45 protein-coding genes, 1 tRNA gene and 1 pseudogene (2 of these 47 running past the window's edge) are annotated in these 57,671 nt (G+C 59.6%); 34 read left to right on the plus strand and 13 right to left on the minus strand.

Translation table 11 applies throughout. The features are described from left to right. The 13 genes from cobJ to cobK all read left to right on the plus strand — a co-directional run. Positions 1 to 28 carry the end of a precorrin-3B C(17)-methyltransferase gene (gene cobJ, locus DW821_RS02550; RefSeq protein WP_117637724.1) on the plus strand. Its footprint begins 716 nt before the window's first position, so 28 of the gene's 744 nt are visible here — the last part of the coding sequence; its start codon lies beyond the left edge, outside the window; it ends in the stop codon at positions 26 to 28. Next, entirely contained in the window at positions 16 to 1,488 is a 1,473-nt protein-coding gene (cbiE, locus tag DW821_RS02555; protein WP_117637725.1) for a precorrin-6y C5,15-methyltransferase (decarboxylating) subunit CbiE, read from the plus strand. Before cobJ ends, cbiE begins: the two co-directional genes overlap by 13 nt. Further along, positions 1,485 to 2,867 carry a cobyrinate a,c-diamide synthase gene (locus DW821_RS02560; RefSeq protein ID WP_233552976.1) on the plus strand — a complete coding sequence of 461 codons (1,383 nt, stop codon included), beginning with the start codon at positions 1,485 to 1,487 and terminating at the stop codon, positions 2,865 to 2,867. Before cbiE ends, DW821_RS02560 begins: the two co-directional genes overlap by 4 nt. Continuing rightward, complete coding sequence (locus DW821_RS02565; protein WP_117639397.1) at positions 2,860 to 4,002, plus strand: nicotinate-nucleotide--dimethylbenzimidazole phosphoribosyltransferase; 1,143 nt, start codon at positions 2,860 to 2,862, stop codon at positions 4,000 to 4,002. The genes DW821_RS02560 and DW821_RS02565 overlap by 8 nt, the downstream gene beginning before the upstream one ends. Then, positions 3,999 to 4,547 carry a bifunctional adenosylcobinamide kinase/adenosylcobinamide-phosphate guanylyltransferase gene (locus tag DW821_RS02570; protein ID WP_117639507.1) on the plus strand — a complete coding sequence of 183 codons (549 nt, stop codon included), beginning with the start codon at positions 3,999 to 4,001 and terminating at the stop codon, positions 4,545 to 4,547. Before DW821_RS02565 ends, DW821_RS02570 begins: the two co-directional genes overlap by 4 nt. After that, the gene (cobS, locus tag DW821_RS02575) at positions 4,544 to 5,311 is read left to right on the plus strand and encodes an adenosylcobinamide-GDP ribazoletransferase (protein WP_158551300.1); all 768 of its coding nucleotides are present in this window, start codon (positions 4,544 to 4,546) and stop codon (positions 5,309 to 5,311) included. The genes DW821_RS02570 and cobS overlap by 4 nt, the downstream gene beginning before the upstream one ends. Positions 5,312 to 5,556: 245 nt before the next feature. Next, on the plus strand, positions 5,557 to 6,309 hold the full coding sequence (locus DW821_RS02580; RefSeq protein ID WP_233524895.1) for a histidine phosphatase family protein: 753 nt from the start codon (positions 5,557 to 5,559) through the stop codon (positions 6,307 to 6,309). Further along, positions 6,309 to 7,283 (plus strand): adenosylcobinamide-phosphate synthase CbiB, encoded by a 975-nt coding sequence (gene cbiB / locus DW821_RS02585; RefSeq protein WP_118065385.1) that lies wholly within the window; start codon positions 6,309 to 6,311, stop codon positions 7,281 to 7,283. The genes DW821_RS02580 and cbiB overlap by 1 nt, the downstream gene beginning before the upstream one ends. Then, entirely contained in the window at positions 7,280 to 8,488 is a 1,209-nt protein-coding gene (locus DW821_RS02590; protein ID WP_158567527.1) for a histidinol-phosphate transaminase, read from the plus strand. Before cbiB ends, DW821_RS02590 begins: the two co-directional genes overlap by 4 nt. Continuing rightward, a complete protein-coding gene (locus DW821_RS02595; RefSeq protein ID WP_233552977.1) occupies positions 8,481 to 9,980 on the plus strand; it encodes a cobyric acid synthase in 1,500 nt (499 codons plus the stop codon). The genes DW821_RS02590 and DW821_RS02595 overlap by 8 nt, the downstream gene beginning before the upstream one ends. Continuing rightward, positions 9,977 to 10,492 (plus strand): cob(I)yrinic acid a,c-diamide adenosyltransferase, encoded by a 516-nt coding sequence (locus tag DW821_RS02600; RefSeq protein ID WP_089571806.1) that lies wholly within the window; start codon positions 9,977 to 9,979, stop codon positions 10,490 to 10,492. The genes DW821_RS02595 and DW821_RS02600 overlap by 4 nt, the downstream gene beginning before the upstream one ends. Continuing rightward, the gene (locus DW821_RS02605; RefSeq protein WP_118065390.1) at positions 10,493 to 11,134 is read left to right on the plus strand and encodes a precorrin-8X methylmutase; all 642 of its coding nucleotides are present in this window, start codon (positions 10,493 to 10,495) and stop codon (positions 11,132 to 11,134) included. Then, on the plus strand, positions 11,131 to 11,904 hold the full coding sequence (gene cobK / locus DW821_RS02610) for a precorrin-6A reductase (protein WP_118065392.1): 774 nt from the start codon (positions 11,131 to 11,133) through the stop codon (positions 11,902 to 11,904). The genes DW821_RS02605 and cobK overlap by 4 nt, the downstream gene beginning before the upstream one ends. 212 nt (positions 11,905 to 12,116) lie before the next feature. Here cobK and DW821_RS02615 read toward each other — a convergent pair whose 3' ends face one another. The 6 genes from DW821_RS02615 to metK all read right to left on the minus strand — a co-directional run bounded on the left by DW821_RS02615 (position 12,117) and on the right by metK (position 20,748). After that, positions 12,117 to 13,331 (minus strand): ABC transporter permease, encoded by a 1,215-nt coding sequence (locus tag DW821_RS02615; RefSeq protein ID WP_117639415.1) that lies wholly within the window; start codon positions 13,329 to 13,331, stop codon positions 12,117 to 12,119. Then, on the minus strand, positions 13,328 to 14,101 hold the full coding sequence (locus DW821_RS02620; protein WP_117639417.1) for an ABC transporter ATP-binding protein: 774 nt from the start codon (positions 14,099 to 14,101) through the stop codon (positions 13,328 to 13,330). Before DW821_RS02620 ends, DW821_RS02615 begins: the two co-directional genes overlap by 4 nt. After that, on the minus strand, positions 14,101 to 15,519 hold the full coding sequence (locus DW821_RS02625) for an efflux RND transporter periplasmic adaptor subunit (RefSeq protein ID WP_117639419.1): 1,419 nt from the start codon (positions 15,517 to 15,519) through the stop codon (positions 14,101 to 14,103). The genes DW821_RS02620 and DW821_RS02625 overlap by 1 nt, the downstream gene beginning before the upstream one ends. Positions 15,520 to 15,651: 132 nt before the next feature. Continuing rightward, a complete protein-coding gene (locus DW821_RS02630; protein WP_158567528.1) occupies positions 15,652 to 17,367 on the minus strand; it encodes a L,D-transpeptidase in 1,716 nt (571 codons plus the stop codon). A 149-nt stretch (positions 17,368 to 17,516) separates the two neighbouring features. Then, a complete protein-coding gene (sdaAA, locus tag DW821_RS02635) occupies positions 17,517 to 19,124 on the minus strand; it encodes an L-serine ammonia-lyase, iron-sulfur-dependent, subunit alpha (protein ID WP_118065396.1) in 1,608 nt (535 codons plus the stop codon). 343 nt (positions 19,125 to 19,467) lie between these two features. Next, entirely contained in the window at positions 19,468 to 20,748 is a 1,281-nt protein-coding gene (metK, locus tag DW821_RS02640) for a methionine adenosyltransferase (RefSeq protein ID WP_118065398.1), read from the minus strand. A gap of 234 nt (positions 20,749 to 20,982) precedes the next feature. Here metK and gltX point away from each other — a divergent pair, with 234 nt between their 5' ends. The 5 genes from gltX to DW821_RS02665 all read left to right on the plus strand — a co-directional run bounded on the left by gltX (position 20,983) and on the right by DW821_RS02665 (position 28,322). After that, a complete protein-coding gene (gltX, locus tag DW821_RS02645) occupies positions 20,983 to 22,458 on the plus strand; it encodes a glutamate--tRNA ligase (protein WP_117647871.1) in 1,476 nt (491 codons plus the stop codon). 210 nt (positions 22,459 to 22,668) lie between these two features. Then, a complete protein-coding gene (priA, locus tag DW821_RS02650; RefSeq protein ID WP_118065400.1) occupies positions 22,669 to 25,122 on the plus strand; it encodes a primosomal protein N' in 2,454 nt (817 codons plus the stop codon). 18 nt (positions 25,123 to 25,140) lie between these two features. Continuing rightward, positions 25,141 to 25,677: a peptide deformylase gene (gene def / locus DW821_RS02655; protein WP_118065402.1), complete on the plus strand. Its 537-nt coding sequence runs from the start codon at positions 25,141 to 25,143 to the stop codon at positions 25,675 to 25,677. A gap of 327 nt (positions 25,678 to 26,004) precedes the next feature. Then, on the plus strand, positions 26,005 to 26,925 hold the full coding sequence (gene fmt / locus DW821_RS02660; protein WP_118065404.1) for a methionyl-tRNA formyltransferase: 921 nt from the start codon (positions 26,005 to 26,007) through the stop codon (positions 26,923 to 26,925). After that, positions 26,922 to 28,322, plus strand: a complete 1,401-nt coding sequence (locus DW821_RS02665) for an RsmB/NOP family class I SAM-dependent RNA methyltransferase (protein ID WP_117639435.1) — start codon at positions 26,922 to 26,924, stop codon at positions 28,320 to 28,322. The genes fmt and DW821_RS02665 overlap by 4 nt, the downstream gene beginning before the upstream one ends. Positions 28,323 to 28,463: 141 nt before the next feature. Here the strand turns inward: DW821_RS02665 and DW821_RS02670 are convergent, their stop codons facing one another. The 7 genes from DW821_RS02670 to glgB all read right to left on the minus strand — a co-directional run bounded on the left by DW821_RS02670 (position 28,464) and on the right by glgB (position 41,896). Continuing rightward, complete coding sequence (locus DW821_RS02670) at positions 28,464 to 28,700, minus strand: FmdB family zinc ribbon protein (protein WP_118065406.1); 237 nt, start codon at positions 28,698 to 28,700, stop codon at positions 28,464 to 28,466. Between the two features lie 88 nt (positions 28,701 to 28,788). Then, positions 28,789 to 32,085, minus strand: a complete 3,297-nt coding sequence (locus tag DW821_RS02675) for a 4-alpha-glucanotransferase (protein WP_118065408.1) — start codon at positions 32,083 to 32,085, stop codon at positions 28,789 to 28,791. A gap of 218 nt (positions 32,086 to 32,303) precedes the next feature. Then, complete coding sequence (gene glgA / locus DW821_RS02680; RefSeq protein WP_199584255.1) at positions 32,304 to 34,652, minus strand: glycogen synthase GlgA; 2,349 nt, start codon at positions 34,650 to 34,652, stop codon at positions 32,304 to 32,306. A 90-nt stretch (positions 34,653 to 34,742) separates the two neighbouring features. Further along, complete coding sequence (gene glgD / locus DW821_RS02685) at positions 34,743 to 35,870, minus strand: glucose-1-phosphate adenylyltransferase subunit GlgD (protein ID WP_118065410.1); 1,128 nt, start codon at positions 35,868 to 35,870, stop codon at positions 34,743 to 34,745. A gap of 4 nt (positions 35,871 to 35,874) precedes the next feature. Then, positions 35,875 to 37,023 carry a glucose-1-phosphate adenylyltransferase gene (locus tag DW821_RS02690; protein WP_118065412.1) on the minus strand — a complete coding sequence of 383 codons (1,149 nt, stop codon included), beginning with the start codon at positions 37,021 to 37,023 and terminating at the stop codon, positions 35,875 to 35,877. Positions 37,024 to 37,128: 105 nt separating this feature from the next. Then, a complete protein-coding gene (locus DW821_RS02695) occupies positions 37,129 to 39,555 on the minus strand; it encodes a glycogen/starch/alpha-glucan phosphorylase (RefSeq protein WP_118065414.1) in 2,427 nt (808 codons plus the stop codon). Positions 39,556 to 39,649: 94 nt separating this feature from the next. Continuing rightward, the gene (gene glgB / locus DW821_RS02700) at positions 39,650 to 41,896 is read right to left on the minus strand and encodes a 1,4-alpha-glucan branching protein GlgB (protein ID WP_118065416.1); all 2,247 of its coding nucleotides are present in this window, start codon (positions 41,894 to 41,896) and stop codon (positions 39,650 to 39,652) included. A gap of 331 nt (positions 41,897 to 42,227) precedes the next feature. Here glgB and DW821_RS02705 point away from each other — a divergent pair, with 331 nt between their 5' ends. The 16 genes and pseudogenes from DW821_RS02705 to DW821_RS10110 all read left to right on the plus strand — a co-directional run. Beyond that, positions 42,228 to 42,917, plus strand: a complete 690-nt coding sequence (locus DW821_RS02705) for an HAD family phosphatase (protein ID WP_118065418.1) — start codon at positions 42,228 to 42,230, stop codon at positions 42,915 to 42,917. Positions 42,918 to 42,926: 9 nt separating this feature from the next. Continuing rightward, positions 42,927 to 43,607: a thiamine diphosphokinase gene (locus DW821_RS02710; protein WP_118065420.1), complete on the plus strand. Its 681-nt coding sequence runs from the start codon at positions 42,927 to 42,929 to the stop codon at positions 43,605 to 43,607. Between the two features lie 69 nt (positions 43,608 to 43,676). Next, positions 43,677 to 43,752 (plus strand) — tRNA-Ala (locus DW821_RS02715). Between the two features lie 789 nt (positions 43,753 to 44,541). Further along, entirely contained in the window at positions 44,542 to 45,093 is a 552-nt protein-coding gene (gene loaP, locus DW821_RS02720) for an antiterminator LoaP (RefSeq protein WP_233552978.1), read from the plus strand. A 54-nt stretch (positions 45,094 to 45,147) separates the two neighbouring features. Beyond that, entirely contained in the window at positions 45,148 to 45,933 is a 786-nt protein-coding gene (locus DW821_RS02725) for a sugar transferase (protein WP_199584258.1), read from the plus strand. Beyond that, entirely contained in the window at positions 45,933 to 47,117 is a 1,185-nt protein-coding gene (locus DW821_RS02730; protein WP_118065426.1) for a glycosyltransferase family 4 protein, read from the plus strand. The genes DW821_RS02725 and DW821_RS02730 overlap by 1 nt, the downstream gene beginning before the upstream one ends. A 56-nt stretch (positions 47,118 to 47,173) precedes the next feature. Next, entirely contained in the window at positions 47,174 to 48,715 is a 1,542-nt protein-coding gene (locus DW821_RS02735; RefSeq protein WP_158567529.1) for a heparinase II/III family protein, read from the plus strand. Positions 48,716 to 48,800: 85 nt separating this feature from the next. Next, positions 48,801 to 50,018 carry a nucleotide sugar dehydrogenase gene (locus DW821_RS02740; protein ID WP_118065430.1) on the plus strand — a complete coding sequence of 406 codons (1,218 nt, stop codon included), beginning with the start codon at positions 48,801 to 48,803 and terminating at the stop codon, positions 50,016 to 50,018. A gap of 24 nt (positions 50,019 to 50,042) precedes the next feature. Continuing rightward, positions 50,043 to 51,167 carry a glycosyltransferase family 4 protein gene (locus tag DW821_RS02745; protein ID WP_158567530.1) on the plus strand — a complete coding sequence of 375 codons (1,125 nt, stop codon included), beginning with the start codon at positions 50,043 to 50,045 and terminating at the stop codon, positions 51,165 to 51,167. Further along, the gene (locus DW821_RS02750) at positions 51,161 to 52,471 is read left to right on the plus strand and encodes a hypothetical protein (protein WP_118065434.1); all 1,311 of its coding nucleotides are present in this window, start codon (positions 51,161 to 51,163) and stop codon (positions 52,469 to 52,471) included. Before DW821_RS02745 ends, DW821_RS02750 begins: the two co-directional genes overlap by 7 nt. Further along, a complete protein-coding gene (locus tag DW821_RS02755) occupies positions 52,472 to 53,866 on the plus strand; it encodes a lipopolysaccharide biosynthesis protein (RefSeq protein ID WP_118065436.1) in 1,395 nt (464 codons plus the stop codon). 335 nt (positions 53,867 to 54,201) lie between these two features. Beyond that, a pseudogene (locus DW821_RS10410) lies at positions 54,202 to 54,345 on the plus strand (DapH/DapD/GlmU-related protein); the annotation flags it as partial. A 67-nt stretch (positions 54,346 to 54,412) separates the two neighbouring features. Further along, positions 54,413 to 55,516, plus strand: coding sequence for a non-hydrolyzing UDP-N-acetylglucosamine 2-epimerase (gene wecB / locus DW821_RS02765; RefSeq protein WP_118065440.1), 1,104 nt, complete (start codon positions 54,413 to 54,415; stop codon positions 55,514 to 55,516). A 95-nt stretch (positions 55,517 to 55,611) separates the two neighbouring features. Next, positions 55,612 to 56,157 carry a hypothetical protein gene (locus DW821_RS02770; protein ID WP_118065442.1) on the plus strand — a complete coding sequence of 182 codons (546 nt, stop codon included), beginning with the start codon at positions 55,612 to 55,614 and terminating at the stop codon, positions 56,155 to 56,157. A gap of 6 nt (positions 56,158 to 56,163) precedes the next feature. After that, a complete protein-coding gene (locus tag DW821_RS02775; RefSeq protein WP_147487020.1) occupies positions 56,164 to 56,937 on the plus strand; it encodes a hypothetical protein in 774 nt (257 codons plus the stop codon). 205 nt (positions 56,938 to 57,142) lie between these two features. After that, positions 57,143 to 57,671 carry the start of a hypothetical protein gene (locus DW821_RS10110; protein ID WP_147487021.1) on the plus strand. It continues 656 nt past the right edge of the window, so the window shows 529 of its 1,185 coding nt (coding positions 1-529); it begins with the start codon at positions 57,143 to 57,145; the stop codon falls past the right edge of the window.

The following is a 57,671-nucleotide window of genomic DNA, read 5'->3' on the forward strand; positions in this document are numbered from 1 at the left end:
GTATCGGGAGATTCCATGCGAAAGGTAACGATCATCGGGGCGGGGCCCGGAAACCCCGACTTGCTCTCGCGCGCGGCGCTCGACGCGATCGACATCGCCGACGTGGTCATCGGCGCTCATCGCGCGCTCGTCGGCATCGACGTGCCGCCCGACGTGGTGAGATGCGAGCTCGTTAAGACGGCGGACATCGTCGCCGCGCTCACCGATGCGGCGTCGTGGCAGCGCGCCGTGGTCGTGATGACGGGCGATGTGGGGCTGTTCAGCGGCGCGCGCCGCTTGGTGGAGGCGCTCTCCGGCGACGCGCAGGTGGACGTGCGCGTCATTCCCGGCATAAGCTCAGCGTCGTATCTCGCCGCGCGCCTCGCGCGTCCATGGCAGGATTGGCGCTTCGTGAGCGCTCACGGCGTGGCGTGCGACATTGTGGCCGAGGCCGAGCGCGCAGGTGAGCTCTTCCTCGCCACGTCGGGCGGGGAAGACCCCTCGCGACTTTCGGGCGAGCTTGTGCAGGCGGGCTTCGGGGACGCACGCGTGACGGTGGCCGAGCGCCTGTCGTACCCCGACGAGCGCATCACCTGCGCGACCGCAAGTGAAATCGCAGGTCAGACGTTCGACGACTTGAACGTGATGCTTATCGAGTTCACAGACTGCGCCGGGTCGCCTGCGGGCTCTAGCGCAGCCTCCGAGGCGCCGGCCGGCGCGTCTGCGCCCGCGGCGGCTTCTTTCGTGGCGGTCTCTGCGGGCGCATTCCGCGCCGCGAGCTCCCGCTGGCCGTACGCTTCCTCGGGCATTCCCGACGAGCTCTTCATCCGCGGCGACGTTCCCATGACCAAGCAGGAGGTGCGCGCCGTCGCGCTCGCGAAGCTGCGCCTTACCGCGACCGACACCGTGTGGGATGTCGGCGCCGGCACGGGGAGCGTGTCGATCGAGGCGGCGCTCGTCGCGCGAGCGGGGTCGGTATGGGCGGTCGAGCGCAACGCGGCCGGCGTGCGGCTCATCCGAGAGAACGCGGATGCATTCGGGTGCGGCAACGTGCATGCGGTCCCCGGTGTCGCCCCCGAAGCGCTCGCGAAACTGCCCGTCCCCGACGCCGTGTTCGTCGGCGGGAGCGCGGGCGAGCTTCCCTCCATCGTGGAGGCGGCTCTCGAGAAGAACTCGCAGGTTCGCCTGTGCGTGCCATGCGTCACCGTTGAGACGCTCACCGAGGCGTGCGCGCTCCTCTCGGGTTCGCGCTTTAAGGGGTTCGAGGCGTGCCAGGTGTCGGCCGCCCGCGCCGAGGCTGTAGGCTCGCACCATCTTATGAAGGCGCAAAACCCCGTGTTCCTCGTCAGCGCGCGTGGTGCGGCCGCGGATGCCGAGGAGCTTGCCGAAGTCGGGGCGCTTGCTGAATCGCCTGTCGGCGAGGACCCCTCTGCGGAGGGGAACCCATCCGTTGAGGTGGTCTCGCTTGCTAATTGCAACGCCGCAGGTGGGGAAGGCGGCGCCCGGTGATTACGTCCATCCCGCGCTTCATGGTCGCTGCGCCCTCGAGCGGGAGCGGCAAGACGGTCGTAACGTGCGCGCTCCTGCGCGCGCTCGCGCGCCGTGGTCTTGCGTGCGCGGCCTTCAAATGCGGCCCCGACTACATTGACCCGCTCTTTCATCGCCGCGTCGTGGGTGCGCGCTCGGGCAACTTAGACGGCTTCTTCACCGACGCCCCGACGCTGCGCGCCCTGCTCGCACGCGGCGCCGCGGGCGCGGATGTCGCGGTGCTCGAGGGGGTCATGGGCTTCTACGACGGCATGGCGCCCGGCGTGGCCGACGCGAGCAGCTATCAGGTTGCGCGCGACACGGAAACGCCGGTCGTTTTAGTGGTGAACGGGCGCGGGGCGTCTTTATCGCTCGCCGCCGTAATCCGCGGCATCGCCGAGTTCCTGCCTTGTGCGAACGTGCGCGGCGTCGTGCTGAACAAGACGAGCGCCGCTGCCTGCGCCTACGCGGCGCCTGCGATCGAGAAGCACACGGGCGTCGCGGTTTTGGGGAATATCCCCGCCGACGAGGCGTTCTCGCTCGAAAGCCGGCATCTGGGGCTTGTGACCGCCGACGAGGTCGAGCAGCTCTCCGCGCGCATCGACAAGATGGCCGAGCTGGTGGAAAAGAGCGTCGACGTCGACCGCTTGCTTGAAATAGCGGCGACGGCACCCGATATCCGCGAGGAACCTTACCGGTTGGAGCCGATCGCGGGAGCGCGGCCCATCGTCGCCGTCGCGCGTGACGAGGCGTTCTCGTTCTACTACGAGGAGAACCTGCGCGCGCTCGAGGACCTGGGTTGCGAGCTGGCCTTTTTCAGCCCCCTGTGTGATAGCGAGTTGCCCCGGGGGGCAAGCGCCCTCTATCTGGGGGGCGGCTACCCGGAGCTCCATGCGCGGCAGCTCTCCGAGAACGCGCCGATGCGCGAGGCGGTGCGGTGCGCGGTGGAATTCGGCATGCCGACGGTCGCCGAATGCGGTGGGTTTCTGTACCTGCAGCGCGAAATCGCCGATAGCGAGGGGCGGCGCTGGCCTGTTGCGGGCGCCCTTGAGGGCGCGAGCGAGAACGGGGGAAGGCTGTCCCATTTCGGGTACGTGGAGCTCACTTCCCAACGCGACGGGCTCTACGGGCCGCGCGGCACACGCATCCACGCGCACGAGTTCCACTACTGGCAGTCCACCTGCCCGGGCGGCGACTTCTGGGCGCAGAAGCCCCGGCGCGACAAGGGCTGGCCGTGCATGTCGACCACCCCGTCCCTGGTTGCGGGCTTCCCGCATGTGTACTATCCTGCGAACCCCGACGTTGCGCGCGCGTTCGCGTCTGCCGCAGCGTCGTTTGCAGAGAGGAGACGGCATGGCTGAAGCAACCGAAACCGCGCTCGCCTGCATCCGCGAGGAAGTCGAGCGCGCGTTCTCGTCGGCGCCGGGCGCCGTGCTCGAAGCCACGCTCCCCCGGATCGAGCCCGCAGACGAGTGCGCCCGCGCCGCCGCGTACGCCGCGTGGGACTCCATCGCGCACCCCTTGGGGGGATTGGGCGACTTTGAAGACGCCGTCGCGTGTATCGCCGCAGCTCAGGGGAGCGCCGAGGTGGCCGAGTTTCCCCGTGCGCTCGCGGTATTCTTCTCCGACAACGGTGTCGTTGCCGAAGGCGTGTCGCAAAGCGGGCAAGACGTGACGCGAGCCGTCGCGCGCAACATGTGCGAGGGGGCCACGAGCGCCTGCCGCATGGCGGCGTTCGCGGGTGCCGAGGTCGTGCCCGTCGACGTGGGTATGGCCCGGGGTATAGAAGACACGCGCATGGTGCGCGCGAACGTGCGGCGGGGGAGCGGCAACATCGCGCACGGTTCCGCTATGTCTCGCGATGGGGCCGTGCGCGCGATCGAGGTCGGAATCGCCGTCGCGTGCGGGCTTGCCCGCACCGGCGTGCGCCTTCTCGCCGCGGGCGAGATGGGCATCGGCAACACGACCACCTCTGCGGCGGTGGCCGCAGTGCTCATCCGGGCGGAAGCGCGGAGCCTCGTCGGGCGCGGCGCGGGGCTCTCGGACGCCTCACTCGCGCGCAAGCGCGACGTGGTCGAGCGTGCTATCGACGCGAACTCGCCCGATCCCGCCGACCCAATCGACGTGCTCTCGAAGGTGGGCGGCTTCGACATCGCGGCGATGTGCGGCTTCTACCTGGGGGCCGCGGCCTCGAAGGCGCCGGCGCTCCTCGACGGGGTCATATCCTGCACGGCGGCCCTGTGCGCGGCGCGCCTGTGCCCCAACGCCTTGGGCTACCTCGTGGGCACCCACGCATCAAGCGAACCCGCAAGCCAGGAGCTCCTTCGCGAGCTCGGCATAAAGGCACCACTCGACGCAGGCATGCACTTGGGCGAGGGCGCGGGCGCCATGGCGTATCTGCCCCTTCTGGATTCGGCGTTGCGCGTGTACCGGGATGGGAAGACGTTCACGGCGACTGGTATGGCTGCGTACGAGCATTTCGAGGCCGGGAAATGACGGTGACACTTGTCATCGGCGCCGCCGCGAGCGGCAAGAGCGCCTACGCCGAGTCCCTGTGCCTCGGGCACGACGGCCCCCGCGTGTACCTGGCAACGATGGAGCCCTTCGGGGAAGAGGGCGCCCGCCGCATCGCGCGCCATCGGTCGCTGCGCGAGGGCAAGGGGTTTTCCACCCTCGAGTGCACGCGTGACGTGGGCGCCGCAGTGCCCGGGCTTCCGCGCGGCTGCACGCTTCTTTTGGAGGACGTGGGCAACCTGGTTGCGAACGAGCTTTTCGCGGAAGGCGGCTTGTCCCCACGTGACCCCGACGCTGCGGCGCGCGAGGTGCTCGGAGGCATTGAACGGCTCGCTCAGGCCGCTGCGTATACGGTGGTGGTCACCGTCGACGTGTTCGCCGATGGGATGCGCTACGATGAAGGGACCGAGGCATGGAGGCGCGCGCTCGCGCGCGTGAACGCGGGTGTGGCGGCGCTGGCCGATCGCGCAGTCGAAGTGGTATGCGGGATTCCCGTGTGTATGAAAGGCGAAGGACCTACAAGGTGAAGATAGTAGAGGCAATCGGCGCGGCGTTCGGAACGTTCTCGCGCATCCCCGTCCCGAAATCGGCCTGGACCGATTTCGGGTCAACCCATGCGCTTGCCGTGTTTCCCCTGGTGGGCCTTGCGGAAGGCTTCCTCATGACGGCGTGGGGGTACGTGGCGAACCTGCTCGGCGTGCCCGCGACCATCGTCGCGGCCGTGCTCGTGGCGCTGCCTGTGGCGGTGACGGGAGGCATCCACCTAGACGGGCTCTGCGACACCTCCGATGCGCTTGCAAGTTGGGCCCCGCGCGAGCGAAAGCTCGAGATCATGCACGACCCGCGGGCGGGCGCCTTCGGGGTCATCGGTGTTGTTGTGTTCCTTATTCTGCAGTTTTCCCTGTTCACCGCGCTGCCGCTTACGGCGGGGGCGTTCCTCGCGCTTCTGTGCTCGCTCGTGTTCTCCCGCTCGCTTTCGGGGCTCGCCGTTGAATACTGGCCTGCCGCGCGGGCGGACGGCATGGCCGCGGGGCTCTCGCCTGCGAAGAAGCGCGCGGCGATCGTCGTTCCGCTTTACGCTTTCGCAGCGGCTTCGGCTGCAGGGATGGTCGCGTGCGCTCAGGCCGTCGGCGCCCTTATGGCGGTGGCGGGGCTTTTGGTGCTCGCGTGGTACCGCCATGTTGCCCTGTCCCGCTTCGGCGGGGTGACGGGGGATTTGGCCGGATGGTTTCTGCAATGGGCCGAGCTCGCGATGCTTGCCATGCTGGTGGTGGGGGGCATGCTCCTATGATGCTCGTGGTAGGTGGCGCGCATTCGGGGAAGAGGACCTTCGTGCGCGAAAAACTCGGGTTCGCGGCGGACGATTTCGTCGACGCGGCGCAGCTTGCGGAGGGCGGCGTGCCCGCGGCTTTTGCCGGCCGCGTCGCATACCATGCTGAGGAACTCGTACGCGCGCTCGACGCTGACCGGGCGCTCGAGCGGCTGATCGGCTTCGACGCAGTGATTCTGCCCTTGGTCGGCTCGGGGGTCGTCCCCATGAGTGCGGAAGACGCCCAATGGCGCGAGCGCGCGGGGCGCCTGGGATGCGCGCTCGCTGCGCGCGCCGACGTCGTCGTGCGCATGACGTGCGGGATTCCCCAGGTCATCAAAGGAAACCTTGCCGATGCACCTCGAGGGACGCAGGGCGCGGGTGCGCTTTTGGAAGTCGTCTTCGTGCGCCATGGTGCCACGGCGGGCACGGAAGACCATCGCTACAGCGGGGCGGGCACCGACGAGCCCCTGTCGAGTGCGGGCGAGCGCGCTTTGCGCGACCTCGCGTGCGATCGTGACGTGTTCCGTGTTATCACGAGCGGCATGGCCCGCACCGACCAGACGGCGCGCATCCTCTTCCCGAACGCGGAGCTTATGGCGTGCCCCGGTCTGCGCGAGATGGATTTCGGCGACTTCGAGGGGCGAAGCGCCGCCGAGCTTAAAGAGGATGCGCGCTATCGCGCCTGGGTAGACTCCTGGTGCGAGACGCGCTGCCCGCATGGCGAGGGCAAGAGCGATTTCACCCGCCGCGTCATCGCGGCGTTTCGGGAGGCGTGCGAATCGGAGCGCGCCCAGGGGAGTGGGCGCGCCGTCTTCGTCGTTCACGCGGGTACCGTGAAAGCGCTGCTCTCCGAGCTAGCTGTCCCGAAAATGGGATACTTCGACGTGCATACCGAGCCGGGCGGCGCATGGGCCGCCACTTGGGATGGGCGCTGCCTTCGCGACGTTCGCCCCGCTTGGGGGGGCGATGCCCGGTGATGACGATTCTTGCCGTCGCCGCCGGGTTCGCGGCCGACCTTGCCTTCGGCGACCCGCGCTGGCTTCCCCATCCCGTCGTCGCCATGGGGCGCGCGATCACGTGGGCCGAAGGCCGCCTGCGGGGCGCATTCCCGCAAACGTCCGCGGGCACGCGCGCCGCAGGGCTTGTGCTCGCCGTGGCGCTTCCGCTTGCGTGTGGGCTTTTGACCTGGGGAATCCTGCATCTTTGCGGCATGGTTCACTCCGGCTTGCGCTTCGTGGCCGAGACATGGGCGAGCTATCAGATTCTCGCGGCATGCGAGCTGCGCCGCCAGAGCCTGGCCGTTGCCCGCGCGTTCTCGAAGGGCGGACTTGTCGCGGCGCGCGAAGCCGTCGGGCTCATCGTGGGACGTGACACGTCTGTTCTCGACGAGCAGGGCGTCGCGCGCGCCGCCGTGGAAACGGTGGCGGAGAACGCGAGCGACGGTGTCATCGCGCCGCTTTTCTACCTTATGATCGGGGGTGCGCCTTTGGGCATGGCGTACAAGGCGGTGAACACGCTCGACAGCATGGTGGGCTACAAAAACGAGCGCTACATCGACTTCGGCTGCGCCTCGGCGCGCCTCGACGATGCGGTGAACTGGATTCCCTCGCGGTTATCGGCCCTGTTCATGATCGCCGTGTGCCCGATCGTCGGGCTCGACGCGCGCGGGGCGGCGCGCATCTGGCGTCGCGACAGGCGTCGCCATGCGAGCCCGAACGCGGCGCAGACCGAGTCGGCGTGCGCGGGTGCGCTCGGACTGCGCCTGGCAGGACCCGCGGTGTATTTCGGCAAGCTCGTTGAGAAACCGACGATAGGCGACGCGTCCCGCGAAATCGAGTGGGGCGACATCGCCCGGGCGACAAGGCTCATGCTCGCCGCGTCCGTATGCGCGCTCGTCGTCTTCGGCGCCGCGCGCGCGGCGGTCGTGCTCGCCGTGGGGGCGATGGCATGAGGAAAGACCACGCCGCGCCCCGGGCTGCCGGGGGAATCCTGCGCGCCCGCACGCATGGGGGCAGCGCGCAATCGCTCGGCATCGCTTGCGAAGGGGGTGCCTCCGACCTCATTGACTTCTCGGTGAACGTGAATCCGGCAGGCCCCTCGCCGCGCGCCGTCGCCGCAGCTTGCAAGGCGCTTTCTCGAATCGACGCCTACCCCGATAGGGAAAGCCTCGCCCTCGTTCGCGCGCTAGCGCGCGACCAGGGCATTCCCGAAGATACTATTGTCTGCGGCGCGGGCGCGTCCGACATCATCTGGCGGCTCGCCGCGGCGGTGCGCCCGAAACGCATCGTCGTGTGCGCGCCGACGTTCTCTGAATATGCGGAGGCGGCATCGTACTACGGCGCATGCGTGCAGGAGTTCCCGCTCTCCGAAGCGGACGACTTCGACGTGCCCGCCTCCTTCGCCCGCGCGATCGAGGGGCCGGGAGACGTGGCGTACCTCTGCAATCCGAACAACCCGACGGGGCGCCTCGTCGACCCCAGCGTGATCGAGGCCGCGGCTTGCCGCTGCGAGCAGGTGGGCGCGCTGCTCGTCGTGGACGAGTGCTTCCTCGGATTTGCGCCCGACGCCCGCGAAAGGAGCGTGGCCGCACGCGCCGCGTGTTCGCGCCATGTGGCCGTGCTCTCCGCGTTCACCAAGCTCTACGGAATGGCGGGGTTGCGGTTGGGATATCTGATCAGCGGAAACGCCCAACTCATCGAGGGGATTCGCCGGGCGGGGCAGGCGTGGCCCGTCTCTTCGGTCGCCGAGGCCGCGGGTATCGCCGCCCTGGAAGACATTGAATACGTCTCGCGCACGCGCGATGTATTGGCGGGCGAGCGAGCGTGGCTTTCCCACGAGCTCTCCTCGCTCGGGCTTTCCGTCGTGCCGTCGGATGCGAACTTCCTTTTAGTCCGCACGCCGGCGAAAGACATCCCCGAGCGCCTGTATAATCAGGGGGTTTTGGTCCGCACGTGCGACTCGTTTTCGGTACTGTCCCGTTTCTGGTGCCGCGTCGCGGTGCGCACGCGCAAGGAGAACGCCCGGCTTGCGATGGCGTTCGGCCGCGCGCTTCGGGCGGAAGGTGCACCGGGCGAAGGCGAACCCGATGAACGGGGCGGCGCTATGGCGGGCGCGGATGGCCGAGGCTTGGCGAAGGAGGTCGATACCCGTGGGTAGGGCCAAGCCCATCATGATCCAGGGCACCATGTCGAACGCGGGGAAGAGCCTGCTTGCGGCGGGGCTGTGCCGCGTGCTTTCGCAGGACGGCCTTCGCGTGACTCCCTTCAAGAGCCAGAACATGGCACTCAACAGCGGTGTCACGGCCGACGGGCTCGAGATGGGGCGCGCCCAGATCATGCAGGCCGAGGCGTGCGGCATCGCGCCCGACGTGCGCATGAACCCCATCCTACTCAAGCCTGAAAGCGGCCACCGAAGCCAGCTCATCGTGGCCGGTAAGGCGCAGGGAGCCTTCGCTGCGAGGGACTACTTCGCGCGAAAGAAGGCGCTCATGCCGCAGATTTTGGAGGCGTTCGATTCGCTCGCGGAGGATAACGACGTCATCGTCATCGAGGGCGCCGGCAGCCCCGCCGAAATCAACCTTGCCGAAAACGACATTGTCAACATGGGGCTCGCGCGCGCCGTGTCCTCCCCCGTGCTGCTCGTGGGCGACATCGACCCAGGCGGGGTGTTTGCCCAGCTCTACGGCACGGTCGCGCTCCTTGCGCCCGAGGACCGCGCGCTTTTGCGGGGGCTTGTGGTGAACAAGTTCCGCGGCGATGTGGAAATCCTGCGCCCGGGTTTGGCCCCGCTCGAGAAAATGTGCGGGGTTCCCGTCGTGGGGGTCGTGCCGTATCTTACGCTCGACCTGGACGACGAGGACTCGCTCGCGCCGCGCCTATCTGCCCGCGAGGCGCGCGGCGTCATCGACGTCGCCGTCGTGCGTCTTCCGCATCTGTCGAACTTCACCGACTTCGACCCGCTTTCGCGCGTGCCCGGCGTGGGCGTGCGCTACGTTTCCTCGACGACCGATCTGGGCCGACCCGACCTGGTGGTGCTTCCCGGCTCGAAGACTACGCTCGACGACGCGCGCTGGCTTGCGGCTAGCGGCATCGGGGCCTGTGTACGCGCGCTTTCGGGCACGGGCACGCCGGTGCTCGGCATATGCGGAGGCTACCAGCTTTTGGGAGACGAGCTTTCCGACCCGCACGGCAGGGAAGGCGCTGGCACCGCGCGCGGGCTCGGGCTCATCCCTGCAAGTACGGTGTTCAAGGAGGAAAAGCGCCTCGCCCAGTCGGAGCTGCGCATCACGGGCGCCCAAGGCGCGTTCTCGGCGTGGAACGGCATGACGGCGCGCGGGTACGAGATTCACGACGGCGAAACGACCGTCTCCTGCGCTCCTGCGGGCACGATTGGCGGCAAACCAGAAGGCGCGGCCTGCGGAAACGTGTTCGGAACCTATCTCCACGGCCTGTTCGACGAACCGGGGGTGGCGCTCGCCCTCGCGCGCTCGCTCGCGCGCATGCGCGGCCTGCCCGAGAACGTCGTGGGTGCTGCGGGCGCGGCGTCCGCGGCCGATCACCGTGCGCGCGAGTTCGACCGCCTGGCCGACGTCGTGCGCGGGGCGCTCGACATGGAGTATGTCTACCGCATTATCGAGGAGGGCGTATGATCCACGTGTATCATGGCGACGGCAAAGGCAAGACCACGGCGGCGATGGGCCTCGCCCTTCGCATGCTCGCTGCAGGCCGCCGCGTCGTCGTCGTGCAGTTCCTGAAAGACGGCGAAAGCGGGGAGGTGCGCCTGCTCGCCGAGCATTTCGGCGTGCCCGTGTTCGCGGGGAAGGTGTCGGACAAGTTTACCTGGTCGATGACGTCCGAAGAACTTGCCGCGACGTGCGAGCTGCACGATGGGAACCTCGCTTCCGCGCTTGCCGAGCTCGAGGGCGCGCAAGAGGGACTGCTCGTGCTCGACGAGGCGCTCGACGCGCTTTCGAAGGGGCTTGTCGACGAGGCGCTCGTGGACCGCGCGCTCGATATGTCCGCGCGCGGCGTCGAAGTAGCGCTCACCGGGCGCGCGCCTTCCCGCAAGATCGTGGAGAAGGCCGACTACATAACCGAGATGCGGTGCAAGAAACATCCCTACGAGCAGGGGATATGTGCAAGGGAAGGAGTGGAGTACTAGATGGATTCCAAGGAGATGGCGCCCGGCGACATCGAGCGGCGCAGCTTCGAGATCATCACCGAAGAGCTCGGCGGCCGCACGTTCCCGCCGCTCGAAGAGCCCGTCGTGAAGCGCGTCATCCACACCACTGCCGACTTCTCGTACGCCGATTCCCTCGTGTTTACCCATGACGCCGCGCACTGTGCGCTCGACGCACTGCGCGCAGGGGCCAAGGTGCTCACCGACACGAACATGGCGCTCGCAGGCATAAGCAAGCCCGCGCTCGCGAAGCTCGGCTGCAAGGCCGTGTGCTTCATGGCCGACCCTGATGTCGCCGCGGCTGCGCGCGCCGCGGGCACGACTCGCGCCGTTGCGAGCATGGACAAAGCTTGCGGCATCGAGGGTCCGCTCATCGTGGCCGTCGGCAACGCTCCCACAGCACTTCTGCGCCTCGCCGAGCTCATGGACGCGGGGAAGATCGCGCCCGCGCTCGTCGTTGGGGTGCCGGTCGGGTTTGTGAACGTGGTCGAGGCGAAAGAGGAGCTACTCGCACGACGCGTGCCAGCCATCGTCGCGAGGGGTCGCAAGGGCGGCTCGACCGTGGCGGCTGCCATTATGAACGCGCTGCTCTACCAGATCACGCGCCCAGGCGGCCCGAAGTGACGGCGCCCGCATCCGCGCCGGCGCTGCGCATCTTCGCCGGCACCACCGAGGGCCGCCTTCTGTGCGAATGGGCGAGCAGGGCGGGCATCCCCGCCCGTGCCTACGCGGCAACCGAGTACGGAGGCGAGCTTTTGGGCGAGCTTCCGGGCATCGAGGTGCATGCGGGCAGGCTCGACGATGCCGACATGGAGCGCGAGCTTTCCGGCGCGTGCATCGTTGTCGACGCCACGCACCCCTTCGCTACGCTCGCAAGCGGCAACATCCGGGCCGCTTCGCTCGCCGTGGGTGCACAATGCCTGCGCCTTGCGCGCCCGGTCGAGGCGCTGCCCAAAGGCGTCGTGCCGGTCGCGTCGATCGCCTGCGCGGCGCGCTTTCTCTCCGAGAACCCGGGTCGCGCGCTTCTCACGACGGGGAGCAAGGAGCTTGCTCCCTACACGAGCGTCGCCGATTTCGCGGAGCGCTTCTTCGTGCGTGTGCTCCCGCTGCCCGGTGCTATAACGAAGTGCATCGACGCGGGGTTTTCGCCGTCGCACGTCATCGGCATGCAGGGGCCCTTCACCCGCGAGCTCAACGAGGCGATGCTTCGGCAGGTGGGCGCCCAGTGGCTTGTGACTAAGGACTCGGGAACCGTAGGCGGCACGGCCGAGAAGCTCGCCGCCGCGCGCGACGTGGGAGCGCGCTGCATCGTGGTCACCCGTCCCGCCGAGGGAAGCGGGGCCCTTTCGCTTCGGGAAGTGGAAGACGCGCTCTTACGGGAGTTCGCGCGCTAGGCGCTTGCCGCGCCTAGCGCGCCCTCCCGCCCGCGAGGAGGAGCGTCCCGAGCAAGCTCGACCCGTACAAGCCCGTCATCCATCAATAGCTCGAGGACGACGCCCAGAACTGGCGCAAACAGCCCTTCAATAAGTTGCGGTGAAATAGTGTCTGTTTTTGCTGCTAGATAACATATTCAGTCCCTAATTCACCGCAACTTGTTGGTGGTGGCTTACTGGTAGCGTAGGCACTCCACCGGGTTGAGCTTTGCCGCGCGGCGAGCGGGGTAGAAGCCAAAGATTACGCCGATGCCGACGGAGACGCCGAAGGCCAGCAGCACCGTGGCGATTGAAAAGCTCGGTGTGATCTCCCCACTGGCACCGAGCTCGTTGAGAACCCCTGATCCTGCGGCAAACATCGCGAGGCCCCAGGCCAGCAGATAGCCAATCAGGACACCCAGCAGGCCACCGGTGACGCACAGCGCCGAGGACTCGGCCAAAAACTGCGCGGTGATATCGCGGCGACTGGCGCCCAAGGCACGGCGAATACCGATCTCGCGGATGCGCTCAGTCACGTTGGTAAGCATCATATTCATAATGCCGATTCCGCCGACAAGCAGTGAGATACTGGCGACAGCGCCCATGATGAGCGAGAAGGCGCCCATAAACGAGTTGAGTGCATCGATGGCGCTTTTCATGGAGGTCGCCGATACGCTGTCGTACTCATCATCCTCCGAGATGCCCTTCATCGCGCGCACCTTAGACTCGATGGTCTTGCAGAGCTCGTCCATGTCTGTGCCCTCGGCGGCAAGTGCCGTCACGCTGGGGAATGAAGGATTCTCGTCGCCAAACAGGCCGGAGATGGTTTCGCGTGGCATATATAGCGTGAGCGAGCCCATGGAGTCGCTGCCGCCATCAATCACGCCTACAATCTGCACCTCGCCGTTGGACACCTTGATGGTTTTCCCCAGTGCGTCCTGTTCGTTGCCGTAAAGCTGATCGGCGCCGCCGCGGCTGATGAGCGCCACGCGCGAGGCTGATTGAGACTCTGCCTGTGAATAGACACGTCCCGCAACGAGCTTGCTGGCGCCCACGGCATCGAGCATGTCGCTATCGACGCCGTGTGCCATGACGGTATAGCTTTTATCCTCGACCTTGTACTCGGAATAGGCGCTATCGACGATGCCGATCTGCTCAATCTGCGGCACCAGTTTGCGAAGCTTTTCCACATCCGAATCGGTGAGTTCTTGGGACGAATAGATCTCTACCATGCGGGCTGCATTGAGGCCCAGGCTGTTGACCAGGCTGTTTTGGATGCCGCCGATGAGCGAAGTCATGGCGATGACCGAGGCGATGCCAATGACGATGCCAAGGATGGTGAGCAGGCTGCGTCCCTTGTTGGCCTCGAGCGAGTGAAGGGCTTCTTGGACAAGATCGCGGGTGCTCATTCCTTCGCTCCCTTCGGCTGATTGGTGGATGTCGAAATCGTGGGCAGGGCGTTCACGGCCCCGCGTAACGTATTCGGTGTATGCGCGACATATGCGCCGTCATGGATTCGCCCGTCACGGATGGTTACGGCTCGATCGGCCTCGGCGGCGATGCCGGGGTCATGCGTGATGAGTACGATGGTCTTGCCGCGTTTCTGGAGCTTGTGGAAGGTTTCCATGACGAGCGCCCCGGTTGTCGAGTCTAGATTTCCCGTTGGCTCGTCGGCCAAAATGATGGGCGGGTCGTTGACGAGGGCGCGCGCGATGGCGACGCGCTGCATCTGTCCGCCCGAGAGTTCCGATATGCGGTGGTCCCAATGGTCGACCGGCAGTGTGACGGCTTGCAGCGCGTGCACGGCGCGCATCTCGCGCTGGCTACGCGGCACATTGGTGTAGGACAGCGGCAGCATGACGTTTTCGATCACCGTCAGACGCGGCAGCAAGTTAAAACTCTGAAAGACAAAGCCGATGCTCAGCGCGCGCACCTCGGTGAGCTCATCATCGTCGAGCTCGGCGACGTTGAGCCCTTGCAGGAAATAATCACCCGCCGTCGGCTTGTCCAAGCAGCCCAGGATGTTCATGAGCGTCGACTTGCCCGAGCCCGAGGGGCCGGTGATTGCGACGAACTCACCGGGGTTCACCGCCAGGCTCACGTTGTGCAGGATGTGGGCGCAACCGGCCTCGCTCTCAAAGATGCGGTGCACGTTGCGGATGTCGATGACGGGACGCATTACTTGCCCTCGTCGGCAGACATATTGTCGCCGCCGTCTGCCGTCATGCCTGTGCCGGTATCCGTCACGATGGTGTCGCCGTCGCGTAACTTGGTAACCGGGACGTCTGGGTTGATCTCGTTGCCCTGGTCGTCGCGCTTGACCTGCGTCTTACCGACTACAGCCTCGTTGTCGTTTTGCGTCACGACGGTCACCTTCACGCGGCGCGTCTTCTTGCCTTCCGAATCGGTGGCCAGATTGACGTAATAGTGCTCGCCATCTTCGGTCATCAGCGCCATGGTCGGCACCATAACCACGTCGTCGAGCTTCTCGGTCACTACCGAGACCTCGGCAGTCATACCCGGCTTAAGGCGACTGTCGGGTGCTTCGATGAGGATGTCGACGTTAAAGGTTACGCTGCCGCCGCCGGAGTTGGAGTCGGAGTTTGCCACCGAGGCGATGGCCGTGACCGTTCCCTGGCTCACGATATCGGGAAACGCTGGATAGGTCACGTTGGCGCTCTGGCCCACGGCGATCTTGGCGATATCCTTTTCGCCCACCTGCACGGTCACCTTCATCTTGGACAGGTCGGCAATCTGCATGCACTGCTTGCCGCCGCTTGTATCGCTTTCGCCCATGATCATGCCGCCTGTTACCGTGGCGCCCACCTTGGCGTTGAGCTCCACGATGCTACCCGAGCTCGGGGCCGTGACCGTACGGCTGGCGGCCTTGGCGTTCGCCTGGTCGAGGTTTGCCTGGGCCGATGCGAGGCTGCGCTGCGCGGCCGATACGGCGTTCGTGTCCGCTGATGCGGCGGAGACGCCAGCCGCTGCGGAAGCTCCATCGACGTCCGTCGTTGGGGTGGCCTGCGCGACAGCGGCGGCTTTCTGCGCGTTGGTGAGGTCTTCCTGGGCGGCTGCAACTGCACGCTGCGCCTCGGCAACGTTGCGATCGAGCTCGTCGTTTTTAATGGTCATAAGCACGTCGCCCTCGTTGACGGATTGGCCTGCCTGCACGTTGATCGAATCGACCGTACCGTCGACAGAAGGGGAGACCACTGAGGACGAAATGGGTTTGAGCTGGCCTTTCGCCTCGACCGTTGTGGTAAACGTGCCCTCGGTCACCATGTCGGTCACAGGCCCGCTAGCGCCCTGCGGCTGCGCATTGATAACCAGGGTTGCGACAATGGCAATGAGCGCGATGGCACCTACGACGCCGGCGGCAATACCGCGTCGAATCAGCTTTTTGCGTCGACGTTCGGCACGTTTTGCCTTGAGCTTGGCATACGCCTCTTCATCGGAAATTTCGGCCGTATCGTTCGTGCGTTCGCTCTGCTTGTCGGCATGTACGTTTTTAATCAGAGGAATCGTTTCGGTGGCACCTTCGGGCGTGTACTCGGCATCATCCGGGCCTGGGGTGATGGTGGGGACATTCGGCATAGCGTCTCCTTTATAGAAAGTTCCTCAATAAGTATATGCGCTCGTCGCGTAAGGCGGGCGCATATGGCGGATTCTTTCGGAACTGTTAGATTGGTCGCAGCGGCTCCACGTTGTAGGAATGCGCGCGTTGCACTACGAGTGGACAACCACGCACAGGCCGACTTTGATGCAGTCGTGAAGTGCCTTGGCGTCGGCCAGGCGCAGGTTGATGCAACCGTGGCTGCCGCACCACTTGTACGACTCGGCGTTATCGAAGCTCTTGTCGTTTTGCCAGGTGGCATCGTGGAAGCCGATCATGTTGCCCTCAAACGGCATCCAGTAGCTAACCGGGCTTTCGTATTTGGGCTTGCCGGTCTCGGGGTCCTTGGCACCGATGAGTTTGCTGGCGCCGTCGTTGCTGTTGATCTGCCAGACGCCCTCGGGCGTGGCGTCCTCGCCCGGCTTTCCCGAGATAAAGTTGGCCTCCCACACGATATTGCCGCTCTCGTCGTAGTAGCGCGCGTGCTGCTCGGACAGATCGACATCGATGTATGCCTTCCAGTCGGGCTCTCCCTTTGCGGTAAAGGTGTCGGCCTTCTGGGAGTACTTGATCTCGATTTCGCCGGTCTGCTTGTTGTTAATGGCGTCTTCGACCTGCTTGGCGAGCGAGCTGCTGTCGATGGACCAACCAAAGTCGCCGCCTTCGACGGCGCACTGCTTGCCATCGGCGCGCGTCCACCAGCGAGTGGAGCCCACGGTATTAAAGCCGTTGGCAAGCTCGGCTGCCCAGCTGCTGATCTGCGACGTATCGAGCGTGGGGTTGGCCGGATCGGCAAAGCTGATCCACTGCAACACGGAGCTGCCATCAACCTTGCCGGCATCCTCGCCGTTGAGCTTGAGGGTCACGTTGACGCCCAAGAAGTTGTTGGCGGCATCGCATGCGGCCTGAATCTGATCATCGGTCAGCGTTCCATTGAGTGGCTCATAGGCATCGTTGCCGAGCTTGGAAAGATCTACGGTCTCGGCCAGCGAGGCAAGCTCGAGCTCGGCATACTTAATGACATGCTCGCGGTTGAGTTTTTCGTTGGAGCGCGCCTTCTCGACGGTAAACTTGCCGGCCTGCTCGTCATAGGAGCTATTGGCCTCGAACGTGCCCGAACGCCCCTCGTTAAACTCGTCGATGGCGGCGCCCAGATCCTTCTCAAACTTCTTTTGGTCAAAAGTGTCGGAGAGCATGGACAGGTCGACGTCTTGATCAAGATCGACTTCGTTGGAGGTAGCGGTTGTTTTGGTCTTTCCGCTTAAGGATTCCACAAGGCGGACCGGCCATACAAAGGCTTCGTTGTGGCTGATGATCTCTTTTGCGGCAGCTTCGCCGTCGACGATGGGCTCATCGGACTCGGGCTGATAGGTCCAGCTAAAGTCATCGCCTGTCACGGTGAGCTTATAGTGCTTCCATGCCGAGTTGACCTTGGTGGCGGCAGACGAAGCGTTGGAGAACGAGACGTCGACGCCGGCGATGGTGGTGTTGGGGTAGGCTAGCTGGGAAAACGCTACGACGCCTACGATATAGACAATGACGATAAGACCCAGGACGACAAAGAGCGTCGTCTTTTTGCCCGACTTATTGTTCTCGGCGGGTTTGCGCGCGGGGCCGCGATCGCCCTGAGCGTGCGTGGGGGGCTGCTTGGGCGCATTGCCGTTTGCCTGGCGCTGCTGACGTTGCTGGTTCGAGCGTTGGGAAGCGTTTGCCGCACCACGCTGCTGACCGTGACTCGGCGCGATAGGACGCGGCGACTGAACGCCACCGGTGTGCCTGCTCGGCTGCTGCGGATCGGGAATCAGTTGAGTTCGATCGTTTTGCGACATCGTATGCATATCCTTCGAATTTCGCCTTGCGGCTCATCGTGTTTTTACTGGGCTTGCATTATAGCGATTGCCCTGCTGTTTGTGGTACGGAAACGGTGGCATTCAAAAGAGGTGGGACATTTGTCCCACCTTTGAGTCGTCCTTTGTTGCTATCCGCACACACCGCATTTTGCGCAGGCCGAAAGTGCGGCCGGAGCCTGCGCGATGCCGCCCTTTGCCGTCTCGCGCAGCGTGGCCGGCAACGCGTGGCCCACTGAGAGCATGACATGTGCCATCTGGTCAAACGGCACCAGGCTCTTAATGCCGGCGAGGGCGAGTTGTGCCGAGCTAAAGGCCGCTGCCACGCCGATGGCATTGCGGTTTTGGCAGGGCACCTCCACGAGGCCACCGACGGGGTCACAAACGAGGCCCAGCAGGTTACTCAGCGCGATGGAACTGGCGTCGAGCGCCTGCTCGGGCGTGCCTCCGAGCATCTGCACCAGCGCGGCGGCAGCCATGGCGGCGGCGCTTCCCACCTCGGCCTGGCAGCCGCCCTCGGCGCCGGCGACGCAGGCGCTCGTGGTGAGGTTGAGGCCGATGGCGGCTGCGCAGTAGAGCGCGTCCATCACCTGCTCGTCGTCGAGCTGCAGGTGGTCGGCGAGCGCCAGCACACAGCCGGGGACGACGCCCGCGGATCCTGCCGTCGGAGCTGCGACGATTACGCCCATCGTGGCCGAGCGCTCGAGCACGGCCATGGCGCGGGCCACGGCGTCGGTTTGAACGGTGCCCATCAGGCTCGTGCTCAAATCGTTGCGGCCGGTGGCATCGACGAGTTTAGCCTCGCCGCCGATAAGCCCGCCGAGCGATCGCTGCGGATTGACGATAGGGGTCGTGGTCTCCTCGCGCATGACGTCGAGCACGCGGCGCATGGCGGCGACGGCGTGGGTCTCGCCGGTCAGACGCGCCTCGCGCACGGCCATAACGGCGCCGATATTCAGGCCGAGCTCGGCGCATGCATCGAGCAGCTGCTCGCCGTCGTCGAAGATCTCCTTTGCCGAGACACCGGGGGAGAGCGACGAGGCGGAACCGGGGAGCTCGATAAAGGTCGCGTAATCGACATTGTCGAGTTTGCGTAGCATGGGGATAACGGTGTCGTCGGGCGCGCCGTCGGTCTCAAAGACGGAGTAGGCCTGGCCGCCCACTTCGGTGCGGTAGGTGCGGCAGAAGGCGATGTTCACGTGTGCGTAGGCGAGCAGGTTCGTGAGCGCGGCGAGCACGCCGGGGACGTCCTGGTGTGCCACAAACAGCGTGGAATACATGCCCGAGATGTCGACGCCGACGCCGTTAATGCGGCTGATGCGCATCTTGCCGCCGCCCAGGCTCTCACCGCGGACCTGTGCCGTGGCGCCCGTGTCGTCGACCATGTCAATGTCGACGGTGTTGGGGTGGATGGAGGCGTCGTCGCCCTTGATGTCAAAGTGATATTCGAGGCCCTGCTCGCGTGCGAGGTCGAAGGCCTGCTTGATGTTCTCGTCGTCGGTGTCGAGGCCCAGGATGCCCGCGACGAGCGCACGATCGGTGCCGTGGCCGCGGTAGGTGTGGGCAAAGGAGTTCCACAGGCCAAAGGTGACCTTAGTGATGCGGCCTTCCAGCAGGCTGGCGGCAACTTGGGCGCAGCGCAGGGCGCCGGCGGTGTGCGATGAGCTGGGGCCGACCATGACGGGGCCCAAGATCTCGAATGCCGAGGTCGTAGCTAGTGTTTGTGGCTTGCCTGCCATATGCGCTCCTGTTCTATCCCATCGTCCCGAGGGGCGGGGCATACTCTGTCCCGCCGTTCCGAGGGCTTTAGTATTTGGTCGCCTGCTCGGACAGTCCTGCTCGCACGGAGGCCACATTAAGTGGCCTCCGGCTCGTGCGGAACTCGCGATCGACCAAATACTAAAGCCCTCGGAACTTAGGATACATGGTTGGAGTCGCTCTGCTGCGAAATTTATCGGCCTATGACCTATTCCATGTCCCAGGTCGGCTCATCTTCACCATCTTTAAATAAAAAAGAAGTACCGGTTGGAGCCGGTACTTCTTTTGGTGCGTTGTTTCTTGGCTGTAGCTTTTGCCGTTAGCTTACAGGCCGCAGGCTGCTTTGAGTTCTTCGACTCGGTCGGTCTTCTCCCAGGTGAAGTCGGCGTCTTCGCGGCCGAAGTGACCGTAGGCTGCCGTCTTTTCGTAGATGGGGCGGCGCAGGTCCAGGTCGCGGATGATTGCGCCCGGGCGCAGGTCGAAGGTCTTCTCTACGGCCTCAACGATCTTGTCCTCGGCGACCTTAGCGGTACCGAAGGTGTCGACCATGATTGAAAGGGGCTTGGAAACGCCGATGGCGTAGGCAAGCTCGACTTCGCAGCGGTCGGCCAGGCCGGCGGCGACCACGTTCTTGGCGACCCAGCGCGCGGCGTATGCGGCGGAGCGGTCAACCTTGGTGCAGTCCTTTCCGCTAAAGGCACCGCCGCCGTGACGGCCGTAGCCGCCGTAGGTGTCGACGATGATCTTGCGGCCGGTGAGGCCCGTGTCGCCCATGGGGCCGCCCACGACAAAGCGACCGGTGGGGTTCACGTAGATGTCCGCGTTGTCCCACGGCATGTTCTCGGCGGCCATGACCGGGGTGATGACGTGCTCGATGAGGTCGGCCTTGATCTTGCCCATGTCCTCGATCTCGGCGGCGTGCTGCGTGGAGATGACGATGGTCGTGACCTCGACGGGCTTGCCGTCTTCGTAGCGCACGGTGACCTGGGTCTTGCCGTCGGGACGCAGATAGGCGAGGGTGCCGTCGTGACGCACGGCGGCCAGGCGCTCGGCTAGGCGGCTTGCCAGGTAGTGTGGCATGGGCATGAGGGTCTTGGTCTCGTTGGAGGCATAACCGAACATCATGCCCTGGTCGCCGGCACCGATCAGGTCGATCGGGTCGGTGGTAGCGCCGGTCTGGGTCTCGAAGGACTCGTCAACGCCCTGGGCGATATCGGGTGACTGTTCGTGGATGAGGCTCATAACGCCGCAGGTGTCGCAGTCAAAACCGAACTTGGCACGGTTGTAGCCAATGCGGCGGATAACACCGCGGGCGATTTCCTGTACGTCGACGTAGGCCTGGGTGCGAATCTCGCCGGCGACGATGACGGTGCCGGTGGTCACGAGGGTCTCGCAGGCGCAGCGGACGTTCTCCACGTTGGCGGGCACACCGTTGGGCGCAATATAGCCCTGCTCCTGCAGCTCTATTTCTTTGGCGAGGATTGCGTCGAGGACGGCGTCACTGATCTGATCAGCGATCTTATCGGGATGACCTTCGGTCACCGACTCCGACGTAAAAACAAAGGACCCGTGTTGGGGTGGGATGGAACGAAGTTCTTCTGACATGATTGTCCTTTCAAAAACGTGTCCCAGCGACCGTTACCATTCCGCCGGGCTCTCTATGCAAGGGCACATCATAGCGCGTAAATCAAACATTCACACCCTTTCCGCACCTGCTCATTTAAGTCTGTCCCCAATGAGTAGTCCCCAATGAGTAGGTCGGTGCCCTTTGTGCGGAGGTTGCTTTGATGCTTTATACTGGTGCGGTTAGACATCCATCCTGCAATCGAGGAGATTTCCATGGCATCAGACGTTCGCGTCCGCTTTGCACCCTCACCGACGGGCAAGCTGCACATCGGCGGCGCCCGCACCGCTATCTATAACTGGGCTTTCGCCCGTGCTAACGGCGGCACGTTCATCCTGCGCATCGACGACACCGACCCCACCCGCTCCACCGACGAGAACACGCAGATCATCCTGCGCGCCATGCGTTGGCTGGGCCTGGACTGGGACGAGGGTCCCGAGGTGGGCGGCGATTTTGGCCCCTACGCCCAGACTGAGCGCTTGGACCTGTACAAGCAGGCCGCCCAGAAGCTTTGGGACGAGGGCAAGGCCTATCCCTGCTTCTGCACCAAGGAGCAGCTCGACGCCGACCGCAAGGCCGCGCAGGAGCGCAAGGACCCCTTCCAGGGCTATCAGCGCCGTTGCCGCGATCTTGATCCCGAGGAGGCCCGCCGTCGCATCGAGGCCGGCGAGTCCTACGTCCTGCGTATTAAGGTGCCCGAGGACCGCGGCGACGTCGTCATCCACGACGCCGTCCACGGCGAGGTGACCTTCGACGCCAAGGAGCTCGACGACTTTGTCATCTTCCGCTCCGATGGCACGCCCACGTATAACTTCGCGACCGTCGTCGACGACGCCATGATGAAGATCACCCATGTCATCCGCGGCGACGACCACCTGTCCAACACCCCGCGTCAGGTCATGGTCTACGAGGCCCTCGGCGCTCCCGTGCCCACGTTCGCTCACATCTCCATGATCCTGGGCGCCGACGGCAAGAAGCTCTCCAAGCGCCACGGCGCCACCTCGGTGGAGGAGTACCGCGATGCCGGTTACCTGTCCGACGCCTTCGTCAACTATCTGGCGCTGCTCGGCTGGTCGCTCGACGGCGAGACTACGATCATCCCGCGCGAAGTCCTTGCCAGCAAGTTCTCGCTCGACCGCATCTCCAAGAACCCGGCTACCTTCGACCCCAAGAAGCTCGACTGGGTCAATGCCGAGTACATCAATGGTATGTCCGATGCTCAGTTTGCCGACGAGATCATGGTTCCCGAGCTGCACGAGGCGGGTCTCATCGAGGGTAATGTCGAGTACGGCGAGGATTGGATCGACGCGCTTGCCGCCATCGTCAAGCCGCGCACCAAGATGCCGGCCGACGCCGTGACCGTCGCCGCTCCCATCTTCGCTACGGCCGAGACGCTCGAGTATGACGAGAAGTCCGTCAACAAGGGCCTGGCCAAGGAGGGCATGGGTGCCATTCTGGATGCCGCCAAGGCCGCTCTCGAGGGCGTGAACGAGTGGACGGCTGCCAACATCGACGCCGCGCTTGAGCCGCTGCCCGAGCAGATGGACCTTAAGAAGCGCGTGGTGTTCCAGGCCGTGCGCGTCGCCGTCTGCGGCAACATGGTGAGCCCCCCGCTGGGCGAGACCATGGCGCTCGTCGGCCGCGACGACTGCCTGGCGCGTATCGACCGCGCCCGCACGATGGCGCTGTAGCAGCCGCGTAAACGCATGTATCCGAGCCCCGTTCACCCGAGCGGGGCTCTTGTTTCTGTACCGATGAGTGGGTTGCTGGGACAAAATAATCAGTAGTGTTTGTCCCATGTTCGAGTGACGCAACGAGCTCGACACTCGTATCGGCCATGGGACAAACTCTACTGATTATTTTGTCCCACCCCTTTCAGGTCCGTTCATTAGAGGTGGTGTATGGCTCAACAACTGTCGCTGTTTGGTTCGCCGGAACCGGAGGAGGTTCCAGCGGCGCCCGTGCCCGCCGCTGCACCGGCCAAGCCCGAGCATACACTTGACCCCATCGCCGCCTACGCGAGCGTGGTCCTCGACATTCCCACCCGTGCGCTGTCCGAACCGTTTGTTTACGGCATCCCTGAGCCCCTTGCCAACGATGCCCAGATCGGCTCCACCGTCCTAGTTCATTTTGGCAACCGTGCGGCCGCGGGCTACATCGTCGACATCGCGCCCGAGCTGGGCGACCTGCAAGGTAACGACGCTCTCGACCCCGCGCGCGTCAAGCCTATCGAGGCTATCCTCAGCAAGCCGCTCTTTACCGCCGAGGCCGCCCGTATCGCACGTTGGATGAGCCGCGAGTACGTCGCGACGCTTTCCGAGTGCCTGCGCCTGTTCTTGCCTCCGGGCGGCAGCCCGCGCGTGGTCAAGGGCGATGACGGCGCATGGTCGGTTGAGCGTCCCGCCGTCAAACCCATCCAAAACCGCTGGGTGATGCTTACGCCCGAAGGCTTTGACTACACGCCGCCCAAGACCGCGGTCCGCCAGCGCCAGCTCATTGAGGCGCTTCAGTGCGGCCCCGTTACGACGCGCGACCTCAACCTGCTTTACAACAGCATGTCGGCGACCATCAAGGCGCTCGAAAAACGCGGCGTTGTGGTGGTGGAAGAGCGCCGCGCCTGGCGTGGCTGCGGCGAGCAGACCACGCTGTCCTCGGCAAGCGGCAAAGCGCCGGTCTCCCTTACCAGTGGCCAGCAGCAAGCACTTGCTCAGATCGAGCGTGCCCGTCTGGACGCTCATGGCGACGTGGTGCTGGTAGACGGCGTCACCGGCTCAGGCAAAACCGAGGTCTACCTCTCCGCCATCGAGCGCGTGCTCGCAGCCGGTCGCTCTGCCTGCGTGCTGGTGCCCGAGATTTCGCTGACGGCCCAGACCGTCGGCCGCTTCCGTTCGCGCTTTGGCGAGACGGTCGCCGTGTTCCATTCGCGGCTTTCGGCCGGCGAGCGCCTGGACCAGTGGGATATGGTTGCCAGCGGTGCGGCCCGCGTGGTCGTCGGCGCACGTTCGGCGCTCTTTTGCCCGCTTGGCGACCTGGGCCTCATCATCATTGACGAGGAGCACGAGACCAGCTACAAGCAGGGGTCCAGTCCGCGCTACCACGCGCGCGAGGTGGCGGCCGAGATGGCGCGGCGCTACCGCTGCCCGCTCGTGTTGGGCTCCGCCACGCCCTCGGCCGAGGCCCTCGACCACTGCCGCCGTGGAACGTATAACGGCACCACTTGGACGCGCGTCGAGATGCCCGAGCGCCCGGGACACGCCGTGCTGCCCGAGGTCCGCATTGCCGACCTGCGCCGCGAGTTTTCGCACGGTAGCCGTTCAATGTTCTCTAAACCGCTGATGGAAGGTTTGGAGCGCGTTGTAGAGCACCGCGAGAAGGCCGTGCTGCTGCATAACCGCCGTGGCTTTGCGCCGTTCCTGATGTGTCGCGAGTGCGGCTGCGTTCCCACCTGCAACCACTGCTCCACCGCGCTTACGTATCACGAGCGCACGCACACGCTGCAATGTCACACATGCGGATCCTCCTGGCGCGTGCAGCCGTATCCCGCGCCCACGAGTCGTTGCCCCAAATGTGGCAGTCGCTACCTGGCAAAAATGGGGCTGGGCACGCAGCAGATCGAGGACGCACTGCACCAGATGCTGCCCGAGGACGTCGCCATCATCCGCATGGATGCCGATTCCACGCGCGGCAAGGATGCGCACAAAAAACTGCTCGAGCAGTTCGATGCGGCCGATTGCGCCGTGTTGCTGGGCACCCAAATGATCGCAAAGGGTCTCGACTTTCCCGAGGTCACGCTCGTGGGCGTGGTCAATGCCGACTTTGCCCTCAAGCTGCCGGACTTCCGCGCAGGGGAGCGCGCCTACGATTTGCTGGAGCAGGTTGCGGGCCGCGCCGGCCGCGGCGATCGCCCCGGCGAGGTCATCATCCAGACCTACCTGCCCGATGACCCGGTCATCCGCGCCGTCGCCGAGCACGATCGCTCGATCTTTACCGACTGCGACCTGGACCAGCGCCGCGACGCACTGTATCCGCCGTTCGTGCGCCTGGTTAACATTTTGGTGTGGTCTGCAAACCGCGACGATGCGCAGGATTATATCGGGCGCATCGCAAAGCTTCTTAAGCGCCGCTGGCATGCCGCCGCGCCCGATTTTTTGCGGGCGGGGAGTGCCATGCCGCAGGTGCTGGGTCCGGCTTCGTGTGTAATCGAGAGAGCCAAGGACCGTTACCGCTTCCATCTGGTTGTGAAGTCGCCCGTGGGGTACCATGTCTCTGATGATATCGACGCCTGCCTCAAAGAGGTGGGCTCTGTGCGCGGCGTGAGCGTGAGCGTTGACGTCGACGCCTATGATTTGATGTAACAACCCGAAAGGATGGCCATGGAAGCCAACGGAATCGTACTGTCGCCCGACCCTCGTCTGCGCCAGGTGTGCGCCGTCATCGAGGAGATTACCCCGGCGATCGAGGCGCTTGCCGAGAAGATGAAGAAGATGATGTTCGAGAACGGCGGCTGCGGTCTGGCTGCCCCGCAGATCGGCGAACTCATTCAGCTCGTCACCATCGACTGCGACTACAGCGACAAGAACGACTACGACCCGTACGTGCTTATCAATCCCGTCATTGTTGAGCAGAGCGACCATCTGGTGCCCTTTAGCGAGGGCTGCCTGTCCATCCCCGGCATTAGCTGCGAGATCGAGCGTCCCGATCACGTTGTCGTCGAGGCGTACGATCTCGATGCCAACCTTATTCGCTATGAGGCCACAGGCGACCTCTTCTGCGTGTGCCTGCAGCACGAGATCGACCACCTGCACGGCAACACCATGTTCGAGCGACTGAAGCCGATGCAGAGGATTAAGGCAGTCAAGGAGTACCAGGACGCCCTGGCCCGCGGCGCTCGACCGGGCGAGACGGAGTAGGTCCCACCGTCCCCGGTGCTGAGCGCCCACATATCATCCCGTGCTCAAACATTCTCGCTTTGCTGCGAAACTGCGCGCGGGACGATATGTGGGCGCTCAGCACCGGGGACTGCGTTGTTCTGGCTCGGTTCGCCCGGGTGCCGTTGGGCCAGGGAGGGGCGTCTTCGCTGATAGGTGCTTTGTTGGAAGAGCTGCTTTTATTGCGGCTCTTTCTTTGGTTTTGGGTATATTTGTTCTTGTTGAAATGTTATTGCGGATGGACTGGTGACTTGGCTTTCCGCTGGTCTTTGTAGCCGTCTCGGCTTTGGTTGAGGGGAGACGTTCTTTATGCGTATTGTGTTTATGGGTACGCCCGATTTTGCTGTGCCTTCGCTGACTTCGCTTGTTGAGGCTGGGAATGAGATTGCGCTTGTTGTTACTCGTCCTGATGCTGTTCGTGGGCGTGGTAAGAAGCTTGAGCCGTCTCCTGTTAAGGCCAAGGCGCTTGAGCTTGGCCTGCCGGTTGTTGAGGCTAATCGTATGACGCCTGAGGTTGTTGAGGCGTTTCAAGCTGCGCAAGCCGATATTTTCTGCGTGGCTGCCTATGGCTGCATTTTGCCTGATGAGGTGCTGCATATGGCGCCGCTTGGTATTGTGAATGTTCATGCGTCATTGCTGCCTCGCTGGCGTGGGGCTGCTCCTATTCAGCGTGCGATTCTCGCTGGTGATGAGGTTGCTGGCGTTTCTATTATGCGTATTGGACATGGCGTTGATACCGGCGCTTATTGTGCCCAGGCGTCTACGTCGGTTGCCGGTAAGCATGCCGAGGCTTTGACCATGGAGCTTGGTGAGCTTGGCGGCAAACTGCTTGCCGATACGCTTCCTTCTCTTGCCGATGGCACCGCCGTTTGGACTGAACAAGATGAGTCGCTTGTTACCCATGCTGCCAAGATTTCTAAGCAGGAGATGCGCCTGGATCCGCAAATGGAGGCGCTTGATTGCGTGCGTCATGTGCTGGCCTCGTCCGATACCGCGCCTGCTCGTTGCTTGATTGCCGGCAAGACCGTGCGTGTGCTCGATGCTGCGGCGGCTGATGTGTCGCTCGGCGAGGGTCAGGTTCTCGTTCAGGCTAAGCGTGTTTACCTTGGCCTTTCTGATGGCTCGGTTGAGCTGCTCGAGGTTAAGCCTGACGGCAAGCGTGCTATGTCTGCTTCTGCTTGGGCTGCTGGCCTGCAGGGTGCCGATCTTATCTGGGGTGTATTGTCATGAGCAAGCTGTCTCCCGCGCGCAAGCTTGCGCTCGATGTGCTGATGGAAGCCGATCGCCGCGGCATGTATGCGCGTGACGTGCTCTCTGCTCGCGCTACGGCCAAGGCCATCGACCAGCGCGATTCTGCATTTGCCGCCCGCTTGGCGCTGGGCGTTGCCGCCACACAGGGCATTTTGGATGAGCTGCTCGACCAGTTTCTCGATAAACCCAAAAAGGTTGCACCGCGCGTGCGCATGGCGCTTCGTATCTCGGCCTTCGAGATGCTCTATCTGCATACGCCTGGCCGCGTTGCCGTAAGTCAGGGTGTTGAGCTGGTTCGCAGCGGCGCTAAGTCGGCTGCCGGTCTGGCGAACGCCGTGCTGCATAAGGTTGCTGACAATGTTGAGGACTTTGCCACCGCAGCCGATGCCGATGAGTCCGAGCGCCGCTTGGTTCGCCTATCTCGCCTGATGGGCCTGCCGCGCTGGCTGTGCGCTCGCATTATGGCTTCGTTCGATACGCCCGAGGGCGCGCTCAACTTTGCGGGCAATCTGGCGCCCGCGCCGCTGGCCCTGCATGAGAACGCCTTTGCGACCAAGTCCGATCCGTATATCTCGCAGCTCGTCGCGCCTGTGTTCCCGGGCTGCCATGCCCCGGTCGATGCGCAGGTCACGGTTGCATCGGGCGTGTTTGAGCGCGCTGCGGCCGTGGCGTCTGATCTCAACGCGCAGCTTATCGCCACAGCTGCCACGCGTCCTGGAAGCTGCCTTGAGATTGGTGCCGGTCGTGGCACCAAGACCTATGTGATGATGTGCCAGGCCAAGCGTGCGGGATATGAGCGTCAGCATACGGCGCTTGATCTTCATGATCGCAAGTGCGATCTGAATCTCGCTCGCCTGCATAAGGCCGGTATTCAGGGCGTTCGTACGGTTTCGGGTGATGCGTGCGAGCTTGATGAGGTGCTCACATCGTTTGATGCCATGCTTGGCAAGCCGGTTACGTTCGACACGGTCTTTATCGATGCACCGTGCTCTGGCACCGGAACCATGCGTCGTCATCCTGAGATCCCGTGGCGCCTGACCGAAAAGGATGTGGCGGTTGAGCTGCCCAAACTGCAGCTGACGATGCTCAAGGAAGCCGCCGCGCGCGTGGCTGCCGGCGGTGAGCTTATCTATGCCACCTGCTCGGTCTTTGATGAGGAGAACACGCAGGTCGTGGATGCCTTCCTGGCCTCTCCCGAGGGCGCCGGCTTTACCGTGGCGCCGCTCTCCGAGGCGCAGATCCTGCAACTCCCCGAGTTCGATCAGGCTAAGAAGCTCATATCCGTACGCCAGAACGAACGAGGCCTCTTCCAAAGCGTGCCGGTAAACGCCGACTCCTGCGACGGCCACTTCTGCGCCCGCCTGGTCCGCAAGTAACGACTAAGTTGCGGTGAAATAGGGATTGAATAGCGGCTTTTACCTGCCAAACAGTCCTTATTTCACCGCAACTCATAAGGAAACCTGGGTAGCTAAAGAATCAGCCCCGCGATCGGTGTCGGTCGCGGGGCTGTTCGGTTTCTAGTGGCTGTGAGGGCAGTTGGCGCAGCAGCCGCTGGTGGCGCTGGTGCTGGCGCCGCCGCTTCGCTGGTCGGTGTTGTAGAAACCGCTGCCCTCAAATTTAATACCGCTGGCCGAGAACGTCTTGACCGCCGGGGCACCGCAGCTCGGGCATAGGACCTCGGCGGTCTCGGACATGGGATGCTCAATCTCAAACACGTTGCCGCAGCTCGAGCACTTATAATCGTAGCGCGCCATAATACTTCCTTTTCAGCACAAAGCGGGCAGATCGCTCTGCCCGCATAAATTCAAACAGCTGTAACTGTACCCTATATCGGGGGTTTTATCACGCTTCGCCCCAGAATCTATGGGTGTTGCGCAGGAGCTGTGCAGTTTTGCCCTCGGCGGCCGCAACGTCGGCCTCATCGGCCTGCCAGGTCCAGTTGCCCGTGGCGACACCCGGCACGTTCATGCGCGCGTCGTCGCTAAGCCCCAGAACATCCTGCAGCGGCATCATCACCAGGGGAGCGTCGCTTGCCAGCGCGTCGCTCATCAGCTTGGCCGCCACCTCAACACCGCTCGGCTCGTCGCCGCCCGCAAAGGAGCGTGTGCACCAACCGGTGAGCGTCGACGTGTCGTGCGTCGAGGTATACAGAATCTTGCCCGGCGTGGGATGCACACCGCAGCGGACGTCGTAATCGCTAAACTCCAGCACGTCCATGCCGGGGAAGCCGCAGGTCGAAGCCATGGCGCGAACACCGGGCGTCAGGTAGCCTAGGTCCTCGGCGATAAAGTTGAGCGGCCCCAGCTCGTCATAGGCAGTCTGGAACAGATCCTTGCCCGGACCCGCCAGCCAGCGGCCGTCGGCGCAGGCCTTGCCTGCGGGAATGCTAAAGTAGCTGTGGAATCCCAGGAAGTGGTCCAGGCGCACACGGTCGTAGAGTGAGAACGCGCGACGCAGACGGTCCATCCACCAGCGGTAGCCGTTCTCCTTCATATGACCCCAGCGGAACGTCGGGTTGCCCCACACCTGGCCCTCGGGCGCAAAGTTGTCGGGCGGTGCACCGGAGATCTCGATTGCCTTACCGGTATCGGACAACCAGAAGTTCTCGGGTTCGCTCCACGCATCGGCCGAATCGTCCGAAACGTACATAGGAATGTCGCCGATAACCTCGATGCCCTTCTTGTGCGCATAGTTCATGAGCTCGCACCAGGCAAGGTCAAAGCGGTACTGCATGTACGCCTGCAGCTCTGCCTCGTCGTGGAAACGCTTGTCGTCAATCAGATGCTCGTTGTAGCGCGCGACATCGGCCGGCCAATCGTGACGCGATTCACCTTCAAAGTACTTCTTGACGGCCATGTAGACGCAGTACTTCTCGAGCCAATCGGCGTTGCGATGTTTAAACGCCGTGTAGAGCGGGTCTGCATCCTCGCCGCCACGGGCCTTCCAAGTCTCAAAGTCGGCCGCCAGTTCCACTTGGCTCTCGGGCAGCAGGTCAACATTGCCCGCAAAGGCCGAAGGCCCAGCGTAAGGGGAGCGGAAGAAGTCCGTCGGGTTGACAGGCAGGACCTGCCAGTAGCGCATGCCCATAGCGGACAGATGGTCGATAAAGCGACGCGTGGGTGCGCCGATCGTGCCGGGCTTGCCGTCATCGGTCGGCACCGAGGTGATGTGGCACACGACGCCCGCGTCGTGATCGAGCGGCTCCTGCAGGCGCTGCTCGGCATGGTGATAGATGATCGACGAGCCCAGCGGATACAGATCGAGCGTGACCGTACCGTTGTGGATCTCGCACTCGTGACCGCTGATGACGTCACTCGCGCATTCGCCGAGCGCCGGAATCGTCACGCGGTGCGAATTGCGCAGACTGCGGTTGATGATAACCGTCGCGGACTCGCCATCCTTGCCCGTGCGGTTGTAGGCCAGCACCTCATCGTTGAGCGCGAAGGCCTTAATCTCGCCGTCGATCATAAACGGCAGTGCGCGGCGTACGGCGGAGGCGTTCTTGACAATAGCCAGCGTGTCGAAGTCGTGCAGTTGGTCCTTGGTCGGCAGAGTGCGGCGGTTGCCCGGATCGGTAAGGCCCTCCAGGCCGTATTCGTCGCCGTAGTAGATCGAAGGCACGCCGGGGAAGGTCATCTGCATGAGCGTTGCAAGCCAAAAACGGCTCTTGGCCAGGCCCATCGAGCTCTCGTCCAGTCGCCACTTGCTGCGCTCGCGCTCGGGCAGCTGCGACTCGTCGGGGCCGCCGCCGAGCACCGAGATGATACGCGGGCGGTCGTGGCTCGAAAGCAGATTGAGCGCGCAGGACAATGCCTCGCTCGGGTAGTTCTCGCGCAGGGTTTCGATATCCTCGGCTGCTTGGTAGGCGTTCTTGTAGCCCATCAAAAAGCCGATGACCATGTCGCGGAAAGGGTAATCCATAGCAGAGTCCAGCTCGGAGCCCTGCAGGTAACGACGCAGATGGCCATAGCTAATCTTGTTGGAGGCGTCTTCCCAGACTTCGCCGAGCAACAACGCGTCAGGCTTTTCGGCAAGTACGGCCTTCTTAATCTCGGCCAGGAAGTCGTCGGAAAGCTCGTCAGCGACGTCCAGGCGCCAACCATGGGCACCGGCGCGCAGCCATTTGCGGATCACGCCGTCCTTGCCCAGGAGCCGCTCGCGTACCAGCTCGGAGCTCTCATTGATGGCGGGCATGTTGCCCACGCCCCACCAGCAGTCGTACGAGCCGTCCTCGTGGAAATAAAACGCATCGCGCCACGGCGAATCCTCGCTCTGCCACGCGCCCACGCCGGGGTAGTTGCCGTAGCGGTTGAAATAGATAGAGTCGTCGCCCGTGTGGTTGAAGACGCCGTCCAGAATAATGGAAATGCCGAGCTTCTCGGCTGCCTCGCACAGCTCCGTAAAGTCCTGCTCGGTGCCCAGGATCGGGTCGATCTTAGTGTAATCGGCCGTGTCGTAGCGGTGGTTGCTCGCGGCCTCAAAGATGGGGTTGAGGTAGATGGCTGTAAAGCCCAGCTCGGCAATGCGGGGCAGGTCATTTTGGATACCCTTGAGCGAGCCGCCGTAAAAATCCCAGGTCCTGATGGAGCCGTCTTCGGCACGCTCGTACTCGGGCGGTTCATTCCAGTCCTCGACCATGCGGCGCTGGATTCCGTTGCGAGGCTTTTCGACTTCGGTCAGCGTGCGCTCGCGCCAGTTTTCGTCGCGTGCATAGCGGTCGGGGAAGATCTGGTAAACCATGCCACGCTCGTACCACTCGGGACGAATTTCGCGGTGCTTGTAGACGGTAATCTGGAAGGACGGGACCTCGGCGTAGTCGTAGGTTACGCCCTCGCCGCCGGTGCGGCCTTGCGGCGCGCCCAAGCGAACCTCGGGTTGGCCCTCGATATTGCAGATAAAGCTGTACCAGATAAGACAGGGCTCGGTGCACACAAGCTCTACGGTAAATATTCCGTCGCCCTCGTGCGTCATGGGATACAGAGACTCACCGATCTCATCGACCCAAGTGCGCAGCGTAAGCGTTGCCTGATTTGGATCGGCATCCTCCAGAATCACGGAGAGCGAAAGGGTAGTTCCAGTGGTCACAGCGCCAAACGGAGTGCGAAACTGCGACAGGCGGCTGTTGTGAATCAATCTCATAGTACGGTCCAGTTCAATAGAATCATGGCCTGCTGGCCATGGGCTTTACGCACAGGTTATAAGTATATCTGTTGTACACAGGGTGTATAAACAACATCCGTTTACCATCGGCGAACGGTTGTCCTAGAAAAACGTTTTACCAACTATCTACAGAGAAGGGGCGCCCGGTTGGAGCGCCCCTTGCTTAGGGTTTGATGAGGTTTTAGATCGTCTGTGGGCTAGCGGCGCTTGCGGGCGGCCGTTGCCTTGCGGACGGAGGTCTTCTTGGTAGGAGCCTTTTCCTCAGTGGGAGCGGCGGGGGAGACCGAGGCCTCCTTGGCGGGCTCAGTCTTTGCCGTAGCCTTCGGAGCGGTCTTGACCTCGGCGGCCTTCGGTTCCGGCTCGGCCTTTATTGCGGGCTTTTCCTCGACCTTAGCCTCTGCCTTGGGAGCAGCGGTCTTGGCCGTGGCCTTTTTGACCGTCGTCGTAGCTCGCTTGCGCGTGGTGGTCTTGGCGGCCGGCTTAGCCTCGACAGCTTCCTCAGCCTTAGGCGCAGCGGGCGTCTCCTCGACTTTGGCGGCCGGCTTAGCGGCTGCCTTGGTCGTGGCGGCCTTCTTGGTCGTCGACTTCGTAGCCGTGGTCTTCTTGGCGGTCGTCTTCTTGGCAGCGGCCTTGGCCGGAGCTTTTGCCGCGGGCTTAACCTCGGCTGCAGCGGTCTCGGCCTTTACCTCGGGAACGACCTCGGCCTCGGTGGCCTTCTTGACAGCTGCGGTGGTGCGCTTGCGCGTGGTCGTTGCCTTGGCTGTAGCCGTCTTTGCGGCGGTGGCCTTAGTGGCAGTGGTCTTGGCTGCAGAGGTCTTGCTCGCAGTTGTAGACTTGCTCGCCGTGGTCTTCTTAGCCGTCGTCTTGCGGGCCGTCGTCTTCTTAGCGGCAGGCTTCGCAGCGGGCTTAACCTCGGCATCAGCAGCGGGCTTCGCCTCGGCCTTGGTCTCCTCAGCAGCGACAGGCTCCTCGACCTTAGGCTCCTCAACAGGTGCGGCAGCCTCAGCTACGACAGGCTCCTCGACAGGCGCGGGCTCCTCGTCAGCCACCGCCGCCTCAACCGGCGCCGCCGGCCTCTCAATCTCTGGGTGCATAAAGAAGTACAGGTCCAGATACTTGTCGGCCGAGCGCGTCCAGCTAAAGTCCTGGCTCATGGCCTGCGTGACCAGCTGGTTCCAGGCATCGCGGTTGTCCCAGAACAGGCGCGCCGCGCGGAACACGGCGTCGCCCATCTCGTCGCCGTTAAAGTTACTAAACGAGAAGCCCGTGCCCTCGCCGGTAAACTCGTTATACGGGATCACCGTGTCCTTCAGACCGCCGGTCTCGCGAACAATCGGCAGGGTGCCGTAGCGCATGGCGATGATCTGCGACAGGCCGCAGGGCTCAAACTTCGAAGGCATCAGGAACATATCGGCGGCGGCATACATGCGCTGCGACAGCGCCGGATCAAACTCGATGCGCGCGGCCATGGTGCCGGGGTACTTGTCCTGGAAGTAGCGCAGGCCGTCCTCGTAGTCGCGGTCGCCGGTGCCCAGCACGGCCACCTGAACGCCGCCGGCCAAAATTCGGTCGAGCGCGTACATAACCAGGTCCATGCCCTTCTGGCGCGTCAAGCGCGTGACCATCACCATGAGCGGACGGTCGTCGCGAACCTCGAGCCCCAGCTCTTCCTGCAGCTTGGCCTTGCACACGGCCTTGCCGGAACGGTCCTCGACGGTGTAGTTGGCGGCAATGCGCTTGTCGGTCGCCGGGTCAAAGCCCGCCACGTCAATGCCGTTCAAAATGCCCTGCAGCGCATAGGAGCGCTCGCGCAGCACGCCGTCCAGGCCCTCGCCAAACTCGGGCGTCTGGATCTCGTTGGCATAGGTGGGGCTCACCGTGGTGATGGCATCGGCATAGCGCAGCGCGCCCAGCATGTAGTTGATGCTGCAGGCGTCGCAACGCAGCTGCGAGGCGGCCGCCGGAATATGCGCCACGCCCAGGATGTCTTCCATCACAGTGTCGCTAAACTGGCCCTGGAACGCCACGTTGTGGATCGAGAACACGGTCTTGACGCGGTCGTACAGCGGAAGGCCCTGGTAGAACTCGCGCAAGAACACGGGCGCTAGTGCCGTCTGCCAGTCATTGCAGTGCAGGATGTCACACTCAAAACCGGCCGGCAGGTGCTGTAGACTCTCGGTGATGGCCTTGGAGAAGAACGCAAAGCGCTCGCCGTCATCAAAGAAGCCGTACGGATAGTCGCGCGCAAAGTAGCGCTCGTTGTCGATGAACATATAGGTGACGCCGTCGTGCTCGAGCTTCTCGAGCCCGCAGTACTCGTTGCGCCAGCCCAGGCTCACGTAAAAGTCGGAGAAGTGCTCCATCTGCGCCTTGTACTCGTCCTTGATGGTTGCGTACTTGGGCACCATCACGATAACCTCGGCGCCGGCGCGCACAAGCGCCGCAGGCAGCGAGCCCGCCACGTCGCCCAGGCCACCGGTCTTAACAAACGGTGCGCACTCGGCCGAGGCAAATACGATCTGCATCTTTTTGCTGGAATCTGCCATATTGTCTCCCATGTTGCAATTCGAGAATAGCCGCCTGGCGCTAACCGGGCGGCTATTCTACATGTTACGAGCGATGTTGCGGTGCCAACGTTAACGTACGATGGTGGTGTCGGAAGTTAACGGAGCCTTGCCCAGCACCAGGATGTTCTCGGGCGTGCCGCGAAGCTCGGTGTTGGTGGGGACCACGTTGTTCTTGTCCAAAATGGCGTTCTCGACGCGGGCGCCGCTCTTGATGATGCAGCTCTGGTTGATGATCGAGTTGGTCACCGAAGCGCCTTCTTCGACCACGACGCCGCGCGACAGGATCGAGTTGCGCACGGTGCCCTTGATGATGCAGCCGGCCGAGATGATCGAGTTGCACGCGTGGCTGCCGGTCGCATAGCGCGAAGGCGGCACGTCGTGGGCCTTAGTCAGGATCGGGCGCTCGGGGTCAAAGAGATGGTCGGCCACGGTCTGGTCGAGCAGGTCCATGCTGCGGCGATACAGTGACTTCTCGCTAAACACGCCCACGACCTCGCCCTTGTACTCGTAGCTGCACACGTCGATGTTGCTAAAGTCGCCCTGGAGTGCCTCGAGCAGGTCCAGATAGTCGGCGGCCTGGTAGTGGTCGATGATCTCGAGCAGCGTCTCGCGGTTGACGATGCAGCAGTCCATGGAGGCGTTGTCGCCGTACGCGACGCCGGCGCTCACGCCCGTCAGGCGGCCGTTCTCGTTAATCTCGAGTTTGGTCTCGTCTTCGACATTGCGCGTGGCCTTGCAGTACACCACGGTCATCTGGGCACCGGAGTTCTCGTGCGCCTCGATGATGGTGTTGAGGTCCATGTTAAAGATGATGTTGGTGCCCATCATCACGACATAGGGATTCTCCGAGCGCTGGAACAGCGTCTTGTTGGAGATGATGTCGCGCAGCAGGAAGCGCATGCCGCCCTTGGTGGTGCCGTACGCGTTGCCGGGCACCATGAACAGGCCGCCCTTCTTGCGGTCCAGGCCCCAGTCCTTGCCCGAGCCCACGTGGTCGATCAGCGAGCGGTAGTTACCCGGCATGACGACACCGACGGTCTTGATGCCGGCATTCATCATGTTGGACAGCGGAAAGTCGATCAGGCGGTAGCGGCCCAAAAACGGAACGGACGCGATGGGGCGGTCCTTGAGTAGGACACTGCCGTAGGACGAAGAGTAGTTAGCGGTGATATAACCGATGGCCTTGCGATTGATCATCGGATCATTCCCCCTTCCCGATAACGACGTCATTTCCAACGACGGCCGTATCCTTGGTGGTATCGACAGAGCCGAGCTTCACGCCCTCTTCGACCGTGGAGTTCTCGCCCAAAATAGCGCGGCAGATGTGCGCGCCGCTCTTAACGTGCGCACCCGGCAGCAGCACGGAGTCCTCGACCACGGCGCGCTCCTCGATGATGACATCGGTCGAAAGGATCGAGTGGCGAGCGGTGCCGTAGATCTTGCAGCCGTTGGAGACCAGGCAGTCGTCCAGGCGGCCGTCCGGTCCAATGTAGTGCGGCGGACGCGTGGTGATGTTGGACATGATGGGGAAGTTCTTGTCAAACAGATCGAACTCGGGGTTGTTGCCCAGCAGATCCATCGAGGTCTCGTGGAAGCTGGCGATGGTGCCGACGTCCTTCCAAAAGCCGTGGAACTCGTAGCTGTACAGGCGCGTGTTCTCGCCGAGCAGCTTGGGGATGATGTCCTTGCCAAAGTCGTGGCTCGAGCGCTGGTCCAGAGCGTCCTCCTCGAGCGCCTCGATCAGCACATCGGCCGAGAAGATGTAGATGCCCATGGACGCGAGGTTCGAATCGGGCTTCTCGGGCTTCTCGGTGAACTTGGTGATGCGGCCGTCCTCGGGGTCGGTGGTCAGGATGCCAAAGCGGCTGGCCTCCTCCCAAGGCACGGGCATAACGCTCACCGTGAGGTCGGCGTTGTTCTCAATGTGCGTCTTGAGCATCTTGCGGTAGTCCATGCGATACAGGTGATCGCCCGAAAGAATCAGGACGTACTTGGGGTCGTTGGCCTTGATGTAGTCGAGGTTCTGCGTAATGGCGTCGGCCGTGCCCGCATACCATGCGCCACCGGTCTGCGTCTCGTACGGCGGCAGGATCGACACACCGCCGTCGCGGCTGTCCAGATCCCACGCCTCGCCGGAGCCCACGTAGGCATGCAGCAGGTAGGGACGGTACTGCGTCAGAACGCCCACCGTGTCGATGCCCGAGTTGGAGCAGTTGGACAGCGAAAAGTCGATAATGCGGAACTTGCCACCAAAGCTAACCGCCGGCTTGGCGATCTTTTGGGTGAGTGCCCCCAATCGGCTGCCCTGTCCTCCTGCGAGGAGCATCGCGATGCATTCTTTCTTACTCATCGATTTCTCCTTCTGTCATCGATGTTCCTAACCCATTAGCGACGGGCGCGGCGCACTGTCACGCCCGTCGAGTAATGCCGTGCGGCAAAGGGAGCTCGCGCGCCTTTACGCGTGCCAGATCTCGTCGCGGTACTCGCGAATTGTGCGGTCGCTCGAGAACCAGCCGGAGGAGGCGGTGTTGAGCAGGGCCTTGCCGTTCCAGGTCTCCTGGTCGCCGTAGCTGTTCGTGAGCTTCTCCCAGGCGTCGACGTAGCTGCGGAAGTCGGCCATGACCAGGTCGGGGTCGTTGTTGTTCATGAGCTCGTTGTAGATGCTTTCGAAGTTGCCCGAAAGGCCGGCAAACGTGTTGTCCTTGAGCTCGTCCATCACGCGGCCCAGACGCTCGCGGTCGCCGTTGAGGGTGTCCCACGCAAAGTAGCTGTTGGATGCCCAGAGCTGCTCGACCTCGGGAGCGGTCAGGCCAAAGATGGCCTCGTTCTCGCGGCCGGCCAGGTCGGCGATCTCGATGTTGGCGCCGTCGAGGGTGCCCAGCGTAATGGCGCCGTTCATCATGAGCTTCATGTTGGACGTGCCTGAGGCCTCCTTGCCGGCCGTGGAAATCTGCTCCGAGATCTCGGCGGCGGGGTAGATGAGCTGGGCGTTGCTCACGCGGAAGTTAGGGATAAAGCAGACCTTCATGACCTCGTTGACACGGGTATCGTTGTTGATGACGTCGGCCACGGAGTTAATGAGGCGGATGGTCTCCTTGGCAAAGGTGTAGCTCGAGGCTGCCTTGCCGCTAAAGATGAAGGTCGTCGGCGTCACGTGGAAGTTGGGATCGGCGATGCGACGGTTGTAGATGTCCATCACCTTCATAATGTTCATGAGCTGGCGCTTGTAGGCATGGAAGCGCTTTACCTGGACATCGAAGACGGTGTTGGGGTCAATGTCCAGACCGGTCTCGGCCTTGACGTAGGCGGCCAGGCGTTCCTTGTTGGCGCGCTTGGAGGCACCCACGGCCTTCAGGAACTCGGAGTCGTTCTGGAAACTTTTAAGCTTCTCCAGCTCAAAGGCGTCCTTGAGCCAGCCGTCGCCAATGGCCTCGGTCACGAGCTTGGCATAGGTGGGGTTGGCCTCGGCAAAGAAGCGACGGTGGGAGATGCCGTTAGTCTTGTTGTTGAACTTCTCGGGCGTCAGGGCATAGAAGTCCTTGAGCACGATGTTCTTGATGATGTCGGAGTGGATCTTGGCCACGCCGTTGACGCTATGGCTGCAGATCACGGACAGGTTGGCCATGCGGATCTCGCCGTCCCACAGGATGGCGGTCTGGCGCAGACGCTCCTGCCAGCCCTCCTGGGTGGTGTCGAACGACTCGTGCCAACGACGGCTGATCTCGTCGATGATCTGGTAGACGCGGGGGAGGAGTTTGGAGAACGTGCCGATGGGCCACTTCTCCAGGGCCTCGGGCAGGATGGTGTGGTTGGTGTAGCTCACGACCTGCGTCACGATGTTCCAGGCGTCATCCCACTCGAGTTTCTTCTCGTCGATGAGGATGCGCATGAGCTCGGGGCCGCACATGGCGGGGTGCGTGTCGTTGGTGTGGATGGCCACAAACTGCGGCAGCAGCTCCCAGTTCTCGCCGTGCTCTTTCTCAAAGGTGTCGAGCAGGCTGTAGATGCCGGCCGAGACAAACAGGTACTCCTGCTTCAGGCGCAGCAGACGGCCGTGCTCGCCGGCGTCGTTGGGGTAGAGGATGGCGCTGATGGCCTCGGCTTCGGCGCGCTCGGCGTCGGCCAGGGCATAGTCGCCGCGGTTGAAGGCCTCCAGGTCAAAGTGCTCCTCGACCGGCTCGGCGGCCCAGACGCGCAGCTTGTTGACGGTCTCGCCGGCATAGCCCACCACGGGGATGTCGTAGGGGACGGCCAGGATGTCCTGCGTGTCCACCGTGCGGTAGAACGTGCGGCCGTCCTCCTCAAAGCCTTCGACGCGGCCACCAAACTTGATGGTCACGGCCTTGTCCTGACGACGCACCTCCCAGGGATAGCCGTGGGTGAGCCACTCATCGGTGGCCTCGACCTGGCTGCCGTTAACGATTTCCTGCTTAAACAGGCCGTAGCGGTAGCGCATGCCGTTGCCGTAGCCGGCGATGCCCTCGGCTGCCATGGAATCCAGGAAGCATGCGGCCAGACGGCCCAGGCCACCGTTGCCCAGGGCCGGATCGGGCTCCTGGTTCTCGATGACGGACAGGTCAAAGCCCATGTCGTCGAGCGCCTCGGCGACCATGTCGCGCACGCCAAAGTTGAGCAGGTAGTTGTCGAGCAGGCGGCCGATCAAAAACTCGATCGAGAAGTAGTACACGCGCTTCTTGCCCTCGGCGGACACGCGGGCGTCGCTGGTGGTGGCCACGGTGCGTGCCTTCTCGGCCACGAGCTTGGCCAAGGCGTTAAAGCGGTCCAGGTCGCTGGCGGTCTCGACGCTCTTGCCGCTGATGCTCATGACGGCTTCGCGATAGAGCTCGGTAAACTCCTGCTTGTTGTCGAAGATCTTATTCATACGTTCCTTTCCCCCGGGGATGTTTCTCCCGGAACGGTTATGACTTGTATCCTACGCCCCCGCGGGGCGGGTAATTACAGCTGTAACGGCTTTGTTACGCATCCTTGGCAGATGCTTTAACAGCGCCTGCCTTAGCCTTGGGAGCAGCCTTTTTGGTGGTTGCCTTCTTGGCCGTGGTCTGGGCGGCAGACTTGGCAGCCTTCGCCTTAGCCGGAGCCTTCTTTGCTGCTGCAGTCTTGGGCTTCACCGAGGACGCACGCTTGCGCGTCGCCTTCTTCGGCTCCTCGACCACGGGCGGCTTGTAGCTGCTGGGGCCGCGGCGCTTAAGCACCACGCCTGCCAGGCCGGGCACCTTAATCTCGATGGAGCCCATCTGCCCGTTCCAGGGATAGGGCTCGCTCGAGCAGGTGTAGGGTTCCTCTCCGGCGTATCCGCTTCCGCCAAACTCGGGACGGTCGGAATCGAAGATGACCTCCCAGTCGCCCTCGCGCGGCACGCCCACGCGGAAGCTCTCGTAGCTCGCCGGGTCAAAGTTGATCAGGATCACCAGGTCGTCATCGACGTTCTCGCCCTGACGCACAAAGCTCACGATGGACTGCTTGGAGTTGTCCGCGTCGATCCAGGTAAAGCCGTCGTCGGTGTAGCCGCGCTCGTACAGGGCGGGCTCGGCGGTGTACAGGTGGTTCAGCGCCTTAATGAACGCCTGATGATGACGGTGAGTCTCGTACTCCTCGGTCAGGAACCACTGAATGGACTCGTAGTAGCGCCACTCAATAAACTGGCCGATCTCGTTGCCCATAAAGTTGAGCTTGGCACCGGGATGCGTCATCTGGTAGAAGGCCAGCGTGCGCAGGCCGGCAAACTGGCGCCACCAGTCACCCGGCATGCGGCCGATGAGCGAGCACTTACCGTGCACGACCTCGTCGTGGCTCAGGGGGCAAATGAAGTTCTCGGTAAAGGCATACATGATGGAGAACGTGAGCAGACCGTGGTTGCCGGGGCGCCACGGAAAATCGGTCTGCATGTAGTGCAGGGTGTCGTTCATCCAGCCCATGTCCCACTTGTAGTGGAAGCCAAGGCCGCCGTCCTGGGGCGGGTAGGTCACGAGCGGCCACGCGGTGGACTCCTCAGCCATCATCATCACGTCGGGGTAGTGCGCCTCTACAGCGCAGTTGACCTGACGGATAAACGCGCTGGCGTCCAGGTCCTCCTCGGTACCGTACTTGTTGAACTTCTTTTGGCCGGGATCGTCGATGCCAAAGTTGAGGTACAGCATGCTGGACACGCCGTCCATGCGAATGCCGTCCACGTGGAAGTTCTCGAGCCAGTACAGCACGTTGGAGACCAGGAAGGAGCGGACCTCACCGCGGGCGAAATCGAACTTGTGCGTGCCCCAGTTGGGGTGAATCTCGTGCTCAAACAGCATATGGCCGTTAAAGGTGGCAAGGCCGTGGGAGTCGGCGCAAAAACCGCCGGGCACCCAGTCCATGATCACGCCGATGCCCGCCTCGTGGCACGCATCGATAAAGTGCATGAGCTGCTGCGGGTTGCCGTAGCGCGACGTGGCGGCGTAGTAACCGGTCGTCTGGTAGCCCCAGGAGCCATCGAAGGGATGCTCCATAAGCGGCATGACCTCGATATGCGTGTAGCCCATGTCGCGCACGTAGTCCACGAGCTCCACCGACAGGTCGTCGTAGGTGTAGAACTCGCCGCGCTGCGCGGGGAAGGGATCCATGGGGCCAGGGTAGTTGCCGTATTCGTTCGGCTCGCCCTGCGGCGCGTCGCCGTGGCGCTTCCACGAGCCAATATGCACCTCGTAGATGTTAAGCGGCTGCGACATATGGTTGTGACCGGCGCGGCGCTTGAGCCACGCGGCGTCGTGCCACTGGTAGCCATCGAGGGTCCACAGCACGCTCGCGGTGCCCGGAGGGCACTCAGCCTTAAAGGCATACGGATCGGCCTTGTAGAGCTTCTCGCCCTCGTTGGTCTCGATAAGGTACTTATAGAGCTGGCCCTGCTCGGCGCCAGGAATAAAGCCTTCCCAAATAGCGCTCGTATGCACGGGCACCAGCGGGTCGGCTTGCTCATCCCAGTCGTTAAATTCGCCAATGACGTGAACGCTCTTTACGTCGGGCGCCCAAACGCAAAAACGCCACCCGCGCGTACGGTTCTGCGTGTCGGGGTGCGCGCCCATCTTTTCCCAGCTGCGCTCCCACGTACCGATGCCAAACAGATAGACATCGTCTTTGGTGAGCTCCGGCGCGTGCGGAGCGGCTTTACGGGTAGCAGGCTTTTTGGTTGCTGACTTTAGCTTTGTATCGCTCACGTTTGATCCCATCATGACGCGGCAGCGTGTTGCCTTGGTGACTAGATGCGAAAGGTCCAAGGCTGCACGAATCGAAGGGACGGCGAAGTTTCTGTGATTCGTTCCACCTCGCGTGCTCGGTGGAACTTTCGGCAAAAACTACGATAACACCTGTTCGTTACTTATATGAACGAAAGTGTTTTTGCGGTGGCGTTTAATCGGTAAGCGCCATGTTTATGCCACTGGCAGAATTGCGATGGTAAAACTCTTGACAGTTTTACCAATTAGGGTTTCAAGATAGTTGGGTTGACGTTTGGTAAAACGTTTTTAGCAGGTTGTTTACTCTTTGACATCGAAAGGCTCGTTTATGGACCACATCGCTGCCCCAAGTGTTGCTTTTATTTTCGATTGCGACGGCACGCTGGTTAACAGCACCCCCGTTTGGGCCTATGCCCAGCCCGAGTTATTGCACCGCCACGGAGTTGACGTTACGGTCGACGATTTTGCCCAGTTTGAGCATTTGTCGCTCGAGGACGAGTGCCAGGCCTACCACGACACCTGGGGCATTGGCGAAAATGGCGAGGAGCTCTACCGCGAGCTGAGCGATATCCTGATCGATGGCTACTCCAAGGTGCCGCCGCGCGAGGGCCTGCTTGCATTTTTGAAGCAGGCGAAGGAGGCCGGCATTGCCATGTGCGTGGCCACGTCCACTCCGGCCGAGCTGGTTACGTCTGCGCTTGCGGGCGCCGGGCTCGATGCCTACATGGAGTTTGTGACCACCACAGGCGAGGCGGGGCGCTCCAAGCAGTTCCCCGACGTATACGAGCTGGCGCTGCGCCGCCTAGAGGAGCGTCACGGGCACAAGTTTGAGCGCGCGTGGGTGTTTGAGGACGCCGTCTTTGGCCTTAAGAGCTCTGGCACCGCCGGCTTTAAGCGCGTGGGCATCTATGACCCGCACGGGCGCATGGAGCGCGACGAGGTTCGCGCCAACTGCGACATCTTTATCGATAGCTATGAGGATCTGGATTTGGCCCGCGTGCTTTCGTTTGAGGGATAGGCGAGGGCTGTGGCTTGCAAGGTATTAGTGGTCTGCGGCTCGCCCGTGGTGGCGAGCGCGGATCTGTTGCGTAGGCTAGCGGGGGAGTGCGACCGCGTTGTCGCCGTGGACCGCGGGCTCGACGCGCTGTTGGGCGCAGGGCTGGACTGCGACGTATATGTGGGGGATGCCGACACGGTGAGCGACGCGGGTCGCGCGTTGGTCGATGCCGCCGAGGCCTTTGAGGTTGAGCGCCACGACCCTTACAAGGACTATACCGATCTTGCGCTGGCGCTCGATTCCGTCCGCCGCCGCTGGCCGGGTGCCGAAGTGATTACGACCTGCGCCACCGGCGGTCGTCCGGATATGGCCCTGTCCGTGCTGGGGCTACTGGCAGGCTATGCGGACGCCCCCGTCTGGATCGACGAGGATAAGGTGGTTGCCCGCGTCCTTCACGCAGGTGAGTCGTGGACCATCGAAGGCGCCGAGGGCAAGACGTTTTCCATCATCGCCATAGCCCCCAACACTGAGGTAAGCGAGCACGGCCTAGAGTGGGAGCTAGATCACAGCTCCCTGGGCCTGCTAGCCGATACAGGCATTAGCAACATAGTCCGATCAACTGCAGAGATCGAAGTCCATACCGGCACTGCAATAGCGTATTTGCTGCATCAGGGTTTTATCGGGACGGTCGGCGAGTATGAAAACCCGTAAGTGCGAGAAGCAATTACAAAAAACTTCTTGCACAACTAAGAATCTTCCCCTATAGTATCTCCTCGTCACGGGGGCGTAGCTCAGCTGGGAGAGCGCTTGACTGGCAGTCAAGAGGTCAGGGGTTCGATCCCCCTCGTCTCCACCATCGTGAATGCAAGGCCTCTGGGGAACCTGAGGCTTTTTTCATATGCAGTCACCGCGCAAACCAAAGTGACGCCACACCAGCGCCCACACCCAAAAAAGTTGCGCAATTTACTTCCCACTTGTGTGCATAGTTTGTTAACCCAACATAATTCCATTTTGCATTTCACGTTGTCAGCGTTGCAGCTCGGGCAGTGAGTGCCAACAGCTAAACCCGCATAAACCTGCGACAATGTGAACAAGTTTGCAAAATAACCCCCTTAAGCACTGCAGATGAACGATATGTTGCCGCGCATGGCCTAAATCGGTTTCTAGTCGCCTTGTGCTAGGATATCTATCGTTACATGGGTTCAACTGTGTTCACGGCTCCAGCAAGCCTCAAAGCGCAGGGTCGATCGGCATCCGGCCGTAACGGCGGTGCCAGAAAAACCACGAGCTCCAATAGCGTCGTCATGCGTATCGCATCGAATGACTTTGTTCTTGTCTATGTGCGTGCTGTTCTTTCGACTCGTTATTTCATGACAAATTGCAGCAGTCCTACAGCTGTTTGCGTGCGGTCTAGTTTTGTTCCCGCTTGACTGGATCGCACGCAGCCAGCTGGAGACGTGGTCATTTTTGCGATACACGTCCGCGTCTCTAGCCACTGCACTTATACATACCGTTCACGGTGGGGCAGAGCCACGTGCTTGTCTAACTGGGCTCAGGGTTTGAATATGGAGCGCCTTCGCGCACAAGCGCCCTGGCGAAGCCATGCCCAAACCCCGTGAGCCACACGTAAGACAGCAAGGGGGTGGTGCTCGTGTGGTATGTGATCCAGGTTATTAACGGTCGCGAAGACGTAATGCGCGAGCGCATCGAGCGCATGGTGCCGGCTGGCGCCATGCAGGAGCTTTTTTATCCCCAATATCAAACCGAGATCAAGGTACACGGCGAATGGGTCAACACGACCAAGCCGCTCTTTCCCGGTTATCTGATCTGCGATACGGCAGATCCCCGTACCGTGCAACAGTATCTGCTGCGCATGGACGACTTTGCCCGGGTGCTTTCCCAGGACGGTCAGTTTGCGCCGCTGGCAAAAGAAGAGGTCCAGCTTATTGGCAGCTTTACGCATGTGGGAGACCGTGTAGTGCCCATGAGCGAGGCCCTAAAAGACGGCGACCAGGTCGTAGTGACGGCAGGTCCGCTGTTGGGCCACGAAGGCCTTATCAAAACCATTAACAGACGCAAGAGCACTGCTTATTTGGAGCTCGACCTGTGCGGTCGACGCGTAACTACGCGCGTTGGCCTTGCCGTGCTTTCAGCCGAGCAGCGCGTCATGCGAAACCTAAAAAAGGCGATCGCCTAACTGCGGGCGACTGTTTAACGGGACAGGGAGGATCCCCGGGGCGGGGACGTAGGTTTGAAGGAAATAGTGGGAGATAATCAAATGGGGGATGCAGCAACTGCTGCTGTTACGCTTGAGGACAGGCGCGAGGCTGCAAAGCTTAACAACGTTGGAAAGCATGAGCCTAAGCTGTCGGAGAACGGTGTACCGGCCGACGTGCTGGAAAAGTTGTTGCCCGGTGACGACATCATTGAACTAGAAGAACCCGTTGTTAACGGTGGACTCTTCTACCGCTTTATCAAGCGATCTTTCGATGTTGTCTCATGCGGGTGCGCGCTCATTATTCTTGCGATTCCGATGGCTGCTATTGCCGTCAAGATTAAGTCCGAGTCCGAAGGCCCCGTCATTTATGCACAGCGTCGCGTTGGCAAGGACGGCAAGGTCTTTAACATTTATAAGTTCCGCAGCATGTATACCGATGCTGAATCGCGTGGTGCTCAGTGGGCCCAGGACGAGGATCCACGCGTAACGCCGTTTGGTAAGTTCATGCGTAAAACGCGTTTGGATGAGATTCCGCAGTTCTGGAATGTTTTTAAGGGCGATATGAGTCTTATCGGTCCGCGTCCCGAGCGTCCTGCGTTCTGCGAGGAATTTGAGAAGCGTATTCATGGTTGGCACTTCCGTACCATGGTGCGTCCTGGAATTTCAGGCCTTGCCCAGGTGACCGGCGGATACGATCTTCTGCCTAGTGAAAAGGTCGTGTTTGACCTCCAGTACATTAAATCGAGAAACATCAAGATGGATGTTGTGATCATGCTTAAGACGCTTGGCGTTGTGAGCACCGGAGAAGGTGCAAGGTAATGCGTTTACTCTTCTTGACAGATAGCTATCGACCCAGTCGATCAGCCTGTGCCAATCGCGTCAGCGTCCTTGTTCAGGCTATGCTTGACGCGGGAATTGATGTTCAGGTTCTTTCTTCAAGTGACAGTCTTCTCGGTGCTCCAGAAAATTACGAAAAGCCTGATTTTGTTACGTTTTTTGAAACATTCCCGCTTCAAGAAAAAACGCTAGTTAATCGTTTAAAGAATAACTTTGGAGGCCAACGGGAGTCTATTAAAGTTGCTGCTGGCATGGGTGATTTTGATGTCGTGCTTTGCACGACTCCTCCGTTGCTTTTGACAACTTCGGCGATTTCGATTGCAAAAAAGAAGAACGCAAAACTAGTTTTAGATGTTCGGGATATTTGGCCAGATGTTGCAATCGAAATGGGCACTTTTAAACCAAATAGCCTTTATGGACGATTCTTTTCCCATATTGCAAAGCGTGGTTTTAAAGCAGCGGATATGGTAACGACGGTCTCGGCGGGAAAAGTCACTAAACTAGCATCTCGAATCTGCAAGGCAGGTGCATCGGTCCAATTAGTTCCCAATGGCATTGATGAATCGTTTGTTGAATCTACAGAAGATAAAGCCGTCGTTGATCAATTTAATCTGGATAAAGGCACCGTATGTTCTTATGTGGGCAATATCGGACTTGCACAGGGCTTGGGAACGCTTCTGGATATTGCTGCAGTGCGGCCGAATATTCGATTCCTTCTATTTGGAACTGGTGCAGACAAGCAAAAGCTTGAAGACAGAGTTCACGAAGAAGGTATTACAAACGTAGAGTTTTGCGGCACTGTTGACGCGGCTGGTGTATATACCGTATTAAAGCACTCGGCGTTAGCCTATGTCCCTTTGGTCAGCTCGAGGCTTAAAGACAGCATTCCAACCAAACTTTATGAATGTATTGCATGTGGTTGTCCGGTTCTTCTTGCAGCCCAAGGCGATTCCGTTGACTTACTTGAGGAAAGTGGCCTTGGTAAACATGCTGCCCCTGAAGATCCAAAAGGATTGCTTCGAGAGTTCGATGCCTTGATTGAACAAAAATATACTGAGGAAGAAAAAGCGAAATGCTGCGCTCGAATGCTATCAGAGCATTCGAGACAAAAGGCGGCTTGTGAATTCGCTGAGTTGCTGCTGGCTGAATTCGAGGGCGATTGCTGATAATGAAATTGCCCAGTATCCAAAAAGCGCTTCTATACGCAAGAACCATTCGTCGCATGAAGCCATCCATGATTGGCTCTAGACTAAAAGGGCTTCACAAAGTGCCTTTAACGGTTCCTCCGCGTATTCAGTATTTAAGCTTAGCTATACCTAGTCTAGACTGCGACGAAATTTACGCTGGCCGGTTCGATGTCGATGCGCTGGCTCGAAATGAATTCTTTCTCATCAACGAGAGGCATAAGGTAGATCTTTCGTGCTGGAATGTTCCTGAGGCCTCTCATCTATGGAATTTCAATCTTCATTACTTCGAATTTTGCATTCCTCTTGCAGCACGCTATGCATTGGGCGGAGACCGAGAGGATCTCGATCAATTTAAGAGAGTTGTTCTCACTTGGATTGCGACATGCAAATATCCGCTTGGCGATGCTTGGCATCCTTATACAATTTCTCTAAGGCTCGTCAATTGGCTTATCTGTATAGATTTGTTTGGTGATGCGCTGGCGGAAGACTCCATTTTTATGGAAACGGTATTTGAGAGCATGTATCACCAATACCGTCACCTGCTTGTAAATCAAGAAAAGCACCTGTTAGCGAATCATTTTTTTGAAAATCTAAAGACGATCATTATTTGTGCCCTAATGTTTGGTGAAGATGGTGTGCTGTCGTCTGTTGAGCGTGAATACATAAAACAGCTTGACGAGCAAATTCTTCCAGACGGCGTCCACTATGAACGCTCTATGATGTATCACAAACTCATTCTCGAGGGCCTATTGCGTGTGGAGCTTGCTTACCGTTCGGTCGGTAAATCCGCACCAAAAAAAGTGGCTACAAAATCCAAGCAAATGCTTGACGCCATGGCTTCAATTGAGCGGGGTATGGGGAAGACTCCATTCTTTAACGACGCTGCCGACGGTGTTGCAAAAGAATGCGAGCCACTCATTCATGCATGCCGAAACATCTATGGCTACGAGCCCGATTGCACTAAGACTGCCTTCCCTGACTCTGGCTTCTACAAGCTCTACGACGACACCGCCGCTTTGGTTTTCTTCGCGGGGAAGCCTGGCCCGCCTTACATGCTGGGTCACGCCCACTGCGACCTTCTGAGTTTCGAGCTCTCGATTGCCGGCGAGCCCACGATCGTGAACTCGGGCACTTACGCCTACCAGAGCGAGCTGAGACCCTACTTCCGCAGTACGGCAGCACATAACACCGCAACCGTCGACGGCGATGAACAGATGGAGTGCTGGGCCGAGCACCGAGTGGCACGAGGCGTACGTGAGGTACGCGTCGAGCGCGCTACCGAGTGCTGTATCACAGCAAGCTTCCGAAACTACAAGGGGCACCTGCACCGACGCACGGTCATTCTTTCAGACGGTTCCCTCAGCGTCGAAGACCGTACCGACCGAGAGGACATTAGCCTTGTCCAGTGCTTTCACCAAGCGCGCCCGGGACTGGTGCGAATAGTCCCCGTCCCTGGGTGCGTCAAACGGAACTCACTTGTTGAAGCATCTTGTCTTCTCGGCGAGATTCACTCGTCATCTCTTGTCGAAGTGTCCCGTTTTGGTTCGGTCGCAAGCAATATCTTGTATGGCCCGTAAAGCGTCTGACGGCCCTACTTTCTCACAATCGTCCTCTATGTCATGGCTGTACTCGGCCAGACTAATTAAGAAAGGAACCTCGAATATGGTTAACGTTATCGGTCTCGGCTACATCGGCCTGCCCACCGCCCTCATGATGGCATCCCACGGCGTGGAGGTCGTGGGCACGGACTACAACGAGGAGCTCGTCGCCACGCTCAACGCCGGCAAGACCACCTTCAAGGAGGAGGGCTTGGACGAGCTGTTCGCCGACGCCCTGAAGTCCGGAATCAAGTTCTCCACCGACTACCAGGTCTGCGACACCTACATCGTCTCGGTCCCCACGCCCTACGACAAGCTAGACAAGAAGATCGACCCCTGCTACGTCGTGGCGGCCTGCAAGACCGTCCTCGAGGTCGCGCCCGAGGGCGCCGTGCTCGTAATCGAGTCCACCGTCTCGCCCAACACCATCGACCGCTTCGTTCGCCCGCTGCTCACAGAGGCCGGCCGCGAGGACGTCAGGCTCGTCCACGCCCCCGAGCGCATCATCCCGGGCAACATGGTCTACGAGCTGCTGCACAACAACCGCACCATCGGCGCCGACGACCCCGAGGTGGGCGAGGCCGTGGCGAAGGTCTACGCCAGCTTCTGCCAGGGCGAGATCTCCGTCACCGACATCCGCACCGCCGAGATGACCAAGGTCGTCGAGAACACCTTCCGCGCGGTGAACATCGCCTTCTCCAACGAGCTCGCCAAGATCTGCCGCATCGGCGGCATGGACGTCGCCGAGGTCATCCGCATCGCCAACAAGCACCCGCGCGTGAACATCCTCAACCCCGGCCCGGGCGTCGGCGGCCACTGCATCCCGGTCGACCCGTGGTTCCTGGTCGGCGACTACCCCGAGACGGCCAACTTCATCCGCCTCGCCCTGCAGACAAACGCCTCCATGCCCGAGTACGTCATGCACCGGGCCCACGAGGTCATGGTCGAGCGCGGCATCACGGACGCCTCGAAGGTCGGCATCTACGGCCTCACCTACAAGGAGAACGTCGACGACGTCCGCGAGTCCCCGACGCTGCAGATGCTCGAGTCCATGTCCGAGCACCTCTGCGCCGGCTCCGTCAAGGTCTACGACCCGTGGGTCGAGCGCGACGAGGTTCCCGGCCAGGTCCATTCCATGGAGGAGTTCCTGGACGGCCTGGAGATGGTGATCGTGATGGTCGGCCACTCCCTGGTCACGGACAACCCCGGCATCTTCGGAGACCGCGTCCTCATCGACCCGCGCAACGTCTGCGGCGACGGAGAGAACGTCTACAAGCTTTAGCATTTATTTGCGTGGGGACGGATGATGATTAAGAACAATAAAAAGTATCGAGTGTTAGTTGCTGCTGAGAACTATCCTGGGAATCCAAATGGGAAAAATGTCTCTCATCAGTTTGTTCATGTAAGAAATGCATCTTATAAGGCATCTGGCGTTGACGTTACTGTGCTTAATTTCAGCTCGGAAAATGACTATATGTTCGAGGGTCTTCCAGTTATTTGCCCTCGAACATATACTGAGCAAAAGGGCCAGTTTGATGTTCTGATATTCCATCAACCCAATCTTAAACATGCCGTCCCTTTTTGCCTTAAGAACTCTGATGACTTTAAGAGCTTCATTTTCTTCTTCCATGGTCATGAGGTGCTTAAGCTCAGTGTCTCTTATCCTAAGCCGTACAGTTACTGCAAAGATAATTACCTTGCAGTAAAAACGAGAGATGTGTATGACGATATTAAATTTGTAGTACTTAGGCAGTTTTTCTCGAAGGTCAAGGCCAAGTCGCATTTTGTTTTCGTCAGCGGTTGGATGTATGACGAGTTTAAGAAATGGCTTAAGGTCGATGATTCCTTTCTCGGCAATCGAGCTCGAATAATTCCTAATTGCATCGCCGATGAATTTGAAAACAATTCATATGATTGTCGATGCGAGAAGACATACGACTTTATCACTGTTCGTGGAAATCTTGATACATCAAAATATGCCGTTGATTTAGTGATAGAAACCGCAAGATCAAATCCCGATTATTCTTTCCTTGTTGTAGGAAAAGGAAGGATATTCGAACACTTCGGTAAGCCCGAAAATCTATTTTGGCTGGATATGACGCTATCTCATTCAGAAATTACACGGTACTTAAACGAAGCTCGTTTTGCGTTAATGCCTACTCGCACCGATGCCCAGGGTCTTATGATGTGCGAAATGGCTTCCTTTGGCATACCTCTTATTACCTCGGATATTTCGGTATGTCGTGAGGTGATGGCGGGGTTTGATAACGTTGCTTTAGTCTCTAATGATTCTTTCTCGAAAGACGCCATAACTGCTTCTAAGAAGTTATTTCCAAAGAGCGGATCTTTTTCGCCGTTTTCCAAAAGAAACACTATCGAACGCGAGATCAGGCTTATTGACGAAGCAATTGAGGAGAGGGCTGAATGCTGATTCTGCTTGGTTTGCTTCAACTGATTGCATGCATTGGGCTTCTAGTTTGGGAGTTCAATAAGCGTTCTGTAGCTATCTTTTTTTGGGGCATGCTAACAATTGTTTTTTCGTTTCCTCATTTTATTGTCTCTCTTGCCGGAAACTATTCATGTAAAGAATCGTCAATAGCTACTGCTTCCCTTTTTGTTATTTTATTTTCTGGATTTTATTGGCTTACAAGAAGTGTGACCCTTAAACCAAAGAATATTGCTGACTGCGATTCTCTTTCGCTCGGTGTTAATACCGAAGAAGGAATTAAGAAGCTTGATTTTGTCGTCACCTTCTTTGTTCTTGCGTTTGTTGTTTGGCTGCTCGCCTTCTCAAAGTCGTCGCTCGGGGGGCTTGGCAATACAAGCTGGGGCCAATTCTATAGAGCAACGAGCAGTCTTGGATTTTCCCCGTTATTCCTAGCGCCATATCTATTTGCGTGTAGCGGCGGCGCGGTTATTAACTCAGTCAGGTCAAAGAGAAAGCTGCAGTCATTTTTACTTATTGCTTGCTGCCTGATTTATTTATTTGTTACTAAAAATCGTGTTGTTATGCTTGCCGTAGCGTGTCCTTTCTGCCTCCTTCTAATCGATCGTTTCAAGAAGATAGGTTTGAAACAGATCATTGTGGCTATCTGTGCCGTTGCTTTTGTCGTTTATCTTGTCTATGCAGTGTTGATATTTCGTCATGCAGGAACAATCGACACATTTATATCAAGTTTTTCTTTTTCTGATTTTAACAAAAAAGTGTTAAGCGCGATTTTAACCGGAGAAGGAGAACTTGGTCTGAGAAATATTTTCTATTACTTCATCGATTTCAATAATCAATTTACTGGCTTTGGAGTGGGGGCAACTTATCTAAGGGTTCTTTTATTCTGGCTTCCTGGAAGCCTGTCCCTTGGTATCAAGCCAGATGATTTTGCAATTACGATGGCTTCTGCATATATGGGAAACCCTTCTAATACAGCCTACTCAGTTCATCCAACATTTTTTGGTGACGCTTATGCAAATTTTGGCTTCATGGGGTTTTTGGTTGGCATCCTTTGGGGGGCCATTTTTAATGTAATTGATACCTATGTCGGAAAGAAGAGCGACCATCTTCGTCCTTATTTAATTTCGACACTCGCTTTTTCGTTTGTCATTATCGGTAGAGGGTCTGTTTACAACGGAGCTGTTATTGCTGTAATTTCTATTTCGCTTCTCATCTTTTCGAATTGGCTATTAGACAGGTTCTTCCAAAACAACAAGGTTTCGAAAAAGATTGATAGGTGGCTCTAAATGAGGGCTCTGCTTGGTTATTCTGTTGCAAGTTGGTTATCTGCCATTATCGGCTTCATAGCGATCCCTATCGCAACCCGTTCGTTCGATCAAGAAATTATCGGCAAGTTAAATCTATTGCTTTCATGCGCTCTTATACTTCAAACGGTAGTTCTTATGGGCCTTGATCAAGGTTATTTGAGGCATTTCTTTGATTTAAAAGGTTCTAGGCAGAAGAACACACTTTTGTTCTTCTGCCTAGTAATTCCAGTAGTAGCCACCCTGTTAACCTCGTTGATTGTTTTTTTATTTAGCGATTTTGTAATTTCCTTCTTTGATGCTAGTGGAATTCTGATCTGCTTCGCATTGGTTTTGGCTTTAAGTTCCTTTGTTATTGTTCGTATCGCTATCTGTTATTGCCGTGTTAAAGGGTTTTTGCCGTTATTCATTCTTCTGTCTGTCGCCTTTACCATACTTACAAAGTGTCCTTATCTTTTAAACTTTGGTAATAAAAGTCTCGACTCAACACTTAAAATAATGTCAGCCATTTTTATCTGTGCAGTTATTCTCTCTGCAGCAGTAATGCTTCCTGACATTAAGGGATTCTCATTTCATTACCTTAGAAAGATCGATTATGGTGCAATACTCCGGTATTCGCTTCCAATGATGCCAGCGATGCTTCTTGCAAATCTTAATACCTACGTCCCACAATTTTCGATTAAGTTATTTTCCGGCTACGCAGATCTGGGCGTTTATTCTATGTCTGCAACCGTTGCGTCAGTTGTTGGCCTTGTCTCGGCCGGAGTAAATTCATTCTGGCCCACATATGTGTATGAGCACTACGATGATCATCACGACACCGTTATTTTATTTCATAAGGTCCTTGTCTCCGCGCTCTTCGTGCTTGGAGTTGTCTTGATTTCCCTTCGTTTTATGGTCCCTTGGTTTCTTGGAGAACGGTACGAGCAGTCTGCGACACTTTTCGCCGTTCTTATCATTTCCCCAATTTGCTACTCGATTGGTGAAACATCTGGCATTGGGATTCAAATTGCCAAGCGAAGCCGGTTTTATCTTTTTATTTACTCTGCTGGTTTATTTTTAAATGTAATTTTGGCAACAGGACTCACGGCTATTTTTGGAATGATAGGTTCAGCTATCTCGGTTGCAGCAGTTGCCATGTTGATGCTCTTTCTCAAAACGAGTGTGGGTAATAAATATTATGACAGCATTGGTTCTTTTAGATGGTCCACTGCGTGCGTTTTACTTCTTGTTCTACAGGCGGTATCGGCAATTATGCTTCCCTATGCCTGTAGCGTTATTGCTTGCATTGCCTCGGTTGTACTATTTCCTTTAGTTGTTGGCATTCAAGACTGCAGGTCAACTCTTTCAACGGTATATAGCTACATTCGAAAATAATAGTGTGGTGTCTTATGATAATTACTGAATCATTTGGTCGAATAATTCTTCTGTTTCGCAAGGCGTTAAATAAGTGCATTGCTGATTATTTATATTCATCAGTTAATAACTGCCGCGATGGTTTTATTACTGCGGAGACCACTCTGATCCACCCAGAAAATATCTATTTGGGAAATAGATCCTATGTAAATGGAGGGATGCTTGCTGCTAGCGCCAATGCCAAAATTGTTATCGGCGACAACTGCATGATTTCGTATTGCGTGCATATTCGGACTGATATGCACGAATACTCTAATCCAAACGTCCCAATGATTGACCAAGGGCATAGTGAAGAAGATATTATCATTGGAGATAACGTTTGGATTGGATATGGTTCTCAGATAATGAGCGGGGTCCATATCGGCTCAAATGCAATCGTTGCTGCCGGAGCGGTGGTTACGAAGGACGTTCCAGATAACGTTATAGTTGGCGGAGTCCCCGCAATTAAACTTTCACAAATTTGTTAGTTAGCTACAATCTTACAATTATTTTTGAGGATGATTTTTTATGAAAAAAGTAATGCTCGTCTTCGGTACCCGCCCGGAGGCCATCAAGATGTGCCCGCTCGTCAACGAGCTGAAGGCGCGCAAGGATGAGTTCGAGACCGTCGTGACCGTGACCGGCCAGCACCGAGAGATGCTCGACCAGGTGCTGCGCGTCTTCGGTGTGGCTCCCGACCACGACCTTGCAATCATGAAGCCGGGCCAGACGCTGTTCGACGTGACGTGCGACGTGCTGCTCAAGCTCAAGTCCGTCCTCGAGGGCGAGAGGCCCGATGTGGTCCTGGTCCACGGCGACACCACGACCAGCTTCGCCGCGGCGCTCGCGTGCTTCTACCTGCAGATCCCCGTGGGGCATGTGGAGGCGGGCCTGCGCACGCACGATATCTACAGCCCCTGGCCGGAGGAGTTCAACCGCCAGGCGGTCGACATCGTGAGCGAGTACTACTTCGCCCCCACGGAGGCCAGCAAGAAGAACCTTCTGGGCGAGGGTAAGCCGGAGTCCAAGATCTGGGTTACCGGAAACACCGGCATCGACGCCCTGCGCACGACCGTGCGCGAGGGCTACTCCCACCCCGAGCTCGCTTGGGCGGAGGGCTCCCGCCTCATCCTCATCACGGCGCACCGCCGCGAGAACCTGGGCGAGCCCATGCACCGCATGTTCCGCGCCATCCGCCGCGTGATGGAGGAGCATCCGGACACCAAGGCGATCTACCCCATCCACATGAACCCGCTCGTCCGCAAGGCGGCGCACGAGGAGCTCGACGGCTTCGACAGGCTCCACATCATCGACCCGCTCGAGGTGCTCGACTTCCACAACTTCATGGCGGCGAGCCACCTCATCCTCACCGACTCCGGCGGCATCCAGGAGGAGGCCCCGAGCCTGGGCAAGCCGGTGCTCGTCATGCGCGACACCACCGAGCGCCCCGAGGGCGTGGCAGCCGGCACGCTGAAGCTCGTCGGCACCGAGGAGGACGTCATCTACCGCGAGTTCAGCCGCCTGCTCTCCGATGAAGAGGAGTATGCAGCGATGAGCCAGGCTTCGAACCCTTACGGTGATGGGCATGCGAGCGAGCGAATTTCAGACGCACTGGTAAGAGGATTTTGCTGAGATCTTTCGTGCGGATCGTATTACTTGACAGGATATTCCCGTCTTTAACCAATACGGGTGATGGGACGGATGTAGATTGTTGATTGGAGATGCCAATGAGTGAGGAACAGACTTACATAGAGTTGCCGGAAAGAAACAACCTTTACGAGGTTGATGAGGAATTGGAGGAGGGAGCAAAACTCTGTGAGAAGTTTCTTCTTCTTCCAGACAGATATAAGGATCGTGAAACTAAAGTCAGACTAATGCTGAGGAATAAGTTTTGTGGCTGGACGCTCAAAGACGAGTTGGTTGTTTCGCTGGGATTGACGGTTGGGGATACTGTTTCAGTTGAAGTTTCGATTATCGGCGGACCTGGCCTTATCAGCGAGAACGGGGATGTAGATTTATTTGCCTGCGGCGATGTCGCCAATAGTCTATTAGACATAGCATGTAGCAACAAAGGTCCGGAGAACTGTATTGTTGACTGCAAAGTTAGGCTTACTTACGAAAAGGCGCCCATCACGAGCAGCAACAAGCTTGTATTCAAGGCGTCCGTGGTCTTGGAGGAGATTATCGATTTCGTGGGTGTTGATGATGGCTTTGGTCGGGTCGATCGAGCTAGGAGTTCTCTTGCAGATTTTGTTCTTGCAAATCTTCAGTAATAAGATTTGAAACTTACTGGAATGAAAAACTCAAAACAAGAACTATACTCGCTGTTGCCTCAGCATGAAGATAGCATATTTGACTACGCTATCCGTCTTTTTGGCAATATCCGAAGCCTTTCACGGAAGCTCGATCAACATGATGTTCGTGAGCTGCTTCTGAACATAGGGATTGACCCTGATTGGTCGGCAAGTCGCCTTGATGGAGAATCGATTGCTCATTTATTGACGCAACGCAGCTCGGGTGGCGACTCAATAGAAGATTGTTCCAAGGCCATCTTGCTGCTCATTCTTAATTGCGGACAACTGTCCTCTGACGTCAATTCAAAAGAAAAGAACTTGCAGCTTGAGGACGGTGATAAAGACACTGTCAACAGGAAGGCCGCCATAGCGCCCATTGCGGAGAAAAGATCATCGTCTGTAGCAGTTTCGGATACTGATATAAGTATGACTGAGGCGAATCTCAGGTTATTGATGCAGGGTTGCTATGAGCGAGCCATGAAGGCCGCATGTGCTTGGTCATTTGGGGATTTATATCCTGTGCTGTTCTCCATTTCGGGAACATTGTTTCTCACCCTTTTGACCTCGAACTTTCATGATGCGCTGTTCTTGTCGTCCAACGCGATCAAGAGTATTGCCTGGTTCATTTGCATACTGGCTGGCATATTGGGCATAGGTGCGGTTGCTTATCATTTTTGGCATAAACCAACAAAACTAGCAAATGAAAGAGACGGGGCGATTGACGAGTTAATCGGCAAAGTTTACGAAAAGGCTGATTAACTTGAATGCTGCATTGGGGAGATTGGAGTGTTCGAAGATAGGTCCATCGCGATGATGTTGCCATATCCGGGTTTCAATAGACGTGACAACCACATATTTCTCTCTGAAGTTCAGGATGGGGACTATGTATTAAATCCGAATAGACCCGCATTGCAACAACCCAAACTTTGGATTTGCTACCAAAACTCCAATTTAGGTGTTCTGTATGTATCATGACTATATAACTTCTAGTGATTTATCGTTCGGTGACATCGTTTTCAATAATTGTGATCCAGACCAGTTTCAGATTAGCTATTGCGATCAGGATACGATTGCGATTTTATATAGACTTATAGCATATTCTTTATATGCAAAACGAGTTGTTATCCCTAGCCGGTATTTATTATCTGCTGGATCGGCATTTGATGCAGTTGAGACCCTGACCCCACTTTTAGAAGAAGGAGTAATTGTCCCGGATCTCAGGGAGGGGTACTTTTCCTTCACTGACTATGTCAGCAACATTGAAAATCCAATCCCGGAGCAACTTAAACACGCTAAGTTCCTCGATGAGCATGCTTCAACAATCTATTCATTTGACTCATATGGTCAAAGCGATATATATAAGGCTTCATTAATACGAGACATTTCAGAAGGTGGATTGCTATTTAAGCGTCTTTCAGCCGAAGGGGTTTCACCTCTTCGGCTTAGGTTATTGAAGAATGAATTATTGTCGCTTGAGGGCAGTCGAAGCAAGT

The organism is Collinsella sp. AM33-4BH, assembly GCF_003469205.1.
Classification (GTDB): Bacteria; Actinomycetota; Coriobacteriia; order Coriobacteriales; family Coriobacteriaceae; genus Collinsella.

Excerpts from the sequence above, each read along its gene's own strand:
- cbiE (WP_117637725.1), top strand. The coding sequence starts at position 16 with ATGCGAAAGGTAACGATCATCGGGGCGGGGCCCGGAAACCCCGACTTG.
- DW821_RS02565 (WP_117639397.1), top strand. The coding sequence starts at position 2,860 with ATGGCTGAAGCAACCGAAACCGCGCTCGCCTGCATCCGCGAGGAAGTC.
- DW821_RS02570 (WP_117639507.1), top strand. The coding sequence starts at position 3,999 with ATGACGGTGACACTTGTCATCGGCGCCGCCGCGAGCGGCAAGAGCGCC.
- DW821_RS02580 (WP_233524895.1), top strand. The coding sequence starts at position 5,557 with ATGAGTGCGGAAGACGCCCAATGGCGCGAGCGCGCGGGGCGCCTGGGA.
- cbiB (WP_118065385.1), top strand. The coding sequence starts at position 6,309 with ATGACGATTCTTGCCGTCGCCGCCGGGTTCGCGGCCGACCTTGCCTTC.
- DW821_RS02590 (WP_158567527.1), top strand. The coding sequence starts at position 7,280 with ATGAGGAAAGACCACGCCGCGCCCCGGGCTGCCGGGGGAATCCTGCGC.
- DW821_RS02600 (WP_089571806.1), top strand. The coding sequence starts at position 9,977 with ATGATCCACGTGTATCATGGCGACGGCAAAGGCAAGACCACGGCGGCG.
- DW821_RS02605 (WP_118065390.1), top strand. The coding sequence starts at position 10,493 with ATGGATTCCAAGGAGATGGCGCCCGGCGACATCGAGCGGCGCAGCTTC.
- DW821_RS02615 (WP_117639415.1), bottom strand. The coding sequence starts at position 13,331 with ATGAGCACCCGCGATCTTGTCCAAGAAGCCCTTCACTCGCTCGAGGCC.
- DW821_RS02620 (WP_117639417.1), bottom strand. The coding sequence starts at position 14,101 with ATGCGTCCCGTCATCGACATCCGCAACGTGCACCGCATCTTTGAGAGC.
- DW821_RS02625 (WP_117639419.1), bottom strand. The coding sequence starts at position 15,519 with ATGCCGAATGTCCCCACCATCACCCCAGGCCCGGATGATGCCGAGTAC.
- DW821_RS02630 (WP_158567528.1), bottom strand. The coding sequence starts at position 17,367 with ATGTCGCAAAACGATCGAACTCAACTGATTCCCGATCCGCAGCAGCCG.
- sdaAA (WP_118065396.1), bottom strand. The coding sequence starts at position 19,124 with ATGGCAGGCAAGCCACAAACACTAGCTACGACCTCGGCATTCGAGATC.
- metK (WP_118065398.1), bottom strand. The coding sequence starts at position 20,748 with ATGTCAGAAGAACTTCGTTCCATCCCACCCCAACACGGGTCCTTTGTT.
- gltX (WP_117647871.1), top strand. The coding sequence starts at position 20,983 with ATGGCATCAGACGTTCGCGTCCGCTTTGCACCCTCACCGACGGGCAAG.
- priA (WP_118065400.1), top strand. The coding sequence starts at position 22,669 with ATGGCTCAACAACTGTCGCTGTTTGGTTCGCCGGAACCGGAGGAGGTT.
- def (WP_118065402.1), top strand. The coding sequence starts at position 25,141 with ATGGAAGCCAACGGAATCGTACTGTCGCCCGACCCTCGTCTGCGCCAG.
- fmt (WP_118065404.1), top strand. The coding sequence starts at position 26,005 with ATGCGTATTGTGTTTATGGGTACGCCCGATTTTGCTGTGCCTTCGCTG.
- DW821_RS02665 (WP_117639435.1), top strand. The coding sequence starts at position 26,922 with ATGAGCAAGCTGTCTCCCGCGCGCAAGCTTGCGCTCGATGTGCTGATG.
- DW821_RS02670 (WP_118065406.1), bottom strand. The coding sequence starts at position 28,700 with ATGGCGCGCTACGATTATAAGTGCTCGAGCTGCGGCAACGTGTTTGAG.
- DW821_RS02675 (WP_118065408.1), bottom strand. The coding sequence starts at position 32,085 with ATGAGATTGATTCACAACAGCCGCCTGTCGCAGTTTCGCACTCCGTTT.
- glgA (WP_199584255.1), bottom strand. The coding sequence starts at position 34,652 with ATGGCAGATTCCAGCAAAAAGATGCAGATCGTATTTGCCTCGGCCGAG.
- glgD (WP_118065410.1), bottom strand. The coding sequence starts at position 35,870 with ATGATCAATCGCAAGGCCATCGGTTATATCACCGCTAACTACTCTTCG.
- DW821_RS02690 (WP_118065412.1), bottom strand. The coding sequence starts at position 37,023 with ATGAGTAAGAAAGAATGCATCGCGATGCTCCTCGCAGGAGGACAGGGC.
- DW821_RS02695 (WP_118065414.1), bottom strand. The coding sequence starts at position 39,555 with ATGAATAAGATCTTCGACAACAAGCAGGAGTTTACCGAGCTCTATCGC.
- glgB (WP_118065416.1), bottom strand. The coding sequence starts at position 41,896 with ATGATGGGATCAAACGTGAGCGATACAAAGCTAAAGTCAGCAACCAAA.
- DW821_RS02705 (WP_118065418.1), top strand. The coding sequence starts at position 42,228 with ATGGACCACATCGCTGCCCCAAGTGTTGCTTTTATTTTCGATTGCGAC.
- DW821_RS02730 (WP_118065426.1), top strand. The coding sequence starts at position 45,933 with ATGCGTTTACTCTTCTTGACAGATAGCTATCGACCCAGTCGATCAGCC.
- DW821_RS02735 (WP_158567529.1), top strand. The coding sequence starts at position 47,174 with ATGAAGCCATCCATGATTGGCTCTAGACTAAAAGGGCTTCACAAAGTG.
- DW821_RS02740 (WP_118065430.1), top strand. The coding sequence starts at position 48,801 with ATGGTTAACGTTATCGGTCTCGGCTACATCGGCCTGCCCACCGCCCTC.
- DW821_RS02745 (WP_158567530.1), top strand. The coding sequence starts at position 50,043 with ATGATTAAGAACAATAAAAAGTATCGAGTGTTAGTTGCTGCTGAGAAC.
- DW821_RS02750 (WP_118065434.1), top strand. The coding sequence starts at position 51,161 with ATGCTGATTCTGCTTGGTTTGCTTCAACTGATTGCATGCATTGGGCTT.
- DW821_RS02755 (WP_118065436.1), top strand. The coding sequence starts at position 52,472 with ATGAGGGCTCTGCTTGGTTATTCTGTTGCAAGTTGGTTATCTGCCATT.
- wecB (WP_118065440.1), top strand. The coding sequence starts at position 54,413 with ATGAAAAAAGTAATGCTCGTCTTCGGTACCCGCCCGGAGGCCATCAAG.
- DW821_RS02770 (WP_118065442.1), top strand. The coding sequence starts at position 55,612 with ATGAGTGAGGAACAGACTTACATAGAGTTGCCGGAAAGAAACAACCTT.